The organism is Nostoc sp. FACHB-892 (assembly GCF_014698795.1).
Classification (GTDB): domain Bacteria; phylum Cyanobacteriota; class Cyanobacteriia; order Cyanobacteriales; family Nostocaceae; genus Nostoc.
The window spans coordinates 1-57,671 of sequence record NZ_JACJTR010000026.1 but is presented as its reverse complement, the minus strand read 5'-3'; the positions used below and the strand labels follow the sequence as shown (position 1 = coordinate 57,671).

Sequence of the window (57,671 nt, the reverse complement as noted above, 5' to 3'; positions counted from 1 at the left end):
CGTTGATCTGAGCGTTAACGGTGTTAATATTATCGCCAATCCAAGTACAAATGGGGATGCGATCGCGCAGGTTATCGAACACATCCACCATACCCGGTTCTAGGGCAAACCCCTGTACCCAATGCAGATAATCTCGGCCACGAGTAAAAGCATCGGTCTGCTTAAGAATCATTCACCAACCCAAAACTGAATAAAACTGGCTTTTTTCCAGAACATCCGGCCTTTGTCTTTCTGTTACATTTTCTGTATTGGAAACCTCAACAGAAGTTTCAATACGGGTTTCTGTACAAAACGATGCCGTGCTGAAGCCACCAAACCGTTTTACTGTACTGGTTCGCAGTCGCATATTTGGGCTGGCGAACCAGAATCTCTCAATGGAACTCATTGTTTCGTATTCGGTTGTCAACACTAGCCCATCTTCATCATCCATGTGAAAAAGACCGACTACAGGCATAATTTCAGCGTAGCCTCTTTCACGCAGTAATTTACCACCCCTGGGGTTATCGGCATCAGGCACGATCGCAAATATGGTTTTCCCTTGATGGTTCTCCTCACCCTCTCTGTCCCAAGACATCGTTCCTAGCCAACGCACCCTCGATCCACCTACCGAAAGGCTGGGGTCAATCTGGTGATACTGGCACAGTTCAATGATTTCTGGATGATTGGCATCTAGAGTTTCTACCTGTATATCCGATTCTCCTACTTCTGAGCGCTTAAAGGCTAGGTGATGAGTTGCACGTTGCGATCGCCACTTACCAGCACTAAGCTGAAAAAAGTCCATTGCGTCTATCAATCTTCTGACTCCTACTAATTACTCCTGCGGATGATTTTTACCTTAAAGTTTTTGGTATATAAACATTCTAAACATTACAGCGATTGGTGGTCAGCTTCAAGACCTGATTGATTCACGTTACTACAAAGTAATCCCAGAAATTGCCTGTTGTCCTATTATCTCTGGTGCTTCGGTTGCGATGATTACGGGTGCTTTTAGATGCTCTCTGCGCCTAGTAAGGTTTAAAAGTAATTTATTTAACCGCAAAGGCACAGAGAACACAGAGTAAAGAGCTTCAAGAGGAATTTATTGACCAAAATTTTTACCTACCTTGAAACGGCTAGTCCTAAATAATTGGGAGTAATTACAGTTAAGCTTGATTTAAATGTCTATTTTTTATCCAAGACATGATTAGATTTCTAAACTTGTCTGTTTTTGCTTCAGTAAAATGTGCGATGACAGCCGCATATAAAAATACAAATACAACTATGATAATTGCAAAAAATAAGTGTAAAATATCTGGTTGCCAAGGGCGATCGCCAATTACACATGCTCTGATAAAACTCAGTATCGGCATATGGACGAGATAAAGAGTGTATGAACATCCTGCTAAAGCTTTAGAAAATTTTTCGTATGCTCCTTCTTGCTTTATTTGACTACGACTATTAACTAGGAGATATATCATAACAGCAGTAGAAGTTCCTATTAAAAAATCTGCTATCTCCCGGCTAGGTATAAAACGTTCACTTGTTAAGGCAATGTACAGGATTAGTATAGACAAAATAGTAAGTGAATTTAGAATATTGTTTTTCTTAAGATATTTAGAAGGATGACATATACTAACTAATGCTCCCATCAGCCAAACCAAAAAATACATTCTAATGCCTGAACCAACCATTAATAATATGCCTGAAGTTAAACAAGCGTAGAAAATACGCGCTTTTAAGGATTTAACACAAAAAAATAGGATGATTGAAGGAAAAAGCATATAGTACCAAAATTCATAAGCTAAAGTCCAAACTGCCTTATTTGAACCAAATAAATCTACAAAAATTGTTTGCAAAAAAGCTATAGTTCCTAAAGCATTTTGAAATGTAAAATTTTCCAAAATTTTATAAGTTGCTAAATGACCGTTATGAAACTTTTCTCCATAAAAGCTATCTTGTCCAGTACCAAATATTTTTATACCTAGAAAATCCCAAAAAGAAGACAGTAATAAAGCAGGAATCAATACTACATATAAGCGCGTTAAACGATCTACTAAATAATTAACCCAAGACCATTGCTTTTGCTGAATTCTTCTTATTACGCTAGCTGAAATAAAAAATCCACTTAGCACAAAAAAAATCATCACAGATTGATGACCTAATACTGTTAATGAATTTAATCTTTTTATCAAAAAACTAGGATTACTAATTTCTGAATACTCTATAAATAATAAAACTCTCATATGACCCAAAAAAACCAATAAAGCAGCTAAACCTCTTAATAAATCAAGATGAGTTGACCATCGATAATTCCTCATTGAAGGAATATTATAAATTGGCTGAATCTGAGTTTTTTCTACTGACATTTTGGTTATTTAAAAAAAGGAAATTGTTATAAGAGAGGAGAAATAATCACGATTAGGGAATGTCTCAATATATTACTTGAATGGCAAAGTATGCTACCTATAAGGTATACAGAGAGACGTGTCAATACATCAAAAAAAGCAGCCCTTAATTCATTTTATAAAGTTATTAAATGTGCTATTTAAAAAAATACTTCCCTAGTTAAGTTTTTAAAACAAGGAGAATAGAAAGAAAACAATTGGTAGTTCGATACTACAAATAATATACAATTTTCTATATATGAATACCTACAAGTTTACAAAAAGTTTTTTTGAATTTTATAGCATCTTTATCAAACTCAAATTAGCAAAATGAAATTCCTAAACCAAGGTTTAGGAATCCCACTGATCATGTAATTAGCCGTCTGTTATTAGTTTGAAAAAATAATACAGAGGAGAGGTAACTTGGGTTTAACTTCGTTCAATTCAAGCTATCTTTATCTATATTTATAAAAACTTATAACAACAAAAATTTTTGATATTTATCTAGTGACAGTCATAGAAGAGCGTTAAATATTTCCCAAGACAAAATTATTTCAGAAACAAAAAAACTCATGATAGCATCTTCAGATATCAGGCTAACCTGAACAATGCTATCATGAGTCAAAAAAATTAGATGTGTACATCTGTACACCACTACAGAGGCTTATTACTTACTAGTAGCGATCGCTTCGTTTAAAACTAACTCTGGTTGTGGTGTCTCCTCTTCTTCTGGCAAACCGTAAATTGACCTGTATAACTTCACGTACTCTTTGGCAGATTGATACCAACTAAAGTCTTGGGCCATGCCCCGCTTTTGTAGTTCTTGCCATTGTGGTTTAAAACGGAAGCCTTCCCAAGCCCGGATCATACAGGTGAAAAGGTCTAGCGGTTCATAACGATCAAAGCAATAACCGGTACCTGCTGCATTTTCGGGATCGTGATGGCTTACGGTGTCAACTAATCCACCTGTGCGGCGGACAATAGGCACAGAACCATAGCGTAAAGACATCATTTGGCTAATACCGCAAGGTTCAAAACGACTAGGCATTAAGAAAGCATCAGTACCAGCGTAAATGCGGCGAGACAGGGCATCGTTATACAGTAGATAAGTTGCCATGCGTCCGGGAAAGCGGGATGCTAATTGCCACATCTGAGTTTCATAGTAGCGATCGCCTGTCCCTAACAGCACAAACTGTGCATCTGTATAAGAAAGGAAGCGATCAAGGATTTGCAATATTAAGTCAATACCTTTTTGTTCCACTAATCGGGTCACAATCCCAATTAAAAAGGCTTTGGAATTGACTTCTAATCCTACTTCTTCTTGCAAAGCAATTTTGTTGGCTTTGCGTTGATCTAAAGTATCAGCAGTAAAGGTTTGGGCAATGTATTTATCATTTTCTGGGTTATAAATTTCAGTATCTATACCGTTGATAATCCCAGATAATTTACCGCTAATAAAGGACAGCAAACCTTCTAATGTTTCACCGTAAGTGGCTGTCTTGATTTGCTCCGCATAAGTGGGCGAAACTGTATTTACCTTATTGGCAAATTGCACCGCCGCCGCCATTGTGTTGTGTCCTTGCATATACCAAGGACACCAAGTAATTTTTTCTAAATACCAACGCCACGGCCCTTGATAAGCCAGATTATGAATGGTAAAGACTGTGGTTATATCAGGATCTTGGTGCATCCAAACGGGAATCATCCCCGTATGCCAATCATGACAATGGATAATTTCTGGTTTCCAGTAATTCCAGGCAAACTCGGCTGCACCATTGGCAAAAAAGGTGAACCGCCAGTCTTCATCATCTCCCGAATAAATCCGGCGGGGTAGGAAAACGGGATGTCCAAATAAGTACAAAGGAACATCAGTACCAGGCAGAACGCTTTCATAAACAGCAAATTCCTGGAACATCGCAGATCCGCGCCAGATGGGTTCTTGGGGAATCTCCATTTTGTCTGGCAGGAAGCCATAGTAAGGCAAGAATATCCGCACATCATGCCCCATTTCTCTCAGAAATTTGGGTAATGCCCCAACAACATCACCCATTCCTCCTACTTTGGCAATGGGTGCTGCCTCTGCTGCAACAAATAGAATCCGCATGGTAATTTTTGCTTCCCTGGTTCTGTCTATATTGTCAAATTAACTCTTGTCGCGTCTGGCACATATGAGAGTGCAACGGCGATCAATTCTTATCTAATCACATCGGCTTGCCCTATTGCTTAAGAACCGCGCTGAATCACCGCAAAAATTTCTGATAAAATTTCTTGCGCTCCCTGTTGCCGCAACACTTGGGCTAATTCTATGCCTAGCGCTTCAGCATTATTGGCAAACCCTGTGACGGTATCTTTTACGAGTTTTTGACCATCTACACTGGCGACTATCCCTGTTAAGGTTAAATTTTCACCAGATATTTCTGTATTTACACCAATAGGGACTTGACAGCCGCCTTCTAGAGAGCGTAAAAAAGAACGTTCAGCGAGACAGCGATCGCGTGTTTCGGGGTGTTCGATCGCTTTGAGTAGAGATAGCAATTCACTATCATCAGCACGGCATTCTATCCCCAAAGCTCCTTGTCCAACGGCGTGCAGGGAGATTTCTTTGGGGAGAATTTGATGAACGCGATCGCCCATTCCCAATCTTTCTAAGCCTGCTGCTGCCAAAATTAGGGCATCGTATTCGCCTGCATCCAGTTTTGCCAACCGTGTAATCAAGTTTCCCCGCACATCCTTAAAGGTAAAGTGCGGAAAGTGATGGCGTAACTGCGCTAACCGCCGCAACGAAGATGTACCAATTACAGCACCTTCTGGCAATGTATCAATTTGTTTATCTTTGTGCTTTTCATGCACCACTAATGCATCTGCTGGATTTTCGCGTTCAGTAATAGCTGCCAGTGTTAACCCTTCAGGTAAATGAGTCGGCAGATCCTTGAGGGAATGAACCGCAAAGTCAATCTCCTGATTGAGCATTCCGACTTCAAGTTCTTTAGTAAAAAGTCCTTTATCGCCAATCTTAGCTAGTGCTACGTCCAAGATTTTATCGCCTTGGGTAGACATGGTGTGGACTTCAAAAATGATATCAGGAAAGCAATTCTTGAGTTGCTCTTGTACCCAGTAGGTCTGAACCAGAGCAAGTTGGCTTTTGCGTGAACCAATCCGAATAGTGCGTGGAGGACTAGAAACAACTGAAGTCATAAAACAATATATCAAACTAGGCGATAAATTCACTCTCATCTAGACTACCGTAGTCAGAGACTCATACCAATCTTGGGGTTTGGATTTTGGATTTTGGATTACAATTCTTTACCTAAAGCTGGTTCTAGGAATCTCAAACAATTTTATTGAGTACAGCATTATTACGGTACGTCCCACTATATTTATTACTTGCAGACAATAAAAATACACGGTGCATCGATTGAAAACTGCTATAAACTTAATGTAGGACTTTCGGAGTAGCAGAAATTATGAGTGTTGCAAAATCTGCATCTCTAACCTTAGAGGAGTTTCTAAAGTTACCAGAAACAAAGCCTGCAAGCCTTTATATTGATGGTGAGATTATTGGACTAATGATTAATGGCTCTCGGATTGCTGTTTTATTCAACATTAAGGGTCAGATTTGAGATATTCCTGTAATTCTTGGGTACGCAGCTTGGTGGTATTTTCTAGACAACCAGAATAAATGCTAGAGGCAATACTTCCTCCCTCATATTTGCTTCTTTCAAACTCACAATTGGTATCTCGAAACTTGATCCATGCAAGTTGTGCAGCAATCAATTTCTGTTTCCTAGACCTTTCTAAGGTAGGTAACAGAAATTGATAAACTTGATTCAGTTTTTTATCTGCATTCTGATAAGACAACTTCGCGCATTCATTAATTGCTGTTTGAGTTTGAGGATTATTGCAGTTGAATTTTTGAACTAAGCGAATCTCTACTAAATCAGGCGTTGTGCCTGCTATTGTCATGGTGTGAGTATCTAAACTGCTGAGAGTTAGCATACTTGCTAAAACTAGTAATAATTGACGCATGGCAAAATTTTTATTGTTTAAGTATAGACAGAAGATACCAAAATACGCGTCAGCATTGGAACATACCAATGCAGAAGGCTTCTAAACTATCTATAAAAGGTAAATTAGCCGCCAGAAGGAAGCCGAACTTTCGCAAGAATGCTAGAAAGAATTTAGTATTTTAGTGATCTAAGTTTAGCTTTTATATTTTATGAATCGTTCCGCCTGTCTCATTTTCAATCCAGTTGCGGGTCAGGGTGACCCAGATATAGAACTGGCAGAAATTCGGGCAATATTAGAGCCAGAAATTGACCTAGATATTTATCTCACAACTGAAGAAATCGACGCTGATGAACTGGCTAATGCAGCAGTAGCGAGGGGAGTAGATGCAATCATTGCTTCGGGGGGAGATGGCACTCTCTCGGCGGCAGCAACGGCTTTAGTGGGTACTGATATTCCATTTGGCATTATTTCTAGAGGAACAGCAAACGCTTTTGCCACAGCTTTAGGAATTCCTGACACGATCGCAGGTGCGTGTGAGACAATTTTGCAGGGAGGAACCCGCCATGTAGACGTAGCCTATTGCAACGATCAGCCAATGGTACTTTTGGCAGGTATTGGCTTTGAAGCTGAAACTGTAGAATTGGCAGACAGGGGCGCTAAGAATCGGTTTGGGATGATGGCCTACGTTTTCGCTGGAATTCAGCAACTAAGAAATTTAAAAAACTTTGATGTTGAAATTGAAACAGAAGACAGGATAATTAAAACTAGTGCCTGTGCAGTTACAGTAGCAAATGCCGCGCCTCCTACTTCTGTTTTGGCTCAAGGCCCAGCAGGTCTGATTTATGATGATGGGTTACTAGATTTGACGATTGTGGCTCCAACTAACAAAGCAGGAGCGATCGCAGCTACATTTCATCTATTCCAAACGGCTTCTACAGGTAACGCCGTAGAACGGGATGATATTGGCTTCCTGCGAGCCAAACAATTTAAAATTACAACTGAGCCACCACAAAAGGTTGTTCTAGATGGTGAAATAGTGGGCACAACTCCAGTAGAAATTAAGTGTGTACCAGCAGGTTTGAACATTTTTGTGCCATTAGTAGAAGAAGTTGAGCCTACCGAAAAACTAGAGGGACTCCCTAATCTGACTATTGAGATGAAAGACACAATAGAGGAGTGAGGAAGTAGAAGGAGATGAGGGAGTAGGGGGAGACTTGAATAATTTCCCCTCATCCTCCTCATTCCCCTCATCACCTCTTGTAAAAAACTCAGGAGTAGGTTGCATTGAAACTTGTATCTGATCCAGCGATCGCTAACAAAATTCGTAAAATGAATCAGCGGGTACGGTGGCAAGATCCGTTAATTGCGGAACGGAACATCGACCAAACTCGGCTGGTGTTGGATGATGGTCAAACAGACAATTCTGAGTTCTCATTTTTAGTTGTAGGTGATAGTGGTTCCGGCAAGCACCGGGGACACAATCCCCAGCGAAAGGTAGCTGAACTGATGTTGCCCCATCACAACGAATCCCGTTTTATGCTGCACATGGGGGATGTGATCTATTTAGTAGGGTCGAGTGAATACTATCAGCAGAATTTCATCCAGCCTTATCAAGAGTTTATCTTGGGAGGAGAGCATCCCAAACGGGTTGCCTATGACCAGATGATTTTTAAGCTGCCCATTTTACCTGTACTGGGAAATCACGATTACTATAACTTGCCGATTTTATTGAGCTTGGCATCTCTGACAACATTACCCATTCGCCGCCTGTTGCGATCGCGGTTAGACCTAGATGTAGGCTTGCATGGCTCAGGAACCGGTGAAGCTTACGCACGGGCATTTCTGGACTATCTTAAGGCCTTTCAGCTTCCAGGAGAGTTAACCAGCCACTTAGATAAACACTACACAGCCAAGACAGATACAGGTTATTGTCTTAGCTATAAACCTGGGCATTTTACGCGCCTTCCCAATCGCTATTACACTTTTCGCTATAACGGGATTGATTTTTTTGCCTTAGATTCTAATACATTTAACGATCCACCACCCCTGCCTAAAACAAAAGAAGGTAATGCTGATCGCAGACTTTTAGAAAAACGTCGTGAAGATTTAGAGCAAGAAAAGCAGCAAATCATTGAAACTTCAGCCAAGCTTCGTCCAGAAAACCCTAGCGAAGCCGACCAATTAGACGACTTCCACGCCAAGCTGTCACAAATTGAAGAAATTATTGTTGATATCGACAAGCAATTAGCTGCTGATAAAACAACGCTGACTGACACTGAACAACTAGACTGGCTCAAGCAAAAATTAATTGAATCTTGGAATAATTCTGAAGTTCGAGGAAGGATAATTTATTTCCATCATCCTCCCTATGTGACTGAAGCGACAAAGTGGCAACAAGCACAGACTCTGATAATTCGCGATCGCCTTCGTGGTGTGCTGGATGCGGTAGCGAAAAAAATAGGTTCCCTAACTCAGGGGCGTCCTTTGGTCGATTTAGTATTAAACGGTCACGCTCACTGCTTGGAACACTTGGAGACAATGGATACAGGACACGCTGACTCTCATATCCACTGGATTGTTTGTGGTGGTAGCGGGTTTAGTTTGCGCCGCCAGAGGGCTGAGGGAGCAGATTTGATGGAGACTTTTGGAAATGAAAATAGATTAGTGGCGCGATCGCATCTCTTCATTGGTCGCAACGGTCAAGGTTCTCAGAAGCGGCGACCTTACTCAGGTTTACGTATTGACGTTAAAGGCGATGGGCAACCTAAGTTTATTGTCCGTCCTTTGGTTGCCGAATGGCATCAGCGACAATGGCATAATCGGGAACTTGAGCCACTAATCATTTAATTAATTCTGGGGATTTAACTAAAGAGCAACTAAGCACAGCAAACTTTGTGGCGGATAGGACTTACACAAAATGTCTCTCAAACTCTGATTTCTCCGTGCCCTCTGTGCCTCTGCGGTTCGTTATTCCGTAACTCATGCGTAAGTCCTAACGGAGTCTAAATCTCTGTTACAAAACTGAATTACGAATTATTTTAGCGATCTACCGATCCCATCACAACATCAATGCTTCCCAGAATAACGAAAATATCTGCTACTTTTTGACCTTGGATTAACTGAGATAAAACTTGTAAATTATTGAAATCGGCTGGACGAATTTTCCAACGCCAAGGGAAGATATGATCATCTCCGATGATATAAATTCCTAACTCTCCTCTGCCTGACTCTATACGCACATAATGTTCACCTTGAGGAATTTTAAATGTGGGTGCAATTTTTTTGGCAATGAATTGATAATCAAACCCGTTCCATTCAGATTTAGCACCTGCTTTCATGCGTTGAGCTTCTAAATTTTCGTATGCACCACCAGGTAAGCCGTTGAGTGCTTGCTGAATAATCTTGACTGACTCACGCATTTCTCCAAGTCTGACGACATACCTAGCAAAACAATCTCCGGCTGTATCCCACTGTACTTCCCAGTTAAAATCGTCGTAGCATTCATAGTGGTCAACCTTTCGTAAATCCCACTTCACCCCAGAAGCCCGTAACATCGGCCCAGAAGTCCCCCAATTAATCGCTTCTTCCCGACTTAAAACTCCTACACCCTCAACTCGGCGGCGAAAAATGGGATTATTGGTAATCAGTTTTTCATACTCATCAATGGTAGGTGCAAAGTAGTTACAGAAGTCTTTGCATTTATCCACCCAGCCGAAAGGTAGGTCAGCAGCAAGACCTCCGATACGAAAATAATTGTTATTGACCATGCGATAGCCTGTAGCAGCTTCAAATAAATCGAGAATCATTTCGCGATCGCGCAAAGTGTAAAATATAGGAGTTTGTGCGCCAGTGTCTCCCACAAAAGGCCCCAACCATAGCAAATGATTGACAATTCGGGCTAACTCCAGAATGATTACCCGAATGTAGCTGGCACGTTTGGGGATAGTGATATTTGCCAGTTTTTCGACAGCATTCACCGTCACGGCTTCATTAAACATTCCGCCATAGTAGTCCCATCGGCTTACATACGGTACGTACATTATATTGGTGCGGTTTTCGGCAATTTTTTCCATACCTCTGTGTAGGTAGCCGAGGACAGGTTCACAGTCCACCACATCTTCGCCATCTAAAGTGACAACAATCCGAAAGCACCCATGCATCGAAGGGTGATGGGGCCCAAAGTTAATCACCATTGGCTCGGTCTTAGTTTCAATTCTGACCATAAATAGTTTCCCTAATCTCTAAATATCTCTGAAGAAGATGCTATTTTTGAAAATTTTAGAGAGTTTACGGTCTGGAGTCTTGCAAATTCGTCCGATTTTTTGCAGATTTATCCTATCTTTGTTGAATAGTTTTAGGAGTTACACCCATTAGACGCTTACAGTGAAAATTGAGATGGCTTTGGCTAGCAAAACCAACCAAGTGAGCAATTTCAGCTATTGTCAATTCTCTCTTCAGCAATAATTCCTGGGCACGTTGCACCCGACAGTGAATTACATAGTTATGGGGAGTCATTCCCGTAGATTGCTTAAAAAGCTGGGAAAAATAATGAGGACTCATTGGTATCAATGCTGCCAATTCTGCTAATCCTAAATTCTGGTTAAGATGTTCATAAATGTAGTCTATAACTTGCTGTAATTGACGCTGTGATAAACCATTTTTATATACTTTTAATATCGGTTTACGCGTGGAATAGTGTTCCATAAGATGCACTGATAAAGCATTGAGCATCGTCTCTGCATAAAGACGGCTTCCTGAAGGATTATTTTCCAAAATGCCTTTTAGTGCTAGCCCTATTTGATAAATTAGGGGATCGGGTGTGGCGAAGTGCGGCACAAGTTGAATTTGTTCGGCATCTGCTGTTTCGTCAACTGCACGAGCGAAAATTTGTGGTTCAATAGCAACTAGAATAAAGTCCCCTTCAGCATCCCAAGCTGCCTGATGCCCGACGTTAACAGGAGTAATAATAATATCGCCTCCAACTACAGCATCATAATGCTTGCGTCCATCCATCTTCCGTTCAGCATGAATTACCCGCGCTCCATGAGTGAAAATGATTAGAGAATGCCATAAGGGAGTGCAAACTTCAGGAAATTCATAAGCAGGTTGACACATATATGTAAATAAAGCACCCTGCCAACCTGCTTGAAGGCTTGTGAGAATTGGTAGACGTGGAAATAGCGGGAATACCTCATCTTCTTTAGTGATAACTAAGGGCTTTTCTTTTGACATGGACTACTCACCACAAGTTATTACAAGCCCAATGTATCAAAAGCTAAAAAATTATCATATCTCAGGTTGTATTTTATTCACCTATACAAATAGAGACGCAATGATCATTGCGTCTCTCAAAACCGCCTATTTAGCCTTCTTACGTGTAATTGCACTCAGCAAAAAGGATGCTTGTAATTAAACTATTCCTGGGCCTCTGCCGCGTGTATCACTATTTTCGGTCAACTTGCCTTCTTCGTCCTGACTAAGTTCTCCGAGTTCTTCAATACGTTGGGCTTTCTCTTCTGCTGCCTGTTTGCGTGCATCACCCGGTTCTTCATAGTACATTTCCGGTTCAACAGCATAGTTGTTTAACAAACCTTCTTTGTCCACAGTATATCCGTCAGTAGTGCGTATACTGTCTGGATCGGTTTGGTCATCGGTAGGTGCATCCGCTTCCCTTTCTTCTGTAGGGAGTGTTTTGTACAGAGTTCCTTCTCTTTCCATTCGAGCAGCTGTTTCAGCTGGGATAATACCGCGATCATACGTATCTACTTCAGCTCGATCAGATGAATCTATACCTTTATTAACTGCTTCATTAGCCATAAATTATGCCCTCGTTAAAGAATCTATTAAATAAACTCAAAGCCTAGATTAGGCTGTTTTTCATCTTCGATCTACTATCTTTAGAAGTGATTTAAAATTAAATATAATGTTATGCTCTCTATCTTTTGATGTATGATGTATTCAAAAGATTAATACAAAGCTTGGCTAAATACTTGTAATTTACGTTTATTGTGTCAAACAAGGGTTTTAGCTAAAGTTAACACTGGTAGCAATAAAAATTATTGTATCCTGACTGCGCTTTGTATCAAAAATAGGATAATTACAAAAATCCCGGCTTTTTAGATAAGTCGGGAATGCGAACCATTAGATTGTATATATTTAATTAGGGAACGATATAGACTATTGTGCCGAGGCTAAGACAGCTTGATGCAAATCCAAGCACTATTTGAATTAACAAGACTTGGGGTTTAAGCAACTTGTTAAAGAGTAAGCTAAGTTATGCCATAGTGCCCTAGTTTAATGCTTGGGAAATTTATTCGCCCACTAATTGATTTTTCAGTGATTGAATCTCATCGGCTAATTCTTGCCGGGTTGAAGCCTTTAAGAGATAACGGGAAATAAACCAAGTGGCATAACCAATTCCAATTAACTCAAAAGTTGGTGATAGTAATGGAATATCATTGATTGCATCCAGTACTGCTAGTACTAACTTGGCTGTAACAATTGCCGCCAAAATTAAACCAACTGTTATTAGAGGCTGCTTATAGTTTTGAAAAAAGCTACCTAAATATTCGGGCAATTGCTCCAAAAATTGAGAAACTTGTCTACTGATTTGCTGCCATTGAGATTCAGGTTCACGGGCTGGTGGCAATTTTGGTAAGTTTGCAGTATCTGTACCTTCAAGTGATAGCGTACCTTGTGAGAAAGAGGTATTGATGGATTCAAGTTGCTGTTGTTCGGTTTCCATAGTTTTTATTTTCGGTAAGTACAAGAGTTTATATAACTGACTGATCGTCAATGAATATAATTATCAAGGTCGTCAGTTGTCAATTTGTCAATTATTAATGGTCAGTAATAAGTAGAACTGACCACTAAGACTGAGCAGAGGCATCTAAATTTTTTTTATTTATGCCTACCTACTCATTTAAATTTATTGTTAGCTATTTTAGCTTTGCGGTGGGGCAACAGTTGCTTTCACAACTACAGTTTTAACACCTTTGATTTCTTTAGCTAAACGTTCAATCTTAGCCAACTCCTGCTGATTGTTTACAGTTCCTGCAACAGTGACAGTTCCATCCTCTGCTGCATCAACTGTTAGTTGGCCTTTGGGTATGTTAGCCTCCAACTTGGATCGAACTTCACTCGCTAGATCACCTGTAGCTCTTTGTGTATCGCCACCAGTTACATTATTGCGCTCTTCGCGGGCACGGATATCAGCATCGAGTTGTCTTCTGCGAACTTCACTTTGCGCGTCTTCTTGAGCAGCTTGTGTTGCTTGTGGGCTTGGTGCTTCTGGAGCTTCATTGGGAGCAGGCGCACTTACAGTTGTTTTGGCAGTATCTTGACAGGCGGCAACACCAAAAACTAGAAGACAACTAATTAAGAAAGGAGTTAGCTTTTGCATATGTTTAATTCGGAATCGGAAAGTGAAATTTGTGGAGTTCGTTAATCTTGAAGCAGATGGGAGGAGCGAAGTTTTCATCTTCTTGCTCCTACAATTTTGATTAGAGTGTTTCATCACGGCGATCTACAATGACTACAGCAGGATCGTCTCTATGAATGTCTGCTGAGTAATTGGTGCGATCGCTATTAACAACTGCTGTGTCGTGATGCGTTCCTCTGTCTAAACCTGAACGATGTTCGCCTAAATCAGTACCATCATAGATAGCAAATTCTTGAATACCTCTACGATTGAGAATAGGTTCAGCTTGGCGGATTTCAGCTTCTGTACCATCGATAATTACCAAGTAGTCGCCTCTTTGGAAGCGATCGCTATAAACTCGCGCTTTGTCTTCAGGAATTCCCAAGCCAACGAGTCCGCCAACAATACCCCCAGCTGCTGCACCGATGGCACCGCCAGCTAATGTTGATGCCAAAGCAGTTGCTGTTGCACCACCTGCAATCACAGGCCCAATTCCAGGAATCGCTAAAGTCCCAAGACCAACTAATAAACCAGTCAAACCGCCTACGACACCGCCTGTAGCTGCTCCAGCTTTTAGACCATCGTCTGCTTTGTTACCTGTGCCGACATTTTTATCTACATCTACACCAGCGATCCCATGACCGTTTGCATCCTTGGCGATGATGGAAATTCTACTTAAGGAAAAACCTGCATCTCGTAATTCTGTAATTGCTGCTTCTGCATCTCGGCGATGAGAAAAGACTCCAATCGCGCGTTTGGCAACATTACTATGACCCACATTAACATTAGAAGTTGGAGCTACGTAATCAGCATTTCTAGCATCTGGATTGTCATAAATGCCAAACTCTTCGACACCACCCTGATGTAAAATTGCTTCTGCTCTCGCTATTTCTGTATCTGTACCATCTATGATGACTAGATAGTGTCCGCGTCTTACACGTTCGTCGTAAACTCTAGCTCGTTCTTCGGGAATTCCTAAACCAACCAATGCACCAAGCAAACTACCAGCTACTGCACCAATACCAGCGCCAGCCAGAGTTGTAGCTAAGGTTGTTGCTGCGGCTCCAGCCAGCATAATTGGCCCGATTCCAGGAATTGCTAAAGTACCAAGACCGACTAATAACCCAGTCAATCCGCCCAAAGCACCGCCTGTAGCTGCTCCGACTTTAGCGCCTTCGTCAGATTTATCACCGACGCGATCGCTTACATCAGCACCAGAAATATTTTCTTTGTCTCCATCCTGCGTGATGACAGAGACTCTGTTCATGTCAAAGCCAACTTTTTTTAATTCATGTAGGGCATTTTCAACATTTCGACGATCAGAAAATACACCTACAGCACGTTTATGTACACCTAAAACCATTATTCTTTCTCCTCAGCAAAAATCAATTATTCACTAATTTATAGCTCCTAATAAGCATTATTAATACATATTTAGATTTACATTTCATCAATCGCTTGGAAGAATTTTTTTCTCTATCATTAGACATACGTACTTTTATCTAAAGATAGTAAGAAACTTTAATGTTCCAACAAATTGTGCTTTGCAAAAGTTATATACTAGCTATTCTATTTATTAAAAAAATATCTAAAATATTAGTTTTAAAATTAGCTGAGTTCCTGTTATAAGGACTATCTCTTAGATGTAAGCTTTAGTAAAAACATTCTGGGGCAAAATCTTACTAGCAGCAACCGGATTAATTTTATCAAATAGATTGTTATTAAACCACCAAAATTTACATTATTTTATTTAGTCAAAAAATAATAAAAATATTTGTTTGTTGTAAAATACGACTTCTGGCAAGCAAACTTCTTACCTAAGAAAGTGTCAGTTTATATAACTGGCAACTAAATTGATAAATAAGCCGTTTTATACAGCAGTTTACTTTTTAAGTGAGGTACAAAATGCAGGACTCACGCATCAAAAATAAAGAGTTTCTACCTTCTACCTCACTTCGGCTGCTCTCAACTCTTGGAGAGGCTGCGCCCGAAGCGTAGCTATGCCGCAGGCTTTACGGCTGCGCTCAGTGATACCCTACCTGAAAATCCATATCTTTGTACTCCATGCAGATGAAAACTGCTGTAAATGGTTATTAAATTGACTACAAGTGAGAGAATACTATGTTTCAAAATGTTTTAACTATTTGGGGATGGGACTGGCTATCTTTTGGATTAGCACAAATGAGTTTAGATCAGGAAGTACTAACTCCAGAAGAAGCATCAGTTCTATTTTCTGGCCCTCAATTCTTGGTAGCATTGCTGGCTGGAGTCTTAATGGCATTTGCCTTTCAATTATTACTTACTAATTTTTCAGTCGCTGTAGGAATTTCATCTTGGGAAATTGACTCAGACTCTGATGATGAGTCAGAAAGTTTGGGTAGTAAAATTCGTGCGACTCAGACCAAAATTGGTGCTTGGGCGTTGCTAACCGTTAGTATTGCATTATTTATTGCTTGTTTTCTGGCGGTAAAACTTAGCTTAATCGAAAGTGAATCTTTAGGAGCAATTATCGGTGTAGTCATCTGGTCTACCTATTTCTCACTAGTGATTTGGTTCGGTTCATCAGCAGTAGGTTCTTTTATTGGTTCTATCGCTAGCACTGTCACTTCTGGTTTTCAAACTCTGATGGGTACAGCAACTGCTGGAATCGGTGCTAATAGTGCGAAAAAACAACTGGTTTCTACTGCTGAAGATATAACAGCCGCAGTCCGGCGAGAATTAACTTCAGGTTTTAATCCTGAAGATATTAGAAATACACTCCAAAGTTCTTTAGGCTCTTTGCAATTACCAAAGCTGGATATCACAGAAATTCGTAACCAATTTGACCAGCTTCTTAAAGATACAGATTTGCAATCTATTGCTAACAGCGACTTACTGCAAAATATCAATCGTCAAACCTTTGTTGATTTAATTAGCAGTCGCACAGATTTATCTAAAGAAGATATAAGTCGCATTGCTGACCAATTTCAAGGTGCTTGGCAACAAGCTTTGAATCGCAGCAATCCAACAGAACAAGTAATTAACTTGCTTAAGTCTGCTACTCCTGAAGAATTGAATTCAGATCAATTAGGTGAACGGCTCCAAGAACTGGTTACAGTTGGAGGTGGGAATGGCAAGCAAAGCAATAGTGTCATGAAACAAGCTATTCGATATGGCTTGAGTGCGGCTGCACCAGCAGTGATGGAGCGAGTCAACCTTTCCAATATCGATGTTAACAAAATTACTAATCAATTACAAAAGCTAAAAGAAAAAGTTCAAGATGTTGATGTAAATCAAATCACAGAACAACTCCAAAAGCTTAGAGATGAAGCAACTGAACAAGTATCTGCAAGGTTGCCAATATCACCCGAAAACACAATTAAGGCAGATGTAGAAGACTACATATTGAATTCGTTTCCTTGGCATTTTAACCGCATTACCCTAAGAGATGAATTTAAAGAACTCATCTATGACGTTAATGCAGATCCAACAACTGTGAGACGAGAGTTAGAAGAAATCAATCAAGAATATTTTACCAACTTGCTGAAGCAACGGGGTGATATTAGCGAACTCAGGGTGAAAGAAATTTCCGAACAAATGGAAAGCGATCGCCTGGAAGTTTTAGAAACTGTAAAACAGGCTCAAGCGCGAGAAAAAGGGCAAGATTTCCGCAGTCGCATCGAAGATTATCTACGTTCTACCGGGAAAGAAGAACTCAACCCTGAAGGTATTGAACGCGACTTTGCCAGATTAGTGCAAGATCCAGAAGCTGGGTTTGAAGATTTAAGCGCTCGCTTCGGACAATTTGACCGCGACACCTTGGTACAATTGCTCCAGCAACGTCAAGATATCAGCGAAGAGGAAGCTAATAATATTGTTGGTCAACTTGAAAGCAGCCGCGATAATTTCTTGAATCGTGCAAGAGAACTGCAAGAACAAGCAAAAGCCAGAGCCGATGAACTGCGCCAAAGAGTTGAAGATTATCTGCGAAATACTAACAAAGACGAACTCAATCCCGAAAGTATCAAACGTGAGTTTAGAATCTTACTAGATGATCCACAAGTTGGAATTAGCCTTTTGGCTTCGCGCTTATCGCAATTTGACCGGGATACACTAGTACAATTACTCAATCAACGTCAGGATTTGAGTGAAGAACAGATAAACCAAACTCTCGATCAAATCGAAGCAGTCCGAGATAGTATTTTGCAAGTACCACAGCAAGCGAAAGAACAGTACGAAAAGACGACAAAAGCGATCACAGAATATCTTCGTAATACCAACTTGGAAGAACTTGATCCAGAAGGGATCAGGAATGATTTGGAAAAATTACTCGATGATCCAAAAGCAGGAGCTTTAGCACTGCGCGATCGCCTATCTCAGGTTGATCGAGAAACCTTGGTTCAACTCGTGAGTCAACGCGGAGATTTGAGCCAAGAGCAGATTAATCAGATAATTGATCAGGTACAAGATGCGATCGCTAGTATTGTAAGAGCGCCACGACGTTTGGCCAAGCGTACCACTCAAGTAGCTCTGGATTTTGAAGCAAATCTTGAAGATTATCTGCGTAATACCAACAAAGAAGAACTCAACCCAGAAGCAATTAAACGCGATTTGCAACTGCTGCTATCTTCTCCCCGTGCTGGAATTGGGAGTTTAAGCGATCGCGCCTCCAAATTTGACCGTTCAACAATTGTGGCTCTGTTATCCCAACGGGAAGATATCTCAGAAGAGGAAGCTAACCGAATTGTGGATCAAATTGAGTCTGTTCGCACCTCCATTGTCGAACAATTCCAGCAGATCCAGCAAAGGGTGCAATCAGTGCTTGATGGAGTTTTTGCGAGAGTTCGCAACTATCTCAACTCGCTCGATCGTTCCGAACTCAGCTATGAAGGGATTAAGCAAGATTTTGCGAAAGTCTTCGACGATCCGCAAGCTGGATTTGAAGCATTGCGCGATCGCCTCAGTCAATTTGATCGTGACACCTTAGTTGCTGTCATCAGTTCTCGTGAGGATATTTCTCAAGAGGATGCTAACCGGATCATCGACCAAATAGAAGCGGCGCGGGATGGCGTACTACAACGAGCCGAACGTATCCAAAAAGAAACACAAAAACGCCTGAAAGCGATCCAAGAGCAAACTAAAAAGCAAGCTCAAGAAACCAAAAAAACCGTTGCAAATGCTGCGTGGTGGCTATTTGGAACAGCATTGACTTCTCTTGCAGCTAGTGCGATCGCTGGAGCAGTTGCCGTTACAGGGTTACCTCTACCTCGCTAAAATTCATCATAAATTTATAAAAAAAGTGGTAATTAATGCCACTTTTTTTATAAATAAAACAAACTACCCCCAAGACACTATCATGACTTTATTATTCTGATATAGATTACAAAACCCTGTCTGAGCCAAGGTTTCAGATTTTTTTATGGTGAGAGGAATAAAAGAAGAGTAATTATTATTTCTTATAGATAGAAAAAAGTAGCCTTGAGAGTAATATCATAATGTTGTGATTGTAATACAAAAAAAACATCATAAGATTTATGCGATTGCGTACTAAAAATCTGCTTGTTCCCTAGCAGCCTAGTACTGTAAGCAATGAATAGATAAGGCACAAGGATATTAACATGATTCTTGGCGCAATTTGATGCCAAATCATTAATATATGCAGTGCTTCTCAAATCTTTAGACTTAACAGAAACGCCTGTTCCAATCAGGTGTGGTTCAGTTATCTCTTACGACTTGTTATTTCTCCACCTTGTTTTCTCGGCATTGCTGAATAAAAGTGTGAAATTTAAAAATTTAATGTTTGAAGCTGGTTCCTTTGCGCCTTTGGGGTAAAGGAAATTCATACTCTTAATCAGTAACACCGTTTTCTGATGGAGAAGTCACAAGGTAATTTGTTTTACCCTCTAAATTCAGGAAAAGCGCATTTATGGACACGGACACCATTTTCAATCTTACCGGCATTGACATCGACGACATCGACAATCTTACCAACTCTATCCAAATCGGTGGTAGTGGTAACAGATTCATTAACGGCACTAGTGGCAGCGATGTCATTACCTCTGGTAGTGGCAACGATACTATTAACGGTGGTAATGGCAATGATGTCATTACCTCTGGTGGTGGCAACGATTCCATTAACGGTGGTGATGGCAACGATGTCATTACCTCTGGTAGTGGCAACAATATCATTATCGGTGGCCGAGGCAACGATGTCCTTACCGCTGGTAGCGGTAGGGATAGTCTTTTTGGCGGTAGTGGTAATGATGTCCTTACCGGTGGTGGTGACAACGATCGCCTCATTGGTGGTGATGGCAACGATACCCTTGTCGGTGGTAATGGCAACGATACCCTGCTTGGTGAAAGTGGCAACGATAGCCTGATTGGCGGTAATGGCAACGATGTCATTGGCGGTGGTAATGGCAACGATGTCCTTGGCGGTGGTAGTGGTAACGATCGCCTCGTTGGTGGTAGTGGTAACGATCGCCTCGTTGGTGGTAGTGGAACTGATACTCTTATTGGAGGATCGGGTAATGATCGTTTCCAGTTCAACTCAATTTCAGATAGTCCTGCTGGATCTGGACGGGATGTTATCACTGACTTTTTTGGCAACGGTAACTTGCCAGGTGACCTAATCGATCTATCTAACATCGACGCCAACTCTACTATAGGGGGCAACCAAGCCTTTACTTTCATTGGATCTCGCGGATTCTTCGCAGCCGGTCAGGTTCGTTATTCAGGAGGTATTCTCCAAGCTAGTAATGATGGGGATCTAGCGGCTGAATTTGAGATTCAGCTGGCAGGCGCACCATCACTAGGGGCAAGCGACCTTGTCCTTTAATTGAACGGATCTGCCTTCAAAATAAGGCACGAGGCAGAATTCTAATAATTTAACAGTTACAGAAAGAGGTAAGTTTAAGTTGCCTCTTTTTTCTATAGTGATTATTATTACGCTAATTTATTTCTGTATTTAGGTAAATTGACAAAATATATTCCTGGTTAACCAGCCAAGGGACTTCCAACAAAAAAAATGTCCCATCGCTGTGCAAGCAGAGGAGGAAGAATCCGATCATCGTCTTCGCTCTAAAAATTGGATAATTTAATTTTTGGAAATCCCAAAGATAGTATTGCTGTAATCAAGCATAGTTAAGTACCAACATAGCTAATACAATCAGAATATTTGTAATCATCCTAGAGAAGTAATAATATATCATAGGAAGAATATTTTAAAAGACAAATTGTAACGCAGAAGTGTAGTGATCGTACTGGTCAATAAGACTTTTAAGTAATTAGCAATTAATTACTTATACATAACTACAGAAATAATTAAATAAATCTCAATAAGCAAAACTCTTATCTAAACAAGGGTTTCAAATTTTGCTATGACGAAAAAAAATACAAGAGGGTTAATTACTATTTCTTATCAATAGAAAAAATTCCCCTTAATGGTAATAGTATAGTTGTGTGATTGAAAACGTTCTAACACCTATATCTTTTTGTAGTAGCAAATCTGCTTTCTTCCTAACAGCCTACTACTAGAACCAATGAGGGCATAAGGTACAACAATATAGCGGTTCTCGATTATATGAGGACATTAAAGTCCTTATGTGAAATAATTCAGTATTTTTTGTTTGTATCTCACTCAACTGTACACCGCTATATAACATGAGTGTTGACACAATTTTGATGCCAAGATCATCAATACATCCAGTGCTTCTCATATCTTCAAATCTTCAGTACTGACTGCAAATATCTGCTTCAATCATTTCTAATTTAGCTATCTGTTCATTTTTCCTCTTCCTTTCTTGGTGAGGAAATGATGAGGTAGTTTATTTACCCTATAAATTAAGGAGATGTCTATTATGGCAACCATAACTGGTACCATTTTCAATGACAATAATACCGTCAACGGTGAACCATCTGTCTTTCGCGCTGCCCTGAATGGGGGTGCTAGCAACGATATCCTCAATGGGCGTGCTGGTAACGATATCCTTAATGGGCGTGCTGGTAACGATATCCTTAATGGGAATGCTGGCAACGATATCCTCAATGGGAATGCTGGCAACGATATCCTCAATGGTGGATTGGGTAACGATACCCTCAATGGTGGATTGGGTAATGATACCCTCAATGGGCGTGCTGGTAACGATATCCTCAATGGGAATGCTGGCAACGATATCCTCAATGGTGGATTAGGTAACGATACCCTCAATGGTGGATTGGGTAATGATACCCTCAATGGGAATGCTGGTAACGATATCCTCAATGGGAATGCTGGCAACGATATCCTCAATGGTGGATTAGGTAACGATACCCTCAATGGTGGATTGGGTAATGATGCCCTCAATGGGAATGCTGGTAACGATATCCTCAATGGGAATGCTGGCAACGATATCCTCAATGGTGGATTAGGTAACGATACCCTCAATGGTGGAAGAGGCAACGATACCCTCAATGGTGGTGTTGGAACCGATCGCCTTACCGGAGGATTGGGCAACGATGTTTTCGTTTTCAACTCAGTTTCAGATAGTTCTACTGGTTCTTCACGGGATACTATCGCTGGCTTCGATGGAAACGGTAACTTACCAGGTGACCGAATCGATCTATCTGCCATTGACGCCAACCCCTTTCTAGCAGGTAACCAAGCCTTCACTTACATTGGTTCTGGCGTATTCTCCAGAGTCGGTCAAGTCCGTTATTCAGGAGGCATTCTTGAAGGTAACACTAATTTCAATTTTGCCTCCGAGTTTGAGATTCAACTTGCAGGAGCACCAGGACTAGTTGCAAGCGATATTATCCTTTAATTAAGGGACTTACAGCTAAAAAATATCCCATCCCTGCGGAATGCTCCGTGAACATAAGGGACATGGAAAAACCAGAGTTTGAGAGATATTTTGCGGAAATTCAGACTAATTAATCTTAATTTCCGCTAGAAACCCACCTTGCTAAAACTCTGCTTGCTTTTACACCCCTACTCTCTGTTTGCTATCCATTACCCGGATCTTTTTTAACATTTGCGAGAGTCTTGACTCAGGTTTTTATAACCCTGATTCGTTCGTTGCTTATTCTCAATAAAAACGCAGTTTTAGCGAGAAGATAAAAAACGAATTTGTCAAGTATACCTAAATGTTAAGTGTCTAAGACGGTTATAGAATATGGGTTTCAAGATTGTAAAGAAAGATGTGGGTAACGCATAGTCTCTGTTTGGAGGAAGGGTGTTTTTATTACCAACGTTGGTACATACATTACTCATATTCGATCGTGCCGCATATGCATGAGAAAATCAGGTAATACAATCGCAACTGTTGCGATGATGCCACGGAAGGAAAAAAGATGTCAGAGAATTTGAGAAGCCAAGTAGTGACGCAAGGGGTGCAGCGATCGCCAAATCGAGCCATGCTGCGTGCAGTTGGTTTTAAAGATGAAGATTTCAACAAAGCCATTGTCGGTATTGCCAATGGCTACAGTACAATCACTCCCTGTAATATAGGGATAAATCTGCTGGCACAAAGGGCAGAGGTTGCTATAAAAACCGCCGGAGCAATGCCACAAATGTTTGGCACAATTACCATCAGCGATGGGATTTCGATGGGAACAGAAGGGATGAAATATTCCCTCGTATCGCGGGAAGTGATCGCCGACTCCATTGAAACCGCCTGTACCGGACAAAGTATGGATGGCGTGCTAGCCATTGGCGGCTGTGATAAAAATATGCCAGGGGCAATGCTAGCGATCGCACGGATGAATATCCCGGCAATATTTGTTTACGGTGGCACAATTAAACCCGGACACTATAACGGTAAAGACTTAACCGTTGTCAGTTCTTTTGAAGCAGTTGGTCAATACAGTGCTGGAAAAATTGACGACAAGGAATTATTAGAAGTCGAAAGTCGCGCTTGTCCTGGCGCTGGTTCCTGCGGGGGAATGTTCACCGCCAACACCATGTCCTCAGCATTTGAAGCGATGGGAATGAGTTTGCCCTATTCTTCAACAATGGCAGCCGAAGATGCCGAAAAAGCCGACAGCACCGAAAAATCGGCATTTGTATTAGTCGAAGCTATCCGTAAACAAATCTTACCCCGGCAAATTATCACCCGCAAATCAATAGAGAATGCTATCTCTGTGATTATGGCAGTCGGTGGTTCGACCAATGCAGTATTGCATTTTTTAGCGATCGCCCGTGCTGCTAATGTAAAGTTAACCATAGATGACTTTGAAACTATCCGCGCCCGTGTTCCGGTTTTGTGTGATTTAAAACCAAGTGGTAAATATGTCGCTACAGATTTGCATAAAGCTGGTGGCATTCCGCAAGTCATGAAGATGCTGCTTGTACATGATTTATTACATGGAGATAGCCTGACCATTAGCGGTCAAACCATTGCAGAGATATTAGCAGACATCCCCGAAGAACCATCTGCCAATCAAGATGTGATTCGGACTTGGAATAACCCGATGTATCCCCAAGGACATTTAGCCATCCTCAGAGGTAATTTGGCAACGGAAGGGGCAGTCGCTAAAATTACTGGTGTGAAAAAACCAGTTATTACCGGCCCGGCACGAGTGTTTGAATCGGAAGAAGCTTCTTTAGATGCTATTTTGGCTGGGAAGATTCAAGCTGGTGATATTCTAGTCATCCGCTACGAAGGACCCAAGGGCGGCCCTGGTATGCGAGAAATGTTGGCTCCCACTTCGGCAATTATCGGGGCTGGTTTGGGTGATGCGGTGGGATTAATTACCGATGGCCGCTTTTCTGGTGGTACTTATGGCATGGTGGTTGGTCATGTGGCTCCAGAAGCAGCTGTTGGTGGTGCGATCGCTCTTGTTGAAGAAGGCGATAGTATTACCATTGATGCACCTGCACGCCTCTTGCAGTTGAATATATCTGAATCAGAATTCGCCCGTCGTCGTGCTAATTGGCAACCTCCTGCACCACGTTACACTAAAGGCGTATTGGCGAAATATGCCAAATTGGTATCTTCTAGCAGTCTTGGTGCTGTCACAGATTTAGATTTGTTTTAATTCACTTGACTATCATGTGAGCTGCCTAAACTGTACCATAGGTTCAGTGTAGGCTTTCCAATTCATTAAATATCTCCGAAGATCACTCTTAGATTGTTGACTGTTAACCGTCAACGGTCAACAGCGTCGGGGCATCTCTCATCCTATCTTTAAAAAGAGTGGATTTTCCCGATGCGTTTTATAAATTATTCTTCACCCAATCTCTAAAGTTACGCATAGCTTGACTTTTGCCAATTGTTAAACACTGCTGAACATATTCATTCACTAACTCAATAATTGGGATATTAGGAAAATTAGGGCTAAAAGATGGGCTATTAAATACGCTTTGGCATTAAATAACAGAAATACCAGAATAGATAAACTGGAATTACTCTCAGGATTCGCTATTATGAGCGATCGCTTCATCCACACAAATCTGAAAATTCCAATATTTTAGGGTATAAATATTAACAATCCTTAATAATATTATCTATTAAGGATTGTTAAGAGGAGCAAAAATTGCTCACAAACTCAATTGTCACTTAAAAATCATCGAGAAACTGACTAAGGCGACTGATTACGGGGTCAACCTCTTGAGGAGGGGTAGCAACAGTATAAGAAGTGTTATTTACTACTTCTAATTGAGTTGGAGACTGAATGATTGATCGATCATTGACTATGATCGCCAGTTGTGCAACTTGTTGAGAAAGTTGCAGTAGATGGTGTTCCATCGTCTCCAAACGATTAGATCCCTTGGCAAAAAAACGTTCCTCAAGTCCAGCCACTTGACGTTGCAGTTCACCAATTTGTTGTTCAATCGGTGTTCTTGCTGCTGTTTGTGGAGCAGGTTGTACAGATTCCGGTACACATAAAGATTGCCACAAGGCTTCTTTACAGAGGTCGCTGAAAGTCTTGTCTGGTTGTTTTTCCAAATAACTTTCTACTTGCGCTAACAAGCTTTCATCAGCAAGCTCTGGGTTGAACGTGACGGATTTAACTACCTTTTTTGACCATTGGAACATCAGCTTTATGCCCTAGCAGCGCGATTGGAGGATAATTGTGCCTCTCCATAAATATACTGCCCCAAAGCATTCGCCTGCCGAGAAGGTGCTGCTAAATGAGCATTAATCTTTGCTTCCTTGAGTAAACGTTGAACGTCGTCCCAGAAGAACTCACCACCCCCGCCAGTCAGAATCACATCGGTGACACGTTCTGGCAACCAGGCGAGTACACGGCTACAGATTTCACGAGAAAACATCTCTGTGAGGTTGGGAAGAAAATCGTCTAGGTTGGTGGGCTTGCTAGCGCCTTTAGGACGGTAATAGCGTTCACCTCTGGGTTTGTTCACAGCAGAAATCAGGGCTAGAGATTGACTATCTGCTCCCTCGATTTCGGCAGACACCAATTCATAGAACTTATTCATACCGAAGTCTTCGCTCTTAGAAGCACCTCTGGCAAAACGGAAGTTATCTACCATCAAAAGATCGACGGTTTGATGTCCAATATCAACGATCGCCACCGATATTTTTGTAAAATCAGGACTGCCAGGACTTTTCTTTGGTTGAGCTTCAGACCACAGCAGGCTGCCGTAGCCTTCTGGCATTACCCATACCTTACTGACATTCAGCGATACAGATTCGCCTCGGAAGTTCAACACATGAGGACCACCGACTTGGCTAATCAACTGTGCTTTTTCTTTTTCAAATTGCTCTAAGGAAAGAAAAGGCAGACCTAGTACAACTGAGATATCGTCTCTGAGTTTGAAGTAGCCAGCACTTGCTAATACTTTTACCAGTGCAGCCTCTACCTTAGATTGGCCGACTCCTAAATTTGCCCCAAAATCTGCTGCCAATTGACCAACAGCATATCCATTTCCTTGGTACTCCAGCCACAAATCCATTAAAGGGTCAGTAGCCCTGGCTTCAAAAACACCGCCGCGTACTTGTTCTATTGACATCTGCTTGACGTTGGCAGGAACGAACACCACGCTGCCGGGTTCACGACTCACACAAGTTTTTGTGGAAGTTCTGCCTAAATCAACACTGAGAATGGTTTTCCCTGGAACACCGCCTGCCTTAGGAGGATTATTATTAACAGCATTCATGGGAGTCGATGCTGATACTCTATTCATGGGTATAGCAGCAGCATTGATAGGGGTAGCGGCGGAAGGTTGGTCTGTCATGAAAGCTCCTAGTTCAAACTTAACTGTAAAAAGTTGTCATGCTCATCTTACAAAAATGCGAGCAACCAGAAATTCTAGGTTGCGTCAAGTGTAGCTAGAAATACCCCAAAAATTAATTCAGGCGATACCTCCGATAAGCTTATGCCTTCGCACATCTAGTATTATTTGGCATAGTGTAGGCGAATTTTGGCCAGATGTAACCCCTGCTTTCACTGCTTTCAAACCAAAAACGTCCGTGTTTCATCTTCTAGTACGTCTTAACTGGCGTTTAAATATCCAGAAAACAAATGCTAGAACCAAACCCCCAAGTACGATTTTGGATACAGGAGCAAGGTACTTGTCCACAAGTTCATACTGACTACCCAATATGTATCCTGAGTATGTTAGCAAACCCACCCAAGCAGCGCTACCTAAGGTTGTGTAAACCAAAAATGGTAGCAGGGGCATGTTGCTAATACCTGCAGGAACAGAAATTAAAGTGCGGATTCCCGGTACAAGGCGACCAATTAATACTGCTGTTCTGCCTTGTCGGTTAAACCACTCTTTGGCCTTGGTGATATCTTTACTGGATATGCCTAGCCATTTGCCATATTTGTCAGCCCAAGCTTTCAAACGGGTTTCCCCCAAAAACTGACCTGGATAGTACCAAATAAGTGCGCCCAATACAGAACCTAAAAGTCCTGCAAAAAACACACCAATGATATTCAGCTTTGCCCCTCCTGGTTGATATGGGCTTGCTGTAAATCCAGCCAGTGGCATAATCAATTCCGAAGGAATGGGGGGAAATAAGTTCTCTAAGAACATTAACAGGGCGATTCCCCAATATCCAAAATAGTTGATGGTATTAGTTATCCATTCAAGCATTGAGTTAATTCCTGAAATTGCTGGACTAGTTTTGTTAATAAATTCAGCCTTAGCTTTATTAAAAGGTAATTATTCTTGCTACCTAAAATCAAAGTAATTTTGCTGCATTATAAAGTTGGCATCGCAACGAAGAAACAGAGTAAGATCGGTGGAAGCTAGAATCAAACCTACCACTAGATTTTGTTTTCTAATTTTTTAGATCCCCCTTAGTCGTTTTTTTAAAAGGACTAGGAAGGATCTAAAGATTTGATGGCAAATTTAACAACACACTTTAGAGTTTTCTTCTGAGGTTGTAGTTGTGGGAGAGCAAGGAGAAAGTGTTACCTTTCCCCCTCATCCCCTTATCCCCCTCGTCCCCTCTTCTAGGCTGTCGGAGTCAATGATTGTACTCTTGGTTCGGATTGCCAGTCTAATGGATTCCAAACTCGATCTTCCAGCGCCATTTGCTCAATCAAACTTGCTAATCTCAGGGCTTTAAGAGCTTGTTCACCGCCTACTGAGGGTTGATTGCCACCATGTACACAGTTGACAAAATGCTCTAATTCTGCACTTAGGGGTTGAATGTTACTGGTGTAGACTTTTTCAATCACACCATCTTGCCTGTAAAGTACTTTTCGGTGGTCGGTGAGAGAATTAGCAGTCGTTTGCCGGTGAATCAAAATTTCATTCTTGAGAAAATCTGCCTCAGTAAATGAATTTTTGCAATGGGCGACAATCCGGCGAATTTTTCGGTGGGTGACTTTACTGGCGGTCAGAGTAGCAACAATACCATTGGCAAACCCCAAGGTGGCGGTTACATAATCTAAATAACCAGAGTCTAGGGCGCGACTACCGCTAGCAGTCAATTTCGTGACTGGGGAAGCAGCTAATTCCAAAAGTAGGTCGATGTCATGGATCATTAAATCCAGCACAACTGAAACATCGTTTGCTCGATCTGAGTAAGGACTCATTCTGTGGGCTTCTAGTGCCAGCAATTCCTCAGTTTTCAGCACTTGGCTTAGTTCTTTAAAAGCTGGATTAAAACGCTCAATATGACCCACTTGTAGGATACACCCAGACTCGGCTGCGGCATTTACTAGGGACTCTGCCTCAGAAATACTGGCTGCGATCGGTTTTTCAATCAAAACATGAATTCCCGCTAACAGACAGTTGATACCCACAGCATAGTGTAAACGGGTGGGAACTGCTACACAAACTGCTTCCACAAGAGGTAACAGGTCACAGTAATCTTCGAAAAAACGCACCTTGTACTTGCTGGCAGTTTCTAGCCCTCGCTCAACATTAATGTCTGCTACTCCAACTAGTTCAACATCTTTCATTGAACTCAGCACGCGAGCATGATGTTGTCCCATGTTACCCACTCCAATCACGCCTATGCGGATCGGTCGTGGCTGGTTGCGCTGTGTATATGGATTCGGTTCTGCCACTGACATGCTATCTTGCACTATTATTCTCTCCTCAACCACCAAATTTAGAGACGCTACGGCCGTTGGCGTTTATACTCGAAAGCCAGTTACGATCCGTCTAAAACCATCCAGATGGTAACATAGAGCCTATGTTTATGAAGAATTTCAAAGTTTGTGATCGGTTCCCGTAATCCAAATATCTTTTGTATAGATAGTTCGGCTTTGTTTTAGATTTTGCACTTTCTACAATAAATATGTGTCTTTTTATTAACTTTAAAACATTAAGTAAGACTTAAATGTAAATTCTTCAAATTTCTGGTGTAATTTGGCGATTTAAAATTCAAAATTTGTAATCGAGATGAAAGCTGTAATTCTGTTATCTGGGGGATTAGACTCTTCCACAATTTTGTACAAAGCTAAAGCTGATGGCTGTGAATGTCATGCTATTTCCTTTGATTACCAGCAGCGACACCGACGAGAGTTACATTCAGCCCTCACTGTTGCTCAAAAAGCTGCGATCGCACAATATCAGGTGGTTAATTTTGATTTACGGCAATGGGGTGGTTCAGCACTTACCGATGACGCGATTGATTTACCCCAGGAGCGATCGCTCGATGAAATGTCTCAAAATATTCCTGTAACCTATGTTCCGGCGCGTAATACCATCTTTTTAAGCTTTGCTCTTGGTTACGCCGAAGCGATCGCAGCTGAACGTGTCTATATCGGTGTCAATGCTTTAGATTACTCAGGATATCCTGACTGTCGTCCCGACTATATCCAGGCAATGCAAGAAGTTTTTCGCCTGGGAACCAAACAAGGGCGTGAGGGACAACCAATCAATATTGTTGCACCGCTAATAAATTTGAAAAAAACTGAAATCATCCAGTTGGGTAACCAATTGGGAGTCCCTTGGGAGCTAACTTGGTCTTGTTATGCTGGTGGTGATGTTGCCTGCGGTGTATGTGATTCTTGTCGCTTGCGATTGGCAGCCTTTGCCGAATTAGGACTCGTTGATCCACTGGTGTATGGTTCTTGAGTTAGGAGTTAGGAGTTAGGAGTTAGGAGTTAGGAGTTAGGAGTTAGGAGTTAGGAGTTAGGAGTTAGGAGTTAGGAGTTAGGAGTTAGGAGTTAGGAGTTAGGAGTTAGGAGTTAAAATCCAATACAGTTCAGTTAAGCCCCAAATCCAATGCAAGAGACGTTGCAATGCAACGTCTCTACATACCAAAAATCCTTATACCCAAGCGTATTGAGTTAAAATTCATAACTCCTAACTCTCAACTCCTAACTTTCAACTTTTAACTCTTCTAACCGTCGCAGTTGAATTTGATGCAGGCGTGGCCCAACAATTGATACCACAGTAAATTCAAGATTTTCATAGCAGAAGATTTCACCTTTGGCAGGAATTTTCTGTAACTGATAAAGCAAAAAGCCCCCTAGTGTCTGGTATTCTCTTGTCACAGGTAAGTTGAGATGCAAAACTTCGTTGAGGTCTTCGAGGTTGATTTGTGCCTGTACCAGAAATTTTTGCTCATCCAACATCTGAATTAGTAAGTCGTCGCTGCTTTCAGGAACGCTTGCGTGGCCGATGATTTCGGCAATGACATCTTTGATTGTCACTAGTCCCACAGTACCGCCGAATTCATTCACTACCATGACCATAGCGGGTTTCTCTTGCTGCATCATTGGCAAAAGTTCACTCAAGGGCGTATGTTCTGGAACAAACCGGACGGGACGCATCCAAGGTTGGATTTGTGCCTCTAAACTGAGCTTTCCTACAGCCAAAGGTTGTGCCAAATCTTTAAAATAAACAATACCGCGAACATCGTCTAAAGATTCACCAATGACGGGATAACGAGAGTAACCAGTAGAAGCCATTTCCTTGAGTAATGTCTGGAAGCTAGCATCTTTTGGCAGCGCAATAATACTGGTGCGGGGGATCATCACATCTTGGGCCATGACATCCCCAAACTCAAAGACATTATTGAGCAGTTCTCGCTCTGCGTGCTGTAAACCAGTAGATCCCCATTCTGTAGATATAATCAGTTGCAATTCTTCTGGAGTTACAGGTGGTCTCCAGCCTTGGCCTGTGTATTGGATACCAAAAATCCGCAATAAGAAACGAGTTGATTGGTTGAGAATCCAGATGAAGGGACCAAAAAAACGCACAATCGCTTTTACCGAAGGACCCAAAAACCGAGCTAGCTGTTCTGAGTACAGCATGGCTAAGGATTTGGGACATAATTCTCCGATCACAATTTGTAAATAGGCAATCAAGAAAAATGCAATGGGAATTGATAAGGAATGCGCTAGGAAGGTAGTCATTCCAATAGGTAAAGGCCAGGATTTTAACCATGCCTTCACCAGCACGACAATCGTACTTTCTCCAATCCATCCTAATGCCAAACTAGAAAGGGTAATGCCTAACTGAGTGGTAGATAGCAGTCGGTCAATACTACGTTGTAGCATTTCGACTGCGATCGCTGGAATATCCCCAGCCTTAACTAGCTGGTGAATACGCGATCGCCGCACGCTCACCATCGAAAATTCTGCCGTCACAAAAAAGGCATTTATGGCAATCAGTAGTAGCACTGATAGTAACCGCAGCGCCACCTCTGTCCAACTTAAATTAGGAAAACCACTCACTGCCAAAGCTCGTGTAAAACTCACGCCCTCCATTTAGGGGGAATGGGGAATGGGGAATGGGAATGGAGAGTGGGGAATGGTAAAAAATAACGTATAATCACCAATGCCCAATGCCCAATGCCCAATGTCCAATGCCCAATGCCCCATGCCCAATCTACCTCTCTACAGAAATATTTGACGCTACTAACTTCAATTCTTGAGCGGGATAATCAGTGAGAGCGAGTGATATTTTCTTAACATCATCAAGTAAAGCTGTGGGAATGCTCACTGTACCTGTAAATGCTGGCCCATTTACAGGCAATTCTGTTGGTAAACCTTCTGTACTAGCACTCAGAGTTCGTCCTTTATCATCGGTAACATCTAAAAAACTATACAGGAAGCGCACAGAATCTTTACCTTTGTTCTGCATTTTCACTTTCAATAGCAAATCACCACCAGAGTAGCGGGCAGATTGCACAATCATGGTTACACCTTGACTCTGGGCAGTAACTGGAAACCCTGGCTGGGGCTTTTCTTCAACCACTGCTGGGAGTTTTTCCTCTGGCTTCTGCTTGCTGCTATTGGTTTCTTCATCATCTTCCTCTAGCTTTTCTGATTTAGCGGTCTTGGTCTTACCCTCAATTCGTGCCTTGACAATTTTTAGAATCTCTTCCTCTTTTAATAGCACTAACCCTGCCTGTTGAGAGCTATTTGTTTTATTGCTGGCAAATTTGGTTGTAGGACGCCCATCTGGTGTAGTAACGCCTTTAAGTGCTGAACTACCTAGTTCAAACCCCAAAAGGGCACTCACAGAACCTGCCCCCATCATCAGGATTAACAAAACCAAAGTAAGAAGTACAGTAGAATTTATTTTCATCACTGACAAGCTATTACATAAAAATGCGGGTCTATTTAAGAATAGTGAAGCTTTTGACCTCAATCTTAAAGGAACTTGATCAATATTAGTCTGCACTATTTTATGATTAAATTATGTAGTATAAAAATCTGATAAGCTATTGTCGAGTATTCACAAGTGTAAATTTGTGCTATAATTACCCAATTGGCTAAACTCGATGCATGAGGTATTTTCCTTAGTATAAAATTAGCAAATCAGGTTGACCTAAGAGTTGAAGTAATTGACTCTTATGAACCCGAGAGCCAACAAAACAAGCGCCTTTGGCCGATTGGGGAGGCAACGAACTCATAATTCGTCTTCAGGCTGGTTCGATTCCAGCAGGGCGCACTGAACAATCAAAAAGCAGTAATAGAGGGATAAAGGGCATTGGGCAAGAGGACTTGGGGTCAAGGAGAAAGACTTGTTTCAAGTTATCACCTCTTGTCCCCTTGTCTCCCTCATCTCCCCTTGCTCCCCCACTCCCTACTCCACAATATTACCGAGGTAGTAAAGTTTCAAACCTGAATTCAGTTCCTACTTTGAGTTTGTTGCTATTGAAACGCGGAGACATCATTAGTGATGTGTCATAAGGATTTGGTAAATCAGGAGTGCGAATATATGGGTCGTTGCCAACTTGTTGAGTCAGGACATCACGATATAAACTGTTAATCAACTGAGCATCGCGAGCAATTTCGTTTTCTGGGAAAGAACCACCGAAACCGGAACCCGATCCGAAAAATGAGTCTAGTTGACGCTTGAGACTGCTATTCTCATAGAAATTGCGATCATGACGAAAATAAGCTCGTTCAAATACATCATTAGTAGTTTCAGTTTTGGCGGTTTCAGTTTGGGCAGATGCTACTGAGGGAAAAGCAATACTAGCAGCAAGCAGCACCAATAAACCACCAAAGGGTTTAAATTTTAGACACACGTTTCTGACTCCTCAATTTTTGTTTTGGGCGAATCTTAATTTATGCTTAAGTTCAGAACTCTCATGAGTTCAACCTTTGGTGTAGCACAATTTTTAATGTTTTGTAATGACGTATCCTACTGAAACTCTTACCCACTCAGATATTTGGGCAACCACCCCTGATTCGACCACCTTGCGCCACAAGCTACTAGATTTATTTTGCCAACTTGCTTATCAAGAAGGTGATTTTCTCCTATCTTCTGGGCTGCGTAGTTCTTATTATGTCAACAAGACGCAGGTAACACTGCATCCTCAAGGTGCTTTGGCAGTCGGACGGTTGCTGTTTCATTTACTACCCGTAGATACACAGGCTGTAGGTGGTTTAACAATGGGGGCTGATCCAATGGTGACAGCAGTGAGTATAGTTTCTGTTTATGAAAACCGCCCAATACCAGCACTAATTATTCGCAAGGAAGCCAAGGGTTATGGGACGAAAGCTTATATAGAAGGCCCCAGTCTACCAGAAGGTGCAAAAGTAGTAGTTTTGGAAGATGTCGTTACAACTGGGCAATCTGCTTTAAAAGCAGTTGAGCGTCTTAAAGATGCAGGTTATACCGTAAATCAAATAATTTCACTGGTAGACCGACAACAAGGTGGAGGTGAGTTGTACCAGTCAGCAGGGTTGAAGTTTGAAACTTTGTTTTCCATTCAGGAAGTTCAGGAACGTTACCGACAACTTGCGAATTCATAAGTGTCGCTTGCCAAATTATTTGACAATTTGACAGATTTATGTAACTTAAATTAGTCTTAAAGCCCTAATAAGGGTTTTATTATTTTAGGCTCAAAATAGCCTTTACTGCACTGGCGATCGCAGAAGATGCTTTTTCAATTTCTTCTTTGGTTGTAAATTTCCCAATACCAATTCTTAACGCTCCCTTAATTACATTTTCCGCAAGATTCATAGCTTGCAGAAGGTTGATCGGAATTTTACCGACTGCTTGGGAAGCATCACATAAAAAAGGGATATGGTATTTTTGAGCGATCGCTCCAATTTTTTCTACTGGGTAAATTGTCCCTACTTCATTTTGCCGTTTTTTCTTCTGTGTCGGAGTTTCATTTTTCGGTGGTTTCTGTTTTGGCTCACGATTCCAAAGTTTTTGCCACAATAAATAAACCTATGGATTGACCTTTCTGGGGTTCTATAGCTAAAGCACTGTGTAATATTAAACCATTACCTGCCTTACTCAAACTGATAATTGATAGTATGGAGATATAGTACTCATCCATATTGGGTTTTTGAAAAAACCCCGTACAACTAGAAAAGGTTGATTTCCTACTCCCTACTCCCCACTTGCTGCCTATCGCGCTTCTCTGGGAGACGCTTCTCTTTCAGAGACGCGAACGCGAACGCGAACGCGAACGCGCACCACGCAAATAAGTATGGCTACGCAGCGTTGCGCGAACAGAAATCAAAGCAGTTTCCTATAGTATGGAAAAACTTAAGGAAGAATGTAGCAGTTCTGGTTAAAAAGCTCGAAACCCAGTTTCTATAACCATGAATACCTAATTAAAGAAATATTAATGTTTTGTTAACTTAAATTAATACAAATTTATGTATAGTATAGAACTTTGCTAAACTTCATAATTTGAGGAAAAATAAATGTTAAATCATGTAAGATCGGAATGCTTGTAAAATTGGAAACAACTAACGCCCACAGTACACCATAGGAAAATTAGAAAATGTCTAGGCAAAGTTCTCACGAGAGAAACTTTTTCAAAGCTTTAATTGGTAGCGCTATCAAAGGATCTCATAAGTTAAGACTGGGACTCAAATCTAGCTTGATTATTCTGATTGAATCTGTACCTTTTTTGATTGCTTGTGCTGTACTTGTAAGCGTTATCAGCCTAAAAAGTCCTATTCTGCTTTTTTGTTTACTAGTTGGTAGTTTAATTGCAGTCATCATCCAACAAATTGGACAGCAAGTGAATTTACCAAAGCGATCGCTAATATTATTACAAATTTTAGCCGCAGCCGTAATTCTGAGTTTATATTGGTTAGACTGGTTTGCAGCCCCCGCACAAGCACAGTTTTTTGGGGAAGCTGAAAGGTTTTTCAAAAGAAACTTAGGTGGTGGAACAGGAGTTGGTGGTGGTGAGGCAGCAATAAGTTTGATATTTAATGTGTTGCGGGCCATTTACTTACTCTATATTGCAATCTCCTTGGTTGGTGTGATTAACGCAGTCCGTAAAGATGAAGATTGGCAAAGCATTGCCAGAACTCCCCTATTAGTCGTTGTTGCTGTTACCATTGCTGATGTACTCACACGCTTTGTAATTGGTCCACAACAGCAGTAAATAATTCAAATATTTCATATTTCATCAAATGTCTCAAGAGCGGGAACAAGAATTTCGTCCAGTCAATCAGGTTCTGGGAAGCCAACCGTCATTAGGGCCAATTCCTGCCGATCAAATTCTTCCTTGGACGGTAATTGCCCTAGCCTCTTACTTTATTATCAATGGAATTTTTGGTGGAATTTTCCAAGAAGAGTTTCAAAAATGGTTGTGGACAATACTAATGACTGGTTGGGGAATAGGAACTTGGTGGATCTTAACGGGTGGTAGGAGTTGGAGTTTTTTAAGTAAATTTATTGGCGTTCCCGCTTGGACAAGAGGCTTTGCTCGTTATCAAAGCTTATTGGAAGTTAACCATGAAGCAAAAAATCGGAAAACAAAGCGTCGGCGTCGCCGGAAATGAAAGTAGATTAACACCATTTGAAGATGCCTTACACTTGGCGACAATGCTACGTGTAGCATTGAATGGGCGTGATATTGGTGCTTACCTTTTGACAAAAGGCAATCAAAGAGATCGGTTTTGCTTTGTTTTTGGTTTTGACTGTAAGGGAATTCATACCACTTTAAGACCCGAACAAATCGATACGCTTTTTAATAACATTGAAGCCGGATTAAAAGATATCCCTAGCGGTGAAAGAATGACACTGCATTTGGGATCTTTTAGTTCTGATAAAGAACGTCAAAAAGAATTAGTATCGCTAATAAGAAATGCGCCATCACGAGATATTAAATATTTGTTGATGGCAGAGAGAGCCAGAATCAAAGAATTGACTATTTCTGGTATTCGTAAGCCTAAATTTTTGCGTATTTATGTAACTTACACCGTTGAATCCAACTCGGCAAATGCAGATGATTGGATAGAGAAACTTTTAGTCAAAGCTGAATCTTGGTGGTTGAAATTTAAAGGTGAACTATCAGAAGTAGAAAACCAGCGCATTGAAACCCTGATAACAAATGCTTATAAACAGGGTTTTCTGCGCTGGGAACAAATTTTGTCTAACCAAATGGGATTGGATGTCAAGCCTTTGAGAGCAGATGAACTCTGGGAGGGCATCTGGAAAAGGTTTAATGATACGCAGCCAATAGAGATTCCCCAGTTGATGACTTTAGATGAAGAAGGACTGCACGAACAAGTTAATTCAGATTTAGCTAGTACTAAATTGTTGATAGACAATATCCACGGCACAACTTTGCTGATGGAGTCTAGCGTACCTTGTGCCGATCGCCGTTGGGTTAATGTTAACAATCGTTATATCGGCGTACTATCATTTCTCGAAAAACCCGGAGGTTGGCCAAATAAATCTACTCAACTGCGATATTTATGGGAACTATTGGCCAGAGAAAGAGTAGTAGATACAGAGATTTTTTGTGAGTTGACTGCGGCAAATCCAGCATTGGTGAAAACTACTTTGCAACGAGTGCTGAAGCAGTCAAACATGACAACAATAATGGCTCAAGAAAAAAGTAAAACTATTGATGTCAACGCTCAATTAAAGCTGAAGAAATCGGTAGCAGCACAAGAACAATTATTTGAAGGTGCAGTCCCCATCTATACGAGTATCGCTATTTTGGTACATCGTCCAACTGTAGAAAAATTAGATGAGGCGACAAGATATATTGAAAACTGTTTTCAACGTCCAGCAAGAGTAATTAGAGAAGTTGAGTATGCGTGGAAAACCTGGCTGCAAACTCTACCAATAGTTTGGGAAGGTTTGTTAGCAACACCCTTTAACCGTCGCCAGCTATATTTAACAAGTGAAGTTCCCGGATTAATGCCTTTAGTTTTAACTAAACGGGGTGATAAAGAAGGCTTTGAGTTGATTGCCGAAGAAGGCGGAACACCCGTACATTTAGATTTGTTTAATCAACACAAAAATTTAGCTTTGTTTGCTACAACTCGTGCTGGTAAATCGGTTTTGGTATCAGGGATTCTAACTCAGGCTTTGGCGCATGGTATTCCTGTTGTGGCGTTAGATTTCCCTAAACCTGATGGGACATCTACCTTTACTGACTACACTGAGTTTATGGGGGTCAATGGAGCGTATTTTGATATCTCCAAACAATCGAATAACTTATTTGAACAGCCAGACTTACGATCGCTAGATCCAGAACAACAGCGCGATCGCTTTAATGATTATACTGCCTTCCTAGAATCAGCTTTAATGACAATGGTTTTAGGATCATCCACTGAAAGTCAAATTTTATCGCAAACCGTGCGATCGCTGCTCAACTTAGCATTAGAAGCTTTCTTTGCTGATGAGGGCATACAAGAGCGATATCGACAGGCGATGGTGGGAGGATTTGGCACTCTTGCTTGGCAGAAAACCCCTACCTTAAAAGATTTTCTGTATTTCTGTTCATCAGAACACTTGCAGCTAAGTAGTTTAACTGGGAGAGTAGAAGATGCTCTCAGTCAAATTCAGCTGCGCTTACGGTTTTGGCTTTCTAGCCGGGTGGGACAAGCCATTTCTGCACCATCTAGTTTTCCTACCGATGCACAACTTTTAGTTTTTGCTCTGAGAAACTTATCAGATAGTGAAGATGCAGCCGTACTATCTCTGAGTGCCTATTCAGCAGCATTACGACGCGCATTAAGTAGTCCGGCCTCGATATTCTTCATTGATGAAGCACCAATTCTATTTGAATTTGAGCAGATTTCTGACTTAGTTGGGAGAGTTTGTGCGAACGGTGCTAAGGCCGGTATCAGAGTCATCTTATCAGGACAAGATCCTGATACTATTGCCAAATCTAAAGCTGCATCTAAGATTTTGCAAAACTTGACAACACGATTGATTGGACGCATTCAGCCAGTTGCAGTCGATAGTTTTGCAGATATCTTAAAGTATCCCCGCCACATTATTTCTCGTAATGCTTCAGAAAGCTTTTTTCCCCGGAAAGAAGGCGTTTATAGCCAATGGCTGTTAGATGATAACGGTATTTATACATTCTGTCGTTATTATCCAGGTTATGAACAATTGGCAGCAGTTGCTAATAACCCCTCTGAACAAACTGCACGGAGTAAAATGATGCAAGTTCATAGCGATAAATATGAAGCAATTTCTGCATTTGCACGTCAGTTAGTGGCTACACTACGTAGTAGTTAATCTGGTTGTGTAAGCAGTTAATAGCGATTCAAAAAGTTATCAATCATAGTTAAAAAGCTAAATTACCTTTTTCAGGCACAAATGTATGCGAAAAACTACCATTTTTACTTTTACGTTGCTATCCCTGGCAATCTTACCAGCAATGGCACAAGTTAACACGGAATTAGGCCAGGTTTGGAATGATATTAAATTGTATTCCGCAGAAATGGAAAAATACTTTCAAAATAATCTGAGCGATAACTTAAAGCCTTTAGAAGCACAGAGTCGAAGTGCTCTTGAGAGTTCCAAAGGAGAGAGAGAATTGAAGATACCTAACCCCGTAACTGCGGGAAAAAACATTCGTGATAATTTGATTATCAACTCTTATAGTTCAGACCCTAGAGCAAGCCGCTTTGAAAATAATGTAGCAGTACGGGGAAATTCAGCTAGTAACGAAATCAATCGTTTTATTACTCGTGGAGCAGCAGAAGCTTTTCTTGGTAAAGATGGACAAAATCGGACACAAGAAAAGTTAGAAAATACTGAAAATAAATTAGAAGAAATTACCACTTCTGCCGAACAGGCTGAGGGAGCGAAAAGCTCATATATTCAAAATATTCAGACTGCTCTTTCTAGTCCTACTATTGGAACTAATAGTCCAGTTGTCCAGGGTATTTTGAATTTAGCACAATTAATAGGTGTTACTCAATTACAAACTATTAGAATTCAAGAGGCACAATCACAATTTATAGGTGAAACATTTGCTCAAACAATACAAACAAATCAGTCTTTACAATATTCTAATTTAAACTTAGCAAATATTTCTCAACAGGCAGAAGAGGCGAATCGCGCTCGGAGAGTAGACACATCTACAGAAGCTGCGCGACTTTTACGAGCTACTTCTCAACTAGATTTGTTTGGTAGAGAAGTTGATAAGTAGGATTTTTAGAAGAAAAAACTCTAATTTTCTATATAATTTTTAAAATCCTTAAACTTTTTACAAACCAACAACAAATCTCAAAAACAGTTTGTAGTGGTGCGTTATCGACAGCCTAAAAACGCACGCAAGTACGTCGGATAGGGTGCTAGGTTCCTAATGCACCCTAGAAAATCTAAAAAACAGCCTATCAACTCAAAATGCAACTTGCTATTCAATTAATTTTTGCTCAACTAGGTTCCCAAGCAGGCATTGATGAGGTTCTCGATAATGGTGCCGCGACTTCCCAAAGTATTGCTGAAGGATGGGACAATCAATGGCTGAATTTATTACAGAATACTACCAGTAATAGCTTGTATGGAGCGCTGACAACTCTGGGTATTTTTTTTGCAGTAGGAACCCTGTTATTTTTTATGATACAATTCCTCAAAGACTTAATATCCTACGAATATAGTCGTCCAATATCAGCTTTAATCTGGCCTTTTGTGGTGGTCATCCTCTTAAGTAATACGGGGAATGGAAATATCCTTTCTAGCCTGACACTGGGAGTGCGTAACTTTATAAACACTGTCAATCAGCAAGTATTAGTAACAGCAGATGCGGATAAAATGTATCAGCAAGCATTGAGTATGAGTGTTGCTGAAGAAGTAGCTGGTTCTTTTCTGCGTCCTTGCCAATCCCTAACTGGTGAACAACAAAGGCTATGCTTTACCGACGCTGCCGAAAAAGTCAATATTCTCTTGCAGAGATATAGAAATACATATAGGAATCAAAACTGGATAATTAGGCTACAAACTAAGGTTGATAATATCAGGTATGACAAAGGCTTTGTATCAGAAACCTCATTTAATTCTTTATTAGGTTCTACAGTCCAAACAAGCATCAAAAACTTTTTAATTTCCTTACAATATGCCTTCCAGAATCTGATAGAAGCAACTATGTTGCTGATAGCAGCTTTAGGTCCAATAGCCGTAGGTGCGTCTTTACTGCCTGTAGCTGGTAAACCAATTTTTGCATGGCTGACCGGATTTTTATCTATTGGAATTGCCAAGATTTCATTCAATATTATTGCTGTGGTGACTGCCGCAGTTATTGTAAATGGGCCAGGTCAAGATGTTAGGGTTGATCCAGACTTAATGTGGTTCATAATTTTTCTAGGAATTTTAGCACCAATTTTGTCGTTAGCTGTGGCTGCTGCTGGAGGTTTTGCAGTATTCAGTGCTATTAGCAATACAGCTTCTTTAGTAAAAGAGAGGATATAAAAAATTCAAAATTAAAAATGAATAAAATTGTTGAAAGTATTCTAACTGCTGAATTATATGCAAATCATAATTAATGTAGAATAACTGAAGTTTGTTGCAAAAGAGGTGATAAAATGGTGCGTTTACTGGAAAAAAGACAAACAATAGCAAGTGTTTTGACACTTTTTGCGATCGCAACCTTCAGTTTACATCTATTAGTTTTATTTTTATTCTTATTACAAGGGCTAAATATTCGCCAACTCAGTGTCAGAAAAGCTCCCAACTTTGTGCAATTAATAGACGGTAAAGCAGTAGTTAATATTGATGATTTAGCAAGAGAACCAGAAGCAATTCGCCAATTCATCAGCAAAACGATGATATCAATGTTTAGCTGGTCTGGAAACTTACCACCACAAAGAATTGAAGAAGTTGCAAACCCCAAACCGGATTTAGGAATTGTGATTCCAACACCTCAAGGGGGTAGCCAAAAAGTTAGTACCAGCAGTTGGATAGCTAGTTTTGCCTTATCCGAGGATTTTCGCAAAGGTTTCTTGAGGACAGTTGCAGAAATGACACCACCAGAAGTTTTCTCTGAAGATCCAAAGCTTGCTATGACATCAGAATTAGTTATTAAGCGGGTTTATCCACCAAAACAAATTGCACCAGGTAAGTGGCAAGTAGGTATAGTAGCCGACTTAATTCAACAAAATCAAGTTGGTGGAGCAAAAGTCATCACTCCTTTTAATAAAGATTTACTTGTACGTGCAGCAGATTATTTCGGTAATCCCCAAGCAGGTAATAGCACAGACCTGCAAAAAGCAATTTATAGTGTCCGCGCTGATAAACTAGAAATTTATGAAATTCGTAACTTATGTTTGTTAGATGGTTACAACAACCTTAATCAAGATAAATTAACGCAATGCGGGGCTGGACAAACATCTGATAGCTTTATCAGATAAAGGGTTTCTCGTTTACTGTCTAAATAGTTCAATTTATATAATCAATTATTAATGCAATTACTCAAACCAGAAAATAGGAAAAACAACCCATTGCCACTGTTGGCAGTAGGAACATTTGGTTTACATGTATTTACCTTGCTTTTACTAATATTTAACGGGTCTATGTTACAAGAGTTAGGTCAGCAACTTACACCTCAAACTTTAGTGCAACTTGTTGATGGTCGCACTATAACTGTAGACCCCCAACCAAATTTAGAGCGACAGCCAGAGGCTATTCGGCGTTTTGTGGGTGAAACTATGAGTTTAATGCTTACTTGGTCACAGCAACAGCCGCCAACACAAGTTTGGGAAATTACCTCCCAACTGGTAGCTGATGATTTTAAACAAAAATTTAAGTCAGAAGTTACCAATTTAAATCCAGATAGCCAATTTGAAAATGTTAATCGAGGAGCAGAGAATGTATTAGTAATCCAAAAAATTTCTCAACCTAGAGAAATAGGTAATGGAAAGTGGGAAGTGGAGATGCTTGCGAATCAATTAGTTTTTAGCGGTTATGATAGATTGGGAAAATCAACTTCCTTTAATAAAAAAATTTTAGTTAGAGCAATAGATGAACCAGCAAGTTCGCTACCCAATGCTCCACTACCTTTGCACCTTGCAGCTTACCGCCTTGGTGAAGCCAGACTAGAAATTTATAATGTATGTGAAATCCAAGATAAAAATTGTTCTGGGAATCCAAACCAAGCTTTACCATGACTAGATACTCAACTCCTGCGGAAACTCCTCCCCAAAATGAATTTACTTTAACCAACGACGATCACCAACAACAATCTGTAGAATCTTTCGATTGGGAATCGCGGATGTCAAGGTTGGTGGGTTTTGAAGAAGAATCTTCTACCGATACCCAAGAATCAGAAGGCTCTGCAACGCCGCAAGAGTCGTTGTCTCAACCACAAGAAGTTCAGACTAAGCAACCCCTCTCATCTAATCCCTTTGCAAAGTTAGGCTTGGTAGGGGTTGCTACCTTAGCGATCGTTTTGGTCGGTGGTCTGTTTTTGTCCCAGTTGATGAACCCCGGCACCGAAAAGCCAAAAATTGTTACTCCACAAGTGCCTGAGCAACCAACTAATGAGTCTAGCTCTCAACAGCTAGAAGGCGAAGTAGATACTCTCAAAACGAAATTAGCCCTGACTGAACAAGCGCAGATGGTGAAAGCTGCTCAAGAACAGCTCAGAACGGCAAAATCAACGCAGACAGCAGCCTTACAAGAACCGTCAGTTTCTTCTAGAGGGAGACAGAGAGTGATACCAACACCCCCACCACCAGTTAATGTACCTCGGACAGTGACAGTTGAGCGCATCGTTAGAGTACCTGCATCTCAACCTTTGCCATCACCTCAGCTACCAGTTGTGAAGCCAAACACTCAACCTCAACCTGTAGTTAATATAACTCCACCATCTCCACCAAACCCATTTGAAGAATGGAGAAGGTTAGCAAAGTTAGGTAGCTACGGTCAAATTAATGCTACCAATCAACCTAATAATGTCGCAGCTGCTCCTGAACCTGCAAACAATCCGCAGCCGCAAGAAGAGACACCACAACCCGAAACTCCTGCTCCTGCGGTGAGCCAAGCGCAACCCGTGGGACAAAAATCCTTAGCAGTAGGGACTAGTGCTAAAGCTGTCTTAGCAACAGCGATATTTGGGGAAACTACTACTAGATCAGGCGGTGGTGATGAAACAGGCGATGCGAAAAATGTATTTGTGATCCGATTAAAAGAAGCACTCAAATCTAAGGACGGTGCGATCGCTTTCCCTGCAAACAGCGAATTCCTAGCTGAAATTACTTCCATTAACGAACAAGGTCTTTTGCAGATGAACGTAACTAAAGTTATCTCGCAAAATGATGGCAACCCTACCGAACAAAGCTTACCCAACAATGCAATTATTGTTCGTGGTACCCAAGGTAAACCTTTAATGGCAGGTAAATTTCCCGGTCAAAGTTCGTCCATAGCATCAATGGATCTAGGATTATTCGTTTTGGGTGGTCTTGGTAAAGCAGCAGAGTTAATAAATCGCCCTGATACCAGACTCGTGCCATATTCTATAACATCAACATCTTCCAACCCTACCGAAGACAACCCGAACAATACCACCACCAACACCTCCACTGGCCTTATTAGTGAGACTGAGAACAGACGCAACATTGCAGCTGGGATTGTAGAAGGTGGTTTCAACTCTGTAGTACCCCAAATTGCACAACGTAATCAACAGGCGATCGCTCAAATGTCACAACCAACTAATGTTTGGTTTATGCGAGCTGGCACAACTGTTGAATTATACGTTAATCAAACAATCTAATTTTAGGAGATAGAATTTATACCAATTTTAGTTTTTAGATTAGGTAATGGTAATTGGTAATTAGTTTTCTTTCCCTCTTTCGGATGCCTCCTTATTATCTCTACCAATCTCCTCGATTTGCAACCATGAAAAAGAATACTAAATTATCAGGAAATACCCCAAAGAATTCTTATTTCCTACCTATAGCTTCCTTAATTTTCTCGGTTGCTATGTTATTGTTGGTAGGTCGCGCTGGTGCTAATAACGCTGTTTTGCGTTCCATATTTTCTTGCCAAGCACAGGGTTTAGGTGGAGCAATACCTACGATCGACATTTGGTATCAGCAAGGAACAAACTTAAGCTTTATTCCGGCTGGAGAAGTAATTAAAAAAGTTTGGTTAAACGATCCATCACAAGTAACTATAGACTTTGATGGCCCAGTATGTATGCAGTTTGGTCAAGATTCTAATAGTAATGCAGGAGATTGTACAAACTCCTCAGCGAATGTAATTCAACTCAGACGAATTCAAAAACTGGATATTCCTGGGCTTCCTCCCACTAGCAATACACTTTTAACAGTTGTTACCGAAGGGCAAGGTAGAAATAAGCTGTATACTTTTCGAGTGATATATAAAACAGATAACCCTGAATATCACACTTTAGCAGTTTTTGCCGATCCTTCTGGTCAGGAAGGAGCTTGTGCTACAGTTTCACAATAAACTTTTAGCAAAAAGTACCCAACAGTTTCCTTCTACGGCGTTGCAAAACAATGGGATGAATTGGGGCAAGCTCTTGAGGCAGGTGAGGCAGAGAGAGCGAGGGAATTTCGGAAGCTGCTAAATCATCCCGCTTTCTCTGCAACGCCCCTTCTACAAAAAGCGCTGATGCCCACGCATATCTGCATTGTGGCGTTTTAAAAGCCTTGCTCAAATTCTTTACTTAAACAAAAGTGTTAGAAAGCATCTAAGTCTTTAGGCAGTTTTCTTTCTTTATAAAGCACAGTTAAAATCAGCTTTAGGCAGTGCTGTAGTTCAATTAATTGAAAAACCCCATAACTCAACTGATTTAACTGATTCATGCATTATCAGCCTATTTGAGCCTATATGTTTATAAATCTTTAAATGAAAACTAACTAAAAATTCTAAATTCGTGTAAATATAAAGAAAAGCTTAAGAGGTTACAGACTCATGGTCACTACCAAAATGATGCAACAGCTTTGGGCTGTAATCGAGTCTACCCAGGTCAACACCCTGCTGCATTTTGACGATGCGGCTTTAGTACAATTGCTCCTCCAGCAGCTAAAAGCGAAGCAGGCTATTGATCCTCAGGCAGATAGCACCCTAAATACTTACATAAAATCTAAACTGCCCCTTATTCGTGATACAGCTGAAGGACGATTATCCTTCGGGCAAGGCAGCAATCAATAAGTACGAGAAATCAAATGATTGCTCGCCAAGCATACGCTCAGAGTTCAAACAGTGGAATATTATGAATAACTGGCTAGTAATTGCCCTAGTAGCTTATCTAATTGGAGCAGCGATTGAAGGGGTGAGTACAGCCAGTCAGCTATCTCATTCAGTGCCAGAATTAGCTAAAAGCACACAAGTTCACCCTTCAGAGTCTGCTACTGAGTCTAATTCAACTTGGCGAGTTGTGGCCGCGATCGCCTCAGTAAGTATATGTGGAGCTTTTTGGTGGCCTTGCCGCCTTTTCCACCGTTTAATTAAAGGCAAGGTTAATTCCTAAGCTTAATCCTCATCTGTAGAATAAAACTGTTGGGCATAAAAACGGGCATAGCGTCCTTCCTGAGCCAGGAGGGAAGTGTGAGTACCAGCTTCAACCAAATGTCCTTGTTCTAGTACGAGAATGCAGTCAGCCCTACGAACGCTGCTCAAGCGATGGGCAATAACAAACACGGTACGGTTTTGCATCACTCGCTCGATCGCTTCTTGAACTAATGCTTCTGACTCCGAATCTAAGGCAGAAGTAGCTTCATCCAGAATGAGAATTCGAGGATCGTTGACGATCGCTCTGGCGATCGCTAATCTTTGGCGTTGTCCTCCCGATAGGTTAACTCCACGTTCGCCTACCCAGGTATGATAACCCTGGGAAAACTGGGTGATAAAGGAGTGAGCGTTGGCAATCTTTGCTGCTGACTCAATCGCTGCTAAATCTAATTTTTCCTGACCGTAACCGATATTTTGGGCGATCGTTCCCGAAAAAAGGGTAACATCTTGGGGAACAATGCCAATTTGACGGCGCAGGCTAGTGAGTGTAACGTCGCGGATATCAATATTATCAACCAGAACTTGACCCCTCTGAGGGTCATAAAAGCGAAGTAAAAGGTTAATTAATGTCGATTTGCCCGCACCAGAAGAACCAACTAAAGCAATGACATCACCAGGAGAAGCGTGCAGGCAAAGATCCTTGAGTACTGGCTGGTCGGGATTGTAGGCGAAATCGACATGACGATATTCTACCTTGCCCATAACTCTTGGCATTTCCTTTGCATTGGATTTTTCGCTGAGGCTAGGCTGCTTCGCCATCAGTTCAAAGATGCGTTCGACGGAAGCTTCGGTCTGTTTGTACTCGTTGTAATTGCTAATCATCATGTCGATTGGCTGAATCAGTAAAGCCACAGCAGCTAAGAAACTGATAAACCCTTGAGATGTCAGCTGATTCTGAGAAATCTGCCATCCTCCCAATAAAAATAGCAGCATAATACTAACTGCTTCCAAAAACCCAACAACAGGAAACTGAATGGATTTGAGTTGTTGAGTGCGATACTGAGCCTGACGATTGTGTTCTGCTTCCTGATTGAATCGCTTCACTTCATACTCTTGTGCTGCAAAAGCCTGAACCACACGAATACCACCAAATACTTCAGTTAGCAGCGCTGACAAATTGGAAACCTGATTTTGACTCTGGCGAGATAGCACGAGTAATCGTTGACCAAATGCTCCGATCAACCAAGCCATCAAGGGAGCCAAAATCAAACCTGTAAGCGTGAGCGGCCAATTCAGGTAGAGCATGTAAAGCGGAATCACAATTAGCTGCAAGAGATTGGAAAGAAACTGATGGGATAACTTGTCAACAATCTCCCCTACCCGGTCGATATCTTCAGTTAGGCGATAAGTGAGGTCTCCCGTCTGTGTGGTTTCAAAGTAATCCAATCCGAGTTTGTGCAGGTGAGCGTAAACTTGCTTACGCAAGTTTAAAACCATTTCCAGAGCAGCAGCTATCATAAAGACATTCTGCCCGTATTGACAAAACCCTCGAACCAAAAATACTAAAGTGGCTAGTCCGAGCCAGTAGGCAATCTGGGTAACATTTCCCTGACCAAGAAACAAAGCGACCTTACCTGCTAAATAGGGTATTGCTAGGGTGAGCAACACAAACCCTAAAATACAAGCCAACCCCCGAACTAACCGCGGCCATTGGGGCCAGAGATAAGGCAACAGTTGCCAGTAGCTAGAGCGGACTTTCATAGTTCAATTCTGTATGCTTATATTGTGTTAGCGCTGCAAAGTATCCCTTCCATGATTTGTCCAACAATCTCAAAACTTGTTGTGCAAGCTTGGCAGATAAACTTTTGTACTCTTGAAATTTGGCAGTAGCAGTAATTTCTACTAAGTTTCTCCTAAATAGGTTAGCAGAACGCGGGCAATTCTCTCAGATGCACCGGGCGAGCCAAATCGCTCACGGCCATTTACTTTGCACTTAGCGAGGTAGTCTGAATCTTGTAAAGTCTCGACTACTCGTCGAGCTGCTTGCTTAAGAGTTTCAGGGGTTGCTGGCTTGGTGCCGATGGTTTGGACATTTGTGCCTAACAGCCGTGTTTGCGCTTCTGCAAATTGATAGGTAAATTGAGGGCCCTCTCCGGGAATCTGGATAATAGGTTTCCCGATCGCTACAGCTAGCTCCACTGCTAAACCTGCCATACCAATGACAAGAGTAGAGGAACATAGAATGTCGCTGAAAGCATCTGAATAACATCTCACTTCCACAATCGGTGATTCATCAGGAGAATTTCCTGGAGGAGAATAAGTAAGTATGCCTTCAGTCAGCTGCCAACCTTGACTTTTGGCGATGTCGTCTAGTTGCTTCATCAAATCCGGTATCAAGGCTGCACGAAACTGTAATCTTGACTCAGGCATCACCTTGGCGATTTCTACCACTAGTTGCAACTGCAAACAAAAATTTCGCGCAGCTTCAGGCATCCGTGATCCTGGTAGGAGAGCGATCGCTCTCTCGTCCGGTTTTAGGTGCAAGTCTTTGCCAGTAGGGACAAGCCAATCTAAAGCCGGAATACCAGCCAACTGAGCTTTAGTTAAACCTTGTCGTTGGAGATCAGAAGCCGTATAGGATTCTTTAGTGAAAACTGCCAGACATCTGGAAGAATTAAGGTCGTGCCACAGAAGCGGATTGAGCTTTAACCGCCCTTCGTAGAGGGCAGAAAGACAAGAGATAAAGGAGACGAAGGGGCGCTTTGTTAAGTAAGCAAATGTCTGGGAGACAAAATCTCCAGTAGCCATAATCAAATCGCAGTCGGGAGCATACTGCAACACTGCTTGTAACTGTCGCCACGTTAACCCAACCAATCCCGATTGAAAATCTTTAAGCAAATAGAGGCGCTTCATATAAAAGAATCCTCCAGAGGGCATCGTTTGTGTCGGGCCAATAATGGGAATGTTCAAGCTGCGGTAAGCTTTTCCTTCCCCCACAATTGGCATTGCTGCCATCTCCAGAGAAGGACACAATTGGCGCAGAGTCTGAATAACATAAGAGGTATGGTTGTCCTCTCCGTGGCCGTTACTGATAAATAAGATTCGCTTAGAGGGCATCTTGGGATTTGGATAGGTCTAAAATACTTGGTAATTGGAGACTGGATTTAAAGCTACCGTGAGCCGTTGATTGACCTTTTTCAACCCGCAAAAAATAGGCTACTTTCTTATAGCACTATGCGTCGTGCCTTATTACAAGATTATGAAGATTATTCCGTGTGTCTGAGCAAATTCTTTAATATACAACCAAATACTAGAGAAACTGTTGGGTTAGATGGCAAAGTCCTTAAAGGTTGATATCAGATTGAATCTTATTGCTTAGTCTAAACTCCAGAAGAGATACCAAACTCACCCAACGGCCTGCTCAGGGCATCGTTTGGGGCGAAGTATGTAGCAAAAACTCTTTATCAATTTGCAGTTGGTCAATTATGTAGTTTGTTCTGGTGTGGCTACATTTTGCCCAATCTTTGGCTCAGTACCAGCAAGCAGCCGTTCAATATTAGTGCGATGGCGCAAAATCACATATAATCCACCGGCAATCCCAAACAGAATATATGGTAAAGGTTGATGCAAAAGTACCATGAAAATGGAAACAGCGATCGCACCTGCAATTGAACTCAAAGAGACAATCCGCGATATTGCCATGACAACAGCAAACACACCAGCTGTTGCTAAACCTACCTGCCAACTCATTGCCAACAAAATCCCCAAGCTGATAGCAACAGATTTACCACCAGTAAAGCCTAAAAAAATCGATTTACTATGTCCCAGGATGGCAGCTAAACCAGCTAAAGTTACTAACCAAGGTTGCCACATTTGTGCATCTACCGTTGGAGGGATATAATTTTGAGTTTGGTTAAAATTGAATAACCAATAAACTAGAGCAATCGCTAATACTCCCTTTAAAGAATCAAGTACTAAAACGAATGCTCCTGGACCTTTTCCCAAAGTTCTTAGTACATTAGTTGCTCCAGTAGAACCCGAACCAACTTCCCGAATATCAATACCTTTTAACTGCTTCACAGCAATGTAGCCAGTGGGAAAAGAACCCAACAGGTAAGCTATGACCACAATTGCTCCGCACAGAGTTAACCAAATAGCCATATATTCAAGATTCAAAATTTAAAAAAGTCAAGAGTAATACCTCTTGACCAATGACTAATGACCAATGACTTATTTAAAAGTCATCATCATAGTTTCTCATGATTTTGGGGTCAGGGGCAAAGGCTAACCACAGGGGAAATTGTAGCAGTGACAAACTGATTTGCTCCTCTGAATCGTCAATGATAATTAAGGGCAGTTGATTGGCTTTCGTCAATCGGTCTGCTTTCTGAGCTAGAGCATCAGATGCCTCAAATAGTACCACACCCCGGTCTGGGCCGAAGTCTGGGCGACCGATTCCCAGACAGTCTTGCAAGCCGCGCCGCCATTCACCCAATCGCTCAGGTGTATTAGCTAAGACTAAAGTACGGACGCGATCGCCATACAGCTTGTGTAATATCGAAATTGCAGCTGAGGCAATCAAAATATTTTGTAAGCGGCTACCCATTGTCCGCAAACCACCCCGTCCCCCTTGGGTAAAAAACCAGTTAGAGATTCGTTCTGCGTGAATTGGTTCAAAGGTACGGCGTAGTTGCCAGGGTGGCCCGTAGTAATCTGGTTTATTGCGGTATTGGTCAATTAGGCGGCGAATTTGCTTAGTAGTATCTTGAAACTGCTGTTGGGCAAATTGCGGTATTCCAGGTTGGGTTTCAACTGGTTTAGCCTCTTTTTCTTTTACAGATGGTTTTTCTCGTTCTACCACACTTGGCGTCAGTTGCAACTGTTCAGCCGCAACGGCTAAATCCTGTAAGCTACCTGTGAGATAGTCTTTAAAACCCTGCACCCGAATTGCCAAGTCTTGGGATGTTCCAGCAAAAGTGGTTCGCATCTCGTTGCGAATACGTTCTTGACGGCGTTCTAGTTGTTCTACAGAAATTTGCAGGGTTTGTTTGCGTTGTTCTAACTGCACTAGCGATTCTTGCACCAGTCGCCCCAGTGAGGTTTGAGTTTCACTCACTTGTGCCTGAAGGGTTTTGTAAGAAGCTTGCAGCTTGGCTATTTCTTCCTTGAGCGATGCTTCAGCGCTCTGCAACTCTGCCATTCGCTGCTCTGCTTCTGTATATAAAGAATGGTTTTCTGAACCCAGTGCGGTATTATTTTCCGGTTGCGACTGCGCTACAAACTCGCCATTTGAATTTTCTGCTAGCTCTAGTGTAGAATTTACCACTTCTGCATTGGAAATGAGTGGCTCAAAAGTTGTGTAATCCTCTGATGAGCTAATGGCTCCTGTTTCTCCCACTGACTCAACAGATGGATTGACTGGATGTTCAACTGCATTGTTCTGTTCTTGTTTTTCTGCCAACCGCTCATCAATTGGTTCTGGGGTTTGAGATGCCTCTGGGTTCATAAACAATAGTGTAATTCCTATGACGCGAATAAATAGCTTTCAGAAATATTACAATTGACCTGCCATAAAAGTCCTGAGTTATGAGTGCTGAGTTATAAGTCTAGAGCGAAACGACTCAGCACAGATGAAACTCAGAACTAAATACGCGGACAACGTTGTTCTAAGCAACTTTTCAAGGTATTGGGATCAAATAAAATCGGCAAAAAGTGAATACTTTTAATTTCCTTAAAGTAAAACAGGATGGGGACTCCATTCCAGAAGATCCGCCAGTTTTGCCATTCCTGGTAGGGAAAACGCCGAATCAATTTTTCGCCTCTGTAAATATCTAAATCGGTGGCGGTAAATTGCAAACGCAGCGTTAAGGCTTGAAACATGAGAAACAAACCAAACAGTGTAAAAACGGAGCCTACTAACGGTTGTACCAGCAGTAGTGGAATAGCGGCAATCACCAACACTATAGGTATATTGTAACTAGGCTTGAGTTCCACAGTTGATGTGGAGTTAGGAGCAAATGAACTGGTCACAGTCTTAAATCCTGCTTTATTTACTAGGCATCTCTCCTATTTTAGGAGTCAGGAGTCAGGAGTCAAAAGTCAGGAGTTAGAAGTTAAGAGTTAGGAGTGAAGAGTTTTAACTGATAACTTATAACTCCTAATTCCTCACTTTTACATCCCTAGAAATGCACTGCCAGTCCCCTGAAACATTAACCAAGAAAGAAAAAAGTTGAAAACAAATATAATTAGCAAGGCAGTCACAACAGCAGTTGTGGTTGACTGTCCTACACCTTTAGCTCCTCCTGTTGTCGTCAACCCCCAACTGCAACCAATTACGGCAATTAAAATGCCAAAGCAACACGCCTTAATCATGGCGCTAACAATATCCCACATACCAAGAAAGTTACGGGCTGAGTCTAGGAATACCGTATCAGACAGGTTGTAGATATTTGTCGCAATTATTAATCCCCCAAACATCCCTGTTACCAAAGACAGGAGGGTTAAAATTGGTAGCATTAAACAGCAAGCAAGAACGCGGGGGATAACCAGGTAATCGATTGGATCTGTTCTCAACATCAACATGGCATCGATTTGTTCTGTGACTCGCATGGTACCGATTTCGGCTGCAAAGGCAGAACCGACTCGCCCAGCCAAAATCACTGCTGTCAGCACGGGAGATAATTCTCGTGTCAACGCAACAGAAAGCACTCCGCCGATAATGTTTCCTGCGCCAAAGTTGATAAATTCCCGCGCCACCTGAATGGTAAACACTGCACCAACAAAAATAGCTGTCAATAGGGCAATAAATAGGGAATCTGGCCCAACTGCTGCCATTTGTTGCAAGGTGTTGCGCCGATGGATTTTGCCCCTCAATAGGTGAACTAGTACTTGCCCACCCAGAAAAATCGCCGCCAGCAGCCGCTGACTCCATTCTCCTAAACTGGATTTGGATGTAGTCTGGTTCAATGTTCTGTAGCTAACTCGGTAACTGCCTTAAGAATAGCGGAAGTCAACCCCTTCGGGGAATTCAAAATTCAAAATTCAAAATTACAATTCCCATAAATTTAGTTGCTCTGCTCTGTATCCTTTTCTTTGATCATTCGGATAGGGATTGGGGATTGAAAAGACGGCAGAGGGGAAACCTCTCTCCCTTGCTCCACTTTTCTACTAGAGGCTGCGCCCGAAGCGTAGCTATGCCGCAGGTTTTACGGCTACACTCAGTTACCACTTACTCCCTTGCTCCTTCCCCAGTCTCCAATCCCCAATGGGGCTAAATATTAACTTAGATTAAAGATACTCTCAGAAAATGAAGCTGTTATTGAACGTGCTGCCAACCAATAAATAAGTGTTACTATTGGCTATAACCTTTATTTTACAAGGGTTTTGTAGATTTAAATTCTTTTTTATAACCCCAGCATATGCTGTAACGGGTAGCCGTTTATTTTAATGAAAACTTAAGATTTTTGACAGATTGGTTGTTCAAGAGCGATCGCACGTATTGTAGAAAATGACGAACTGCTATCTAGCTCTTGTCATCTCTACTCACGGAGTTTGTCTTAAATGACTATTTTCACTAACTTTCTCCGCTCTTTACTACTCACGATCATTTTTAGCTTTGTTGCTCCCATATTCTTAGTTGGCGGTGGACTGCTACTTTTACCCCTCATCGGTTACTTCCCAGGTTTACAAGAGTTAACTGAAGCGATCGCTACTCAGATTATGCATTTTCTCGCCACCTTTGGCAGTGGGACTCCCCTCCGTGGATTATTTGTGATTAGTTTTACCTGTAGTTTCGTCGGGGCACTGTTCGATATGTACGCTTATTATCGGTGTCAAATTTTACGAATTGATTCCTAAACACTAGAAATAGCTTTGTCAGGCGCTAATGGGTTTTACAACATAGGGAAACACAATATCCCATAAGTCAAAATACTACTGGTCTTAAGCTAAGTAGAGATTAGGGTTGCTGAATGAATTTTATTAATTAAATTGATTGCCAAACTTATTAATTAAATATTTATTAGTTATTAGTTATTAGTTATTGATTACTGGCAACTAGTACAGGTACGCGGCTGTAGTAAATCAATCCTCAAAAAGTTAAGAATTTGATAATAGCAGGGGTTGTAGGATTTTGAGTCCTGTAAAACAACTAAAATAGTGTGTGCTAAATCATCATGCTGGACGCTAAACTAGAGTTTGGCATTTTGAGCTAGCTGTAATTTTTAAGGACTTGATTAGTATTCATTGAGAATATCAAATAAAACCCACTACAAAATATAAAAATTTCCTTAAAATTCTGATGCTCAGAATATCTGCTTATGTTTCTTAACAGAGCAAAGCAGGTCGTCTAACCTCTGGGCATCTTATATTAAGTTTATTACAAGGTATGTTGACAGCTCATGATTTGGCCGTTTAAGCCCAAGTTTAGAAAACAAATTGCGCGGATTGAAATTACTGGTGCGATCGCCGGTGCTACTCGCAAACGCGTCCTAGAAGCCCTGAAAACTGTAGAAGAAAAAAAGTTCCCGGCATTATTGCTCCGGATCGATAGCCCTGGCGGTACAGTCGGAGATTCCCAAGAAATCTACAGCGCCCTGAAGCGTCTGCGCGAAAAAATTAAAATCGTCGCTAGCTTTGGCAATATCTCGGCTTCTGGAGGAGTCTACATCGGCATGGGAGCCGAACACATCGTAGCCAACCCAGGTACGATTACGGGTAGTATTGGTGTGATTTTGCGTGGGAATAACTTGGAACGCTTGCTAGAAAAAATCGGTGTTTCCTTCCAGGTAATTAAGTCTGGCCCTTACAAAGACATATTGTCTTTTGATCGGCAACTGACTCAACCAGAAGAAAATATCTTGCAAGAGTTGATTGACACAAGTTATCAGCAGTTTGTCCAAACGGTAGCTGATGGTCGTTCTTTAACAGTAGAAGCTGTGAAAAGTTTCGCCGATGGCCGGATTTTTACTGGACAGCAAGCCCTTGAGTTGGGTGTTGTAGATCGCCTCGGCACAGAAGAAGATGCCCGTCGCTGGACAGCAGAATTGGTCGGACTTGATCCAGAAAAAACTCTCTGCTATACCCTAGAAGAACGTAAACCTTTATTGAGTCGCCTTTTACCAGGGAGTCGTCAGTTTTCATCAGGAATTCGATCTGGAATTGATTGGCTCGAATTTGAAGTGTCTACTAGTGGTTTACCGTTGTGGTTATATCGACCTTAATATGAGTTAAAAGTGAGGAGTTAGAAGTTAAAACTCTCAATTTCTCACTTTTAACTCCTAATTCTTAACTTTTTTCTTTTAAGGAGGATTTTGGCGTGGAGTGGCAAATGCGAGCTATTCGCGGAGCAACAACCGTTTCAGAAAATACCGTTGAGGCAATGCGAGAGGTAGTGACAGAACTACTAGATGAACTAGAAAACCGGAATCAATTCCAGCCGACGGACATGATTAGTGTGACTTTCTCAGTAACACGCGACTTGGATGCTATTTTCCCAGCTGCGATCGCTAGATCGCGTCCTGGTTGGGATAATGTAGCAATGTTGGATGTGCAGCAAATGCACGTCGAAGGCAGCTTACAGCGCTGTATTCGATTCTTAATCCACGCTTATCTGCCAGCTTCCGCCTCAATTCATCATATTTATTTACGCAATGCTGCTAGCTTGCGTCCCGACTGGAGTTTGCCCCAGTCTTTACAAACATCACAGCCAGTAGTGAAGTCAAAAGTGTAAATTATTTAATAAAATTCGTGTAAAAAACTACAAAATTAGCTAATGTTGTTAATTTGTGAAGGTAGTTTGCAATGAATCATGAAAAACAACTCACTGCAATGCTTGTTCCGTTCTACTTAGGGGAGCAAAGAGATTCAGAAGGTCGCATGATTCAAGATATTTGGGCTTGGAATTTTGAAGAATTAGAGTGTGTCCACGATTACATTCAGTGGTTGTTTCCTTTGCCTGAGCGAAGTGCATTCAATCGTGATGCACCTATCGTTGATGAGGACGTAATTCAAGCATTTCGCAGCAATTCACACCTACGTCAAAATTTGTTGCGCTCCTTCACTGTCATGCTTCAGTTTTATGGATTGCAACGTCACGAGAGTAATGACGGAAAAATTGTTATCACCCATTCAGAAGACTATCCGAATCGTAAACGTGAATGGGTCTGTATATCTGACCACAATTATCTTCGCATCACTCGTATATTAAAATGCTTAATGACATTTGGATTGGAGAATGAAGCCCAAGCATTTTATGAATGCTTGCGGCAAATCTACCAGGAGAATAGTGATCGCATTGGAAGTAAAACATTTCAGTATTGGACAATTGCAGTCAAACCCAATGCGACAATGTAACAATAGTGATACTATTCAGCGATCGCACTCAGTTGACTATGAAGGCTAGCCTTGTTCATGATGTAATTTTGTCAAGCAGCGATGTCTATGACGGCCTACGCCTATGGCATGGGAAAATCTTCACTGAGCGCGAGGCTGTTGGGTAAGAGCAATCTACATGCTTTTTAGTTTTTGGCTTTAACTGAATTGTATTAACAAATATTTAGGTTATTTCTACAGCCAAAACTGGCGATCGCCCTCTAGCATACTGTTTGGATAAATCCCCCTTAATCGCAGTTTTGCCATCTTATGCGCTCCATATACTGGCATTGGTAAGCGAGGCATTTTTAATGCTCCATAATGCAGCAAGGTGAGTTTTAAAGTAGTTTCAACCTCATCAGCGTTACGATCGCTCTGGGGCAAAAACGCCAAAACTATTTCAGGTTTAATTTCCATTAATTCATTAACTACTTCCTCAACTTTTGCTCTTGCCTGTGTATCACTTAAGTTTTTTAGCGATACTGAGTTGCTAACAAATAGGCTTTCAAATTTATAGCTTTTTAACCGTTCTTTAAGTTTTTGTATAAAGTTATCAAGCCCCACCTCACAAAGATTCAGAACAGTAATCCGAATTGGTCTGGATCAGAATTTTTGACCTACTCGTGAATCTGATAAAGACCAAAGATTATAACTTGCAGATGGTAGCCAAGCTTTTTTCATAGGTTTCAATTTCCTATGATGGAAACTGATGTTTGGCGTACCTGCACAAAATCTCGAACCATAAACAGAATCTCTCTGTATTTAGTTAACAAGAGACTATACACCATCTTATGGTTAGTGATCAAAGCTAAAGCTTTTAAGAAAAAAACTATATGCTATATCTGTAAATTAACTTTTTGCCAATAATTTTTTATGTAATTGCATCACTTCTAGGACTTACGCATTGACAGAATAACAAAATAATGAATTCATAAATAAGGGTCGTCTACTTTCCAGGTATCGGACAATTAGAAAAATTACTAAACCATCGACAGGACAATGCAATCTAGACCTCTAC

General features: G+C 41.3%; 49 protein-coding genes, 1 tRNA gene and 3 pseudogenes (1 of these 53 running past the window's edge). 25 read left to right on the top strand and 28 right to left on the bottom strand.

Going from position 1 to position 57,671, the window contains the following annotated elements:
* The 5 genes from H6G96_RS26775 to hemC form a co-directional block, all read right to left on the bottom strand.
* Window positions 1–172, bottom strand: the start of a protein-coding gene (locus tag H6G96_RS26775; protein ID WP_190915172.1) for a hypothetical protein. It extends 371 nt beyond the left edge of the window; the window shows 172 of its 543 coding nt (coding positions 1–172); its start codon is at window positions 170–172; its stop codon lies beyond the left edge, outside the window.
* Window positions 173–790 carry a phycobiliprotein lyase gene (locus H6G96_RS26770; protein ID WP_190915223.1) on the bottom strand — a complete coding sequence of 206 codons (618 nt, stop codon included), beginning with the start codon at window positions 788–790 and terminating at the stop codon, window positions 173–175.
* Between the two features lie 352 nt (window positions 791–1,142).
* Window positions 1,143–2,345, bottom strand: coding sequence for an acyltransferase (locus H6G96_RS26765; protein ID WP_190915170.1), 1,203 nt, complete (start codon window positions 2,343–2,345; stop codon window positions 1,143–1,145).
* Window positions 2,346–3,030: 685 nt separating this feature from the next.
* Window positions 3,031–4,467 (bottom strand): glycogen synthase GlgA, encoded by a 1,437-nt coding sequence (gene glgA / locus H6G96_RS26760; protein WP_190915168.1) that lies wholly within the window; start codon window positions 4,465–4,467, stop codon window positions 3,031–3,033.
* A gap of 119 nt (window positions 4,468–4,586) precedes the next feature.
* Window positions 4,587–5,558 (bottom strand): hydroxymethylbilane synthase, encoded by a 972-nt coding sequence (gene hemC / locus H6G96_RS26755; RefSeq protein ID WP_190915166.1) that lies wholly within the window; start codon window positions 5,556–5,558, stop codon window positions 4,587–4,589.
* 269 nt (window positions 5,559–5,827) lie between these two features.
* On the opposite strand from hemC, the pseudogene H6G96_RS26750 reads away from it, so the two are divergent.
* A pseudogene (locus H6G96_RS26750) lies at window positions 5,828–5,923 on the top strand (Uma2 family endonuclease); the annotation flags it as partial.
* Window positions 5,924–5,966: 43 nt separating this feature from the next.
* Here H6G96_RS26750 and H6G96_RS26745 read toward each other — a convergent pair.
* A complete protein-coding gene (locus H6G96_RS26745) occupies window positions 5,967–6,389 on the bottom strand; it encodes a lysozyme inhibitor LprI family protein (protein ID WP_190915163.1) in 423 nt (140 codons plus the stop codon).
* Window positions 6,390–6,579: 190 nt separating this feature from the next.
* Here H6G96_RS26745 and H6G96_RS26740 point away from each other — a divergent pair, with 190 nt between their 5' ends.
* Together H6G96_RS26740 and H6G96_RS26735 are read left to right on the top strand one after the other, a co-directional pair.
* Window positions 6,580–7,551 (top strand): YegS/Rv2252/BmrU family lipid kinase, encoded by a 972-nt coding sequence (locus H6G96_RS26740; protein WP_190915161.1) that lies wholly within the window; start codon window positions 6,580–6,582, stop codon window positions 7,549–7,551.
* Between the two features lie 104 nt (window positions 7,552–7,655).
* Window positions 7,656–9,218, top strand: a complete 1,563-nt coding sequence (locus H6G96_RS26735; RefSeq protein ID WP_190915159.1) for a metallophosphoesterase — start codon at window positions 7,656–7,658, stop codon at window positions 9,216–9,218.
* 191 nt (window positions 9,219–9,409) lie between these two features.
* Here H6G96_RS26735 and H6G96_RS26730 read toward each other — a convergent pair whose 3' ends face one another.
* The 6 genes from H6G96_RS26730 to H6G96_RS26705 form a co-directional block, all read right to left on the bottom strand.
* On the bottom strand, window positions 9,410–10,594 hold the full coding sequence (locus H6G96_RS26730) for an NAD(P)H-quinone oxidoreductase subunit H (protein WP_190915157.1): 1,185 nt from the start codon (window positions 10,592–10,594) through the stop codon (window positions 9,410–9,412).
* 112 nt (window positions 10,595–10,706) lie between these two features.
* Complete coding sequence (locus H6G96_RS26725; protein WP_190915155.1) at window positions 10,707–11,603, bottom strand: AraC family transcriptional regulator; 897 nt, start codon at window positions 11,601–11,603, stop codon at window positions 10,707–10,709.
* 177 nt (window positions 11,604–11,780) lie between these two features.
* Window positions 11,781–12,188: a hypothetical protein gene (locus tag H6G96_RS26720; RefSeq protein WP_190915153.1), complete on the bottom strand. Its 408-nt coding sequence runs from the start codon at window positions 12,186–12,188 to the stop codon at window positions 11,781–11,783.
* 493 nt (window positions 12,189–12,681) lie between these two features.
* Window positions 12,682–13,116 (bottom strand): CAAD domain-containing protein, encoded by a 435-nt coding sequence (locus H6G96_RS26715; protein ID WP_190915151.1) that lies wholly within the window; start codon window positions 13,114–13,116, stop codon window positions 12,682–12,684.
* A 198-nt stretch (window positions 13,117–13,314) separates the two neighbouring features.
* Window positions 13,315–13,773, bottom strand: a complete 459-nt coding sequence (locus H6G96_RS26710) for a BON domain-containing protein (RefSeq protein WP_190915221.1) — start codon at window positions 13,771–13,773, stop codon at window positions 13,315–13,317.
* A gap of 100 nt (window positions 13,774–13,873) precedes the next feature.
* A complete protein-coding gene (locus tag H6G96_RS26705; protein WP_190915149.1) occupies window positions 13,874–15,154 on the bottom strand; it encodes a histidine kinase in 1,281 nt (426 codons plus the stop codon).
* A gap of 758 nt (window positions 15,155–15,912) precedes the next feature.
* Between H6G96_RS26705 and H6G96_RS26700 the strand changes: the two genes are divergently transcribed.
* The 4 genes from H6G96_RS26700 (at window position 15,913) to ilvD (ending at window position 24,786) form a co-directional block, all read left to right on the top strand.
* On the top strand, window positions 15,913–19,044 hold the full coding sequence (locus H6G96_RS26700) for an MFS transporter (RefSeq protein WP_190915147.1): 3,132 nt from the start codon (window positions 15,913–15,915) through the stop codon (window positions 19,042–19,044).
* Between the two features lie 652 nt (window positions 19,045–19,696).
* On the top strand, window positions 19,697–20,608 hold the full coding sequence (locus H6G96_RS26695; RefSeq protein WP_190915146.1) for a calcium-binding protein: 912 nt from the start codon (window positions 19,697–19,699) through the stop codon (window positions 20,606–20,608).
* A 1,021-nt stretch (window positions 20,609–21,629) separates the two neighbouring features.
* Window positions 21,630–22,571, top strand: coding sequence for a calcium-binding protein (locus tag H6G96_RS42470; protein WP_277932949.1), 942 nt, complete (start codon window positions 21,630–21,632; stop codon window positions 22,569–22,571).
* Between the two features lie 529 nt (window positions 22,572–23,100).
* A complete protein-coding gene (ilvD, locus tag H6G96_RS26685; RefSeq protein ID WP_190915142.1) occupies window positions 23,101–24,786 on the top strand; it encodes a dihydroxy-acid dehydratase in 1,686 nt (561 codons plus the stop codon).
* A gap of 178 nt (window positions 24,787–24,964) precedes the next feature.
* On the opposite strand, the pseudogene H6G96_RS41575 reads toward ilvD, so the two are convergent.
* The 5 genes and pseudogenes from H6G96_RS41575 to H6G96_RS26665 form a co-directional block, all read right to left on the bottom strand.
* A pseudogene (locus H6G96_RS41575) lies at window positions 24,965–25,087 on the bottom strand (Uma2 family endonuclease); the annotation flags it as partial.
* A gap of 220 nt (window positions 25,088–25,307) precedes the next feature.
* A complete protein-coding gene (locus H6G96_RS26680) occupies window positions 25,308–25,787 on the bottom strand; it encodes a plasmid segregation centromere-binding protein ParR (RefSeq protein ID WP_190915140.1) in 480 nt (159 codons plus the stop codon).
* A gap of 5 nt (window positions 25,788–25,792) precedes the next feature.
* The gene (locus H6G96_RS26675) at window positions 25,793–26,947 is read right to left on the bottom strand and encodes a ParM/StbA family protein (RefSeq protein WP_190915138.1); all 1,155 of its coding nucleotides are present in this window, start codon (window positions 26,945–26,947) and stop codon (window positions 25,793–25,795) included.
* Window positions 26,948–27,187: 240 nt separating this feature from the next.
* Entirely contained in the window at window positions 27,188–27,811 is a 624-nt protein-coding gene (locus H6G96_RS26670; RefSeq protein WP_190728387.1) for a DedA family protein, read from the bottom strand.
* A gap of 362 nt (window positions 27,812–28,173) precedes the next feature.
* Window positions 28,174–29,256: a Gfo/Idh/MocA family oxidoreductase gene (locus H6G96_RS26665; RefSeq protein WP_190915136.1), complete on the bottom strand. Its 1,083-nt coding sequence runs from the start codon at window positions 29,254–29,256 to the stop codon at window positions 28,174–28,176.
* 319 nt (window positions 29,257–29,575) lie between these two features.
* On the opposite strand from H6G96_RS26665, the gene queC reads away from it, so the two are divergent.
* On the top strand, window positions 29,576–30,253 hold the full coding sequence (queC, locus tag H6G96_RS26660; RefSeq protein WP_190915134.1) for a 7-cyano-7-deazaguanine synthase QueC: 678 nt from the start codon (window positions 29,576–29,578) through the stop codon (window positions 30,251–30,253).
* A 245-nt stretch (window positions 30,254–30,498) separates the two neighbouring features.
* On the opposite strand, the gene H6G96_RS26655 is transcribed toward queC, so the two are convergent.
* On the bottom strand, window positions 30,499–31,893 hold the full coding sequence (locus tag H6G96_RS26655; protein ID WP_190915132.1) for a hemolysin family protein: 1,395 nt from the start codon (window positions 31,891–31,893) through the stop codon (window positions 30,499–30,501).
* Window positions 31,894–32,014: 121 nt separating this feature from the next.
* Window positions 32,015–32,716, bottom strand: a complete 702-nt coding sequence (locus H6G96_RS26650; protein WP_190915130.1) for a hypothetical protein — start codon at window positions 32,714–32,716, stop codon at window positions 32,015–32,017.
* 293 nt (window positions 32,717–33,009) lie between these two features.
* Here H6G96_RS26650 and H6G96_RS26645 point away from each other — a divergent pair.
* Window positions 33,010–33,082: transfer RNA gene (locus tag H6G96_RS26645), tRNA-Ile, on the top strand.
* 148 nt (window positions 33,083–33,230) lie between these two features.
* Here the strand turns inward: H6G96_RS26645 and H6G96_RS26640 are convergent.
* Complete coding sequence (locus H6G96_RS26640; protein WP_190915128.1) at window positions 33,231–33,665, bottom strand: hypothetical protein; 435 nt, start codon at window positions 33,663–33,665, stop codon at window positions 33,231–33,233.
* A gap of 106 nt (window positions 33,666–33,771) precedes the next feature.
* Between H6G96_RS26640 and pyrE the strand changes: the two genes are divergently transcribed.
* On the top strand, window positions 33,772–34,395 hold the full coding sequence (gene pyrE, locus H6G96_RS26635; protein WP_190915126.1) for an orotate phosphoribosyltransferase: 624 nt from the start codon (window positions 33,772–33,774) through the stop codon (window positions 34,393–34,395).
* 223 nt (window positions 34,396–34,618) lie between these two features.
* Here pyrE and H6G96_RS42920 read toward each other — a convergent pair.
* Window positions 34,619–34,880 (bottom strand): annotated as a pseudogene (locus H6G96_RS42920) (aminotransferase class V-fold PLP-dependent enzyme); the annotation flags it as partial.
* A gap of 504 nt (window positions 34,881–35,384) precedes the next feature.
* On the opposite strand from H6G96_RS42920, the gene H6G96_RS26625 reads away from it, so the two are divergent.
* The 11 genes from H6G96_RS26625 (at window position 35,385) to H6G96_RS26575 (ending at window position 46,301) form a co-directional block, all read left to right on the top strand.
* Window positions 35,385–35,999 carry a hypothetical protein gene (locus H6G96_RS26625; RefSeq protein ID WP_190915124.1) on the top strand — a complete coding sequence of 205 codons (615 nt, stop codon included), beginning with the start codon at window positions 35,385–35,387 and terminating at the stop codon, window positions 35,997–35,999.
* A 28-nt stretch (window positions 36,000–36,027) separates the two neighbouring features.
* On the top strand, window positions 36,028–36,399 hold the full coding sequence (locus H6G96_RS26620) for a hypothetical protein (protein WP_190729596.1): 372 nt from the start codon (window positions 36,028–36,030) through the stop codon (window positions 36,397–36,399).
* Window positions 36,353–39,100: a hypothetical protein gene (locus tag H6G96_RS26615; protein ID WP_190915122.1), complete on the top strand. Its 2,748-nt coding sequence runs from the start codon at window positions 36,353–36,355 to the stop codon at window positions 39,098–39,100. Before H6G96_RS26620 ends, H6G96_RS26615 begins: the two co-directional genes overlap by 47 nt.
* Window positions 39,101–39,185: 85 nt before the next feature.
* A complete protein-coding gene (locus H6G96_RS26610) occupies window positions 39,186–40,019 on the top strand; it encodes a hypothetical protein (RefSeq protein ID WP_190915120.1) in 834 nt (277 codons plus the stop codon).
* A 197-nt stretch (window positions 40,020–40,216) separates the two neighbouring features.
* Complete coding sequence (locus H6G96_RS26605; protein WP_190915118.1) at window positions 40,217–41,278, top strand: hypothetical protein; 1,062 nt, start codon at window positions 40,217–40,219, stop codon at window positions 41,276–41,278.
* Window positions 41,279–41,391: 113 nt separating this feature from the next.
* On the top strand, window positions 41,392–42,216 hold the full coding sequence (locus tag H6G96_RS26600; protein ID WP_190915116.1) for a hypothetical protein: 825 nt from the start codon (window positions 41,392–41,394) through the stop codon (window positions 42,214–42,216).
* A gap of 51 nt (window positions 42,217–42,267) precedes the next feature.
* Window positions 42,268–42,972 (top strand): hypothetical protein, encoded by a 705-nt coding sequence (locus H6G96_RS26595; RefSeq protein WP_190915114.1) that lies wholly within the window; start codon window positions 42,268–42,270, stop codon window positions 42,970–42,972.
* A complete protein-coding gene (locus H6G96_RS26590; RefSeq protein WP_190915112.1) occupies window positions 42,969–44,576 on the top strand; it encodes a TrbI/VirB10 family protein in 1,608 nt (535 codons plus the stop codon). The genes H6G96_RS26595 and H6G96_RS26590 overlap by 4 nt, the downstream gene beginning before the upstream one ends.
* 125 nt (window positions 44,577–44,701) lie before the next feature.
* Window positions 44,702–45,274, top strand: coding sequence for a hypothetical protein (locus tag H6G96_RS26585; RefSeq protein ID WP_190729603.1), 573 nt, complete (start codon window positions 44,702–44,704; stop codon window positions 45,272–45,274).
* A 468-nt stretch (window positions 45,275–45,742) separates the two neighbouring features.
* Entirely contained in the window at window positions 45,743–45,982 is a 240-nt protein-coding gene (locus H6G96_RS26580; protein ID WP_190915110.1) for a hypothetical protein, read from the top strand.
* A gap of 61 nt (window positions 45,983–46,043) precedes the next feature.
* Window positions 46,044–46,301, top strand: coding sequence for a hypothetical protein (locus H6G96_RS26575; protein WP_190915108.1), 258 nt, complete (start codon window positions 46,044–46,046; stop codon window positions 46,299–46,301).
* Between the two features lie 2 nt (window positions 46,302–46,303).
* Here H6G96_RS26575 and H6G96_RS26570 read toward each other — a convergent pair whose 3' ends face one another.
* The 6 genes from H6G96_RS26570 to H6G96_RS26545 form a co-directional block, all read right to left on the bottom strand.
* A complete protein-coding gene (locus tag H6G96_RS26570; protein WP_190915106.1) occupies window positions 46,304–48,043 on the bottom strand; it encodes an ABC transporter ATP-binding protein in 1,740 nt (579 codons plus the stop codon).
* Window positions 48,044–48,184: 141 nt separating this feature from the next.
* On the bottom strand, window positions 48,185–49,399 hold the full coding sequence (locus H6G96_RS26565) for a lipid-A-disaccharide synthase-related protein (protein WP_190915104.1): 1,215 nt from the start codon (window positions 49,397–49,399) through the stop codon (window positions 48,185–48,187).
* 366 nt (window positions 49,400–49,765) lie between these two features.
* The gene (gene plsY, locus H6G96_RS26560) at window positions 49,766–50,443 is read right to left on the bottom strand and encodes a glycerol-3-phosphate 1-O-acyltransferase PlsY (RefSeq protein ID WP_190915102.1); all 678 of its coding nucleotides are present in this window, start codon (window positions 50,441–50,443) and stop codon (window positions 49,766–49,768) included.
* Between the two features lie 73 nt (window positions 50,444–50,516).
* Window positions 50,517–51,788, bottom strand: coding sequence for a DUF3086 domain-containing protein (locus H6G96_RS26555; protein WP_190915100.1), 1,272 nt, complete (start codon window positions 51,786–51,788; stop codon window positions 50,517–50,519).
* Between the two features lie 137 nt (window positions 51,789–51,925).
* Window positions 51,926–52,312, bottom strand: a complete 387-nt coding sequence (locus H6G96_RS26550; protein ID WP_190915098.1) for a DUF3119 family protein — start codon at window positions 52,310–52,312, stop codon at window positions 51,926–51,928.
* A gap of 141 nt (window positions 52,313–52,453) precedes the next feature.
* A complete protein-coding gene (locus H6G96_RS26545) occupies window positions 52,454–53,248 on the bottom strand; it encodes an MlaE family lipid ABC transporter permease subunit (RefSeq protein WP_190915096.1) in 795 nt (264 codons plus the stop codon).
* A 594-nt stretch (window positions 53,249–53,842) separates the two neighbouring features.
* Here H6G96_RS26545 and H6G96_RS26540 point away from each other — a divergent pair.
* The 4 genes from H6G96_RS26540 to H6G96_RS26525 all read left to right on the top strand — a co-directional run bounded on the left by H6G96_RS26540 (window position 53,843) and on the right by H6G96_RS26525 (window position 56,635).
* The gene (locus H6G96_RS26540) at window positions 53,843–54,139 is read left to right on the top strand and encodes a hypothetical protein (protein ID WP_190915094.1); all 297 of its coding nucleotides are present in this window, start codon (window positions 53,843–53,845) and stop codon (window positions 54,137–54,139) included.
* A 542-nt stretch (window positions 54,140–54,681) separates the two neighbouring features.
* A complete protein-coding gene (gene sppA / locus H6G96_RS26535; RefSeq protein ID WP_190729613.1) occupies window positions 54,682–55,503 on the top strand; it encodes a signal peptide peptidase SppA in 822 nt (273 codons plus the stop codon).
* A gap of 95 nt (window positions 55,504–55,598) precedes the next feature.
* Entirely contained in the window at window positions 55,599–56,012 is a 414-nt protein-coding gene (aroH, locus tag H6G96_RS26530; RefSeq protein ID WP_190915092.1) for a chorismate mutase, read from the top strand.
* Window positions 56,013–56,083: 71 nt separating this feature from the next.
* On the top strand, window positions 56,084–56,635 hold the full coding sequence (locus H6G96_RS26525) for an opioid growth factor receptor-related protein (RefSeq protein WP_190915089.1): 552 nt from the start codon (window positions 56,084–56,086) through the stop codon (window positions 56,633–56,635).
* Between the two features lie 213 nt (window positions 56,636–56,848).
* On the opposite strand, the gene H6G96_RS26520 is transcribed toward H6G96_RS26525, so the two are convergent.
* A complete protein-coding gene (locus tag H6G96_RS26520; protein WP_190915237.1) occupies window positions 56,849–57,070 on the bottom strand; it encodes a hypothetical protein in 222 nt (73 codons plus the stop codon).
* Window positions 57,071–57,671 lie beyond the last annotated feature (601 nt).

What these genes read in the sequence shown, in the direction of transcription:
- H6G96_RS26615 (WP_190915122.1), top strand. Translation starts at nt 36,353, where the DNA reads ATGAAGCAAAAAATCGGAAAACAAAGCGTCGGCGTCGCCGGAAATGAA.
- H6G96_RS26710 (WP_190915221.1), bottom strand. Translation starts at nt 13,773, where the DNA reads ATGCAAAAGCTAACTCCTTTCTTAATTAGTTGTCTTCTAGTTTTTGGT.
- H6G96_RS26730 (WP_190915157.1), bottom strand. Translation starts at nt 10,594, where the DNA reads ATGGTCAGAATTGAAACTAAGACCGAGCCAATGGTGATTAACTTTGGG.
- H6G96_RS26705 (WP_190915149.1), bottom strand. Translation starts at nt 15,154, where the DNA reads ATGGTTTTAGGTGTACATAAACGTGCTGTAGGTGTATTTTCTGATCGT.
- H6G96_RS26715 (WP_190915151.1), bottom strand. Translation starts at nt 13,116, where the DNA reads ATGGAAACCGAACAACAGCAACTTGAATCCATCAATACCTCTTTCTCA.
- H6G96_RS26555 (WP_190915100.1), bottom strand. Translation starts at nt 51,788, where the DNA reads ATGAACCCAGAGGCATCTCAAACCCCAGAACCAATTGATGAGCGGTTG.
- H6G96_RS26605 (WP_190915118.1), top strand. Translation starts at nt 40,217, where the DNA reads ATGCAACTTGCTATTCAATTAATTTTTGCTCAACTAGGTTCCCAAGCA.
- H6G96_RS26610 (WP_190915120.1), top strand. Translation starts at nt 39,186, where the DNA reads ATGCGAAAAACTACCATTTTTACTTTTACGTTGCTATCCCTGGCAATC.
- H6G96_RS26650 (WP_190915130.1), bottom strand. Translation starts at nt 32,716, where the DNA reads ATGAAAATAAATTCTACTGTACTTCTTACTTTGGTTTTGTTAATCCTG.
- H6G96_RS26595 (WP_190915114.1), top strand. Translation starts at nt 42,268, where the DNA reads ATGCAATTACTCAAACCAGAAAATAGGAAAAACAACCCATTGCCACTG.
- H6G96_RS26620 (WP_190729596.1), top strand. Translation starts at nt 36,028, where the DNA reads ATGTCTCAAGAGCGGGAACAAGAATTTCGTCCAGTCAATCAGGTTCTG.
- hemC (WP_190915166.1), bottom strand. Translation starts at nt 5,558, where the DNA reads ATGACTTCAGTTGTTTCTAGTCCTCCACGCACTATTCGGATTGGTTCA.
- H6G96_RS26625 (WP_190915124.1), top strand. Translation starts at nt 35,385, where the DNA reads ATGTCTAGGCAAAGTTCTCACGAGAGAAACTTTTTCAAAGCTTTAATT.
- H6G96_RS26725 (WP_190915155.1), bottom strand. Translation starts at nt 11,603, where the DNA reads ATGTCAAAAGAAAAGCCCTTAGTTATCACTAAAGAAGATGAGGTATTC.
- plsY (WP_190915102.1), bottom strand. Translation starts at nt 50,443, where the DNA reads ATGGCTATTTGGTTAACTCTGTGCGGAGCAATTGTGGTCATAGCTTAC.
- sppA (WP_190729613.1), top strand. Translation starts at nt 54,682, where the DNA reads ATGATTTGGCCGTTTAAGCCCAAGTTTAGAAAACAAATTGCGCGGATT.
- glgA (WP_190915168.1), bottom strand. Translation starts at nt 4,467, where the DNA reads ATGCGGATTCTATTTGTTGCAGCAGAGGCAGCACCCATTGCCAAAGTA.
- H6G96_RS26695 (WP_190915146.1), top strand. Translation starts at nt 19,697, where the DNA reads ATGGACACGGACACCATTTTCAATCTTACCGGCATTGACATCGACGAC.
- H6G96_RS26680 (WP_190915140.1), bottom strand. Translation starts at nt 25,787, where the DNA reads ATGTTCCAATGGTCAAAAAAGGTAGTTAAATCCGTCACGTTCAACCCA.
- H6G96_RS26655 (WP_190915132.1), bottom strand. Translation starts at nt 31,893, where the DNA reads ATGGAGGGCGTGAGTTTTACACGAGCTTTGGCAGTGAGTGGTTTTCCT.
- H6G96_RS26540 (WP_190915094.1), top strand. Translation starts at nt 53,843, where the DNA reads ATGACTATTTTCACTAACTTTCTCCGCTCTTTACTACTCACGATCATT.
- H6G96_RS26740 (WP_190915161.1), top strand. Translation starts at nt 6,580, where the DNA reads ATGAATCGTTCCGCCTGTCTCATTTTCAATCCAGTTGCGGGTCAGGGT.
- H6G96_RS26745 (WP_190915163.1), bottom strand. Translation starts at nt 6,389, where the DNA reads ATGCGTCAATTATTACTAGTTTTAGCAAGTATGCTAACTCTCAGCAGT.
- H6G96_RS26675 (WP_190915138.1), bottom strand. Translation starts at nt 26,947, where the DNA reads ATGACAGACCAACCTTCCGCCGCTACCCCTATCAATGCTGCTGCTATA.
- H6G96_RS26590 (WP_190915112.1), top strand. Translation starts at nt 42,969, where the DNA reads ATGACTAGATACTCAACTCCTGCGGAAACTCCTCCCCAAAATGAATTT.
- H6G96_RS26580 (WP_190915110.1), top strand. Translation starts at nt 45,743, where the DNA reads ATGGTCACTACCAAAATGATGCAACAGCTTTGGGCTGTAATCGAGTCT.
- H6G96_RS26570 (WP_190915106.1), bottom strand. Translation starts at nt 48,043, where the DNA reads ATGAAAGTCCGCTCTAGCTACTGGCAACTGTTGCCTTATCTCTGGCCC.
- H6G96_RS26720 (WP_190915153.1), bottom strand. Translation starts at nt 12,188, where the DNA reads ATGGCTAATGAAGCAGTTAATAAAGGTATAGATTCATCTGATCGAGCT.
- H6G96_RS26670 (WP_190728387.1), bottom strand. Translation starts at nt 27,811, where the DNA reads ATGCTTGAATGGATAACTAATACCATCAACTATTTTGGATATTGGGGA.
- ilvD (WP_190915142.1), top strand. Translation starts at nt 23,101, where the DNA reads ATGTCAGAGAATTTGAGAAGCCAAGTAGTGACGCAAGGGGTGCAGCGA.
- H6G96_RS26765 (WP_190915170.1), bottom strand. Translation starts at nt 2,345, where the DNA reads ATGTCAGTAGAAAAAACTCAGATTCAGCCAATTTATAATATTCCTTCA.
- queC (WP_190915134.1), top strand. Translation starts at nt 29,576, where the DNA reads ATGAAAGCTGTAATTCTGTTATCTGGGGGATTAGACTCTTCCACAATT.
- H6G96_RS26600 (WP_190915116.1), top strand. Translation starts at nt 41,392, where the DNA reads ATGGTGCGTTTACTGGAAAAAAGACAAACAATAGCAAGTGTTTTGACA.
- H6G96_RS26585 (WP_190729603.1), top strand. Translation starts at nt 44,702, where the DNA reads ATGAAAAAGAATACTAAATTATCAGGAAATACCCCAAAGAATTCTTAT.
- H6G96_RS26565 (WP_190915104.1), bottom strand. Translation starts at nt 49,399, where the DNA reads ATGCCCTCTAAGCGAATCTTATTTATCAGTAACGGCCACGGAGAGGAC.
- H6G96_RS26700 (WP_190915147.1), top strand. Translation starts at nt 15,913, where the DNA reads ATGTTTCAAAATGTTTTAACTATTTGGGGATGGGACTGGCTATCTTTT.
- H6G96_RS26525 (WP_190915089.1), top strand. Translation starts at nt 56,084, where the DNA reads ATGAATCATGAAAAACAACTCACTGCAATGCTTGTTCCGTTCTACTTA.
- H6G96_RS26575 (WP_190915108.1), top strand. Translation starts at nt 46,044, where the DNA reads ATGAATAACTGGCTAGTAATTGCCCTAGTAGCTTATCTAATTGGAGCA.
- H6G96_RS26520 (WP_190915237.1), bottom strand. Translation starts at nt 57,070, where the DNA reads ATGGAAATTAAACCTGAAATAGTTTTGGCGTTTTTGCCCCAGAGCGAT.
- pyrE (WP_190915126.1), top strand. Translation starts at nt 33,772, where the DNA reads ATGACGTATCCTACTGAAACTCTTACCCACTCAGATATTTGGGCAACC.
- H6G96_RS42470 (WP_277932949.1), top strand. Translation starts at nt 21,630, where the DNA reads ATGGCAACCATAACTGGTACCATTTTCAATGACAATAATACCGTCAAC.